Origin of the sequence: Myxococcus sp. CA039A (assembly GCF_013336645.1) — a bacterium.
GTDB lineage: Bacteria > Myxococcota > Myxococcia > Myxococcales > Myxococcaceae > Myxococcus > Myxococcus llanfairpwllgwyngyllgogerychwyrndrobwllllantysiliogogogochensis.
This window is the reverse complement of sequence record NZ_JABUMQ010000011.1, coordinates 1-57,671: the sequence shown is the minus strand read 5'-3', so window position 1 is coordinate 57,671 and position 57,671 is coordinate 1. Positions and strand designations below refer to the sequence as shown.

General features: G+C 69.7%; 20 protein-coding genes (1 of these 20 running past the window's edge). 4 read left to right on the top strand and 16 right to left on the bottom strand.

Features of this window, described 5'->3' with window-relative positions; translation table 11 throughout:
- The 8 genes from brxC to HR086_RS03075 all read right to left on the bottom strand — a co-directional run.
- Positions 1 to 688, bottom strand: the 5' end (the start) of a protein-coding gene (brxC, locus tag HR086_RS03110) for a BREX system P-loop protein BrxC (protein ID WP_174464828.1). Its footprint begins 2,924 nt before the window's first position; only the first 688 of its 3,612 coding nucleotides appear in the window; it begins with the start codon at positions 686 to 688; its stop codon lies off the left edge, out of view.
- A 14-nt stretch (positions 689 to 702) separates the two neighbouring features.
- Positions 703 to 1,341 (bottom strand): BREX protein BrxB domain-containing protein, encoded by a 639-nt coding sequence (locus tag HR086_RS03105; protein ID WP_174464827.1) that lies wholly within the window; start codon positions 1,339 to 1,341, stop codon positions 703 to 705.
- On the bottom strand, positions 1,338 to 2,069 hold the full coding sequence (locus HR086_RS03100) for a DUF1819 domain-containing protein (protein WP_174464826.1): 732 nt from the start codon (positions 2,067 to 2,069) through the stop codon (positions 1,338 to 1,340). The genes HR086_RS03105 and HR086_RS03100 overlap by 4 nt, the downstream gene beginning before the upstream one ends.
- Entirely contained in the window at positions 2,056 to 2,655 is a 600-nt protein-coding gene (gene brxE / locus HR086_RS03095) for a BREX-6 system BrxE protein (RefSeq protein WP_174464825.1), read from the bottom strand. Before brxE ends, HR086_RS03100 begins: the two co-directional genes overlap by 14 nt.
- 364 nt (positions 2,656 to 3,019) lie before the next feature.
- The gene (locus tag HR086_RS03090) at positions 3,020 to 5,698 is read right to left on the bottom strand and encodes an SNF2-related protein (protein WP_174464824.1); all 2,679 of its coding nucleotides are present in this window, start codon (positions 5,696 to 5,698) and stop codon (positions 3,020 to 3,022) included.
- Positions 5,695 to 13,305: a sacsin N-terminal ATP-binding-like domain-containing protein gene (locus tag HR086_RS03085; RefSeq protein WP_174464823.1), complete on the bottom strand. Its 7,611-nt coding sequence runs from the start codon at positions 13,303 to 13,305 to the stop codon at positions 5,695 to 5,697. Before HR086_RS03085 ends, HR086_RS03090 begins: the two co-directional genes overlap by 4 nt.
- A gap of 240 nt (positions 13,306 to 13,545) precedes the next feature.
- Positions 13,546 to 13,929, bottom strand: coding sequence for a helix-turn-helix domain-containing protein (locus tag HR086_RS03080; RefSeq protein ID WP_174464822.1), 384 nt, complete (start codon positions 13,927 to 13,929; stop codon positions 13,546 to 13,548).
- 56 nt (positions 13,930 to 13,985) lie between these two features.
- Positions 13,986 to 15,293: a polysaccharide deacetylase family protein gene (locus tag HR086_RS03075; protein WP_174464821.1), complete on the bottom strand. Its 1,308-nt coding sequence runs from the start codon at positions 15,291 to 15,293 to the stop codon at positions 13,986 to 13,988.
- 135 nt (positions 15,294 to 15,428) lie between these two features.
- Between HR086_RS03075 and HR086_RS49140 the strand changes: the two genes are divergently transcribed.
- Both HR086_RS49140 and HR086_RS03065 read left to right on the top strand, forming a co-directional pair.
- On the top strand, positions 15,429 to 16,175 hold the full coding sequence (locus HR086_RS49140) for a galactosyltransferase-related protein (RefSeq protein ID WP_174455393.1): 747 nt from the start codon (positions 15,429 to 15,431) through the stop codon (positions 16,173 to 16,175).
- Between the two features lie 15 nt (positions 16,176 to 16,190).
- Positions 16,191 to 17,018: a glycosyltransferase family 2 protein gene (locus HR086_RS03065; protein ID WP_174464820.1), complete on the top strand. Its 828-nt coding sequence runs from the start codon at positions 16,191 to 16,193 to the stop codon at positions 17,016 to 17,018.
- Positions 17,019 to 17,189: 171 nt separating this feature from the next.
- On the opposite strand, the gene HR086_RS03060 is transcribed toward HR086_RS03065, so the two are convergent.
- From HR086_RS03060 to HR086_RS03050, 3 genes are all read right to left on the bottom strand, one after another.
- Positions 17,190 to 18,119: a biosynthetic peptidoglycan transglycosylase gene (locus HR086_RS03060; RefSeq protein ID WP_174464819.1), complete on the bottom strand. Its 930-nt coding sequence runs from the start codon at positions 18,117 to 18,119 to the stop codon at positions 17,190 to 17,192.
- A gap of 95 nt (positions 18,120 to 18,214) precedes the next feature.
- On the bottom strand, positions 18,215 to 18,967 hold the full coding sequence (locus HR086_RS03055) for a sulfotransferase domain-containing protein (RefSeq protein WP_174464818.1): 753 nt from the start codon (positions 18,965 to 18,967) through the stop codon (positions 18,215 to 18,217).
- Between the two features lie 275 nt (positions 18,968 to 19,242).
- Positions 19,243 to 19,986, bottom strand: a complete 744-nt coding sequence (locus HR086_RS03050; protein ID WP_174464817.1) for an aspartate/glutamate racemase family protein — start codon at positions 19,984 to 19,986, stop codon at positions 19,243 to 19,245.
- A 143-nt stretch (positions 19,987 to 20,129) separates the two neighbouring features.
- On the opposite strand from HR086_RS03050, the gene HR086_RS03045 reads away from it, so the two are divergent.
- Positions 20,130 to 21,437 (top strand): nucleotide disphospho-sugar-binding domain-containing protein, encoded by a 1,308-nt coding sequence (locus HR086_RS03045; protein WP_174464816.1) that lies wholly within the window; start codon positions 20,130 to 20,132, stop codon positions 21,435 to 21,437.
- A gap of 56 nt (positions 21,438 to 21,493) precedes the next feature.
- On the opposite strand, the gene HR086_RS03040 is transcribed toward HR086_RS03045, so the two are convergent.
- The 4 genes from HR086_RS03040 to HR086_RS03025 form a co-directional block, all read right to left on the bottom strand.
- Positions 21,494 to 33,772: a non-ribosomal peptide synthetase/type I polyketide synthase gene (locus tag HR086_RS03040; protein WP_174464815.1), complete on the bottom strand. Its 12,279-nt coding sequence runs from the start codon at positions 33,770 to 33,772 to the stop codon at positions 21,494 to 21,496.
- Positions 33,765 to 51,770: a non-ribosomal peptide synthase/polyketide synthase gene (locus HR086_RS03035; protein ID WP_174464814.1), complete on the bottom strand. Its 18,006-nt coding sequence runs from the start codon at positions 51,768 to 51,770 to the stop codon at positions 33,765 to 33,767. The genes HR086_RS03040 and HR086_RS03035 overlap by 8 nt, the downstream gene beginning before the upstream one ends.
- 203 nt (positions 51,771 to 51,973) lie before the next feature.
- Positions 51,974 to 54,436 carry an acylase gene (locus tag HR086_RS03030; protein WP_174464813.1) on the bottom strand — a complete coding sequence of 821 codons (2,463 nt, stop codon included), beginning with the start codon at positions 54,434 to 54,436 and terminating at the stop codon, positions 51,974 to 51,976.
- Positions 54,437 to 54,612: 176 nt separating this feature from the next.
- Positions 54,613 to 55,770 (bottom strand): hypothetical protein, encoded by a 1,158-nt coding sequence (locus tag HR086_RS03025; RefSeq protein WP_174464812.1) that lies wholly within the window; start codon positions 55,768 to 55,770, stop codon positions 54,613 to 54,615.
- A gap of 168 nt (positions 55,771 to 55,938) precedes the next feature.
- On the opposite strand from HR086_RS03025, the gene HR086_RS03020 reads away from it, so the two are divergent.
- Entirely contained in the window at positions 55,939 to 56,814 is an 876-nt protein-coding gene (locus HR086_RS03020; protein ID WP_373564252.1) for a class I SAM-dependent methyltransferase, read from the top strand.
- On the opposite strand, the gene HR086_RS03015 is transcribed toward HR086_RS03020, so the two are convergent.
- Positions 56,789 to 57,671: glycosyltransferase (locus HR086_RS03015; protein WP_305794044.1), on the bottom strand; the 883-nt coding region annotated here is incomplete at its 5' end. The two genes, HR086_RS03020 and HR086_RS03015, sit on opposite strands and share 26 nt — an antisense overlap.

Here is a 57,671-nt window from a genome sequence, read left to right as displayed (position 1 = left end):
GCTCCATCACGCTGATGACGCGGGAGAAGTGCTCATCCGCGCGCGCCGTGGCGCGGACCTCGCTCCACTCGCGGCCGAGCGTCCGCCGGGCCACCTCGAGGAAGTGCTCCCACTGCTGGTCCTTCTCCAGGCGCAGCTCCGCATCCGCCACCAGCGGGTCCGTGCTGTAGCCCAGCCGCTGCTGCACCATCCGCGCGACGGCGGAGTGGATGTGCTCCCCGTCATTTGCCTCGCCGCCAACGTCAAAGACGACGGCGAGGGAGTCCACCTTGCGCGCCAGATTCTCCCACGCGTCCACCAGCGCCTTGCGGTTGGGCGAATCGTCCCGCGCGAGCAGGGCCGCGGACAGCTTCCGGCCGTCGGGCAGCGGGCGGCCGTCGAGCGCGAGGCCGAGGAGCTTGGCGAAGCTCGACTTGCCGGAGCCGTAGAAGCCGGAGATCCACGAGGCGGGCAGCTCCGGGCCGGGCTTCTTGTCCAATTCGCGGGCAATGTTGTTGAGCAGGCGGACGTACTGCTCGTGGATGCCCAGGGGGACGCGGCGGTGGCGCTCGTCGGCCTCGGGGTAGCCGCCGGTGATGATGTACTCGCTCACCTCGTCGGCGAGCTTCTCGGGGCTCTGCTCGTGGAAGTAGACGACGGGCGGAATGTCGCGCGTGACGTCACGGGCGAAGAGGTCGGAGATCTTCAAGGGAAGGCTCACTTTCAGGCGTAGATGCGCGGCCGGTAGTCGCGGTCGGACTCCAGCTCCTGCATGAACGAAAGGCCACCGTCCCGCTGCTCACCGGGGTAGAGCAGCACGACGGGCACGTTGTCGGTGCGGCCGCCCAGGTGCTTGAGCAGCGCGGACGAGCGGAAGAACGGGTAGAGCGCGCCGGTGCGGCCGAGCAGCACCAGGGTGCGGTCCGGGTCCGCGGGGCGCCGCTCGCGGAAGGCCTTGATGCGCTGCTCGATGTCCGCCGCGAGCCCCCCCGGCCCGTCGATGTGCTCGGCGAGCCGCTGCCGGAGGTCGTTCATGGCGCGCTCGGGCGAGCGGGCGTGGAGGCGGCGCTCCCGCTCCACCAGGGACTGGAGCTCCTCGGCTCCGAGCCGCGTGCGGAGCCGCTCGAAGAGGACCTGGTGCAGCGCCAGGGAATCGACGGCCCAGTGCTCGGCCTCGAGCCGGCCAATCATCGTGCGGAGCAGCTGGCGGAGCTGGAACTCCTTGTCGGGCCGGTAGACCAAAATGGCGAAGTTGTGGTTGCGCATGGTGCTGATGCGCGGGCCGGTGGGCGCGGTGAGGTCCCGCTCCAGGGCCATGACGGCGCCAGCGAGCCCCTCGCCAGGGTAGAGGTCGTCTGTCATCCGAGTGCTCCCAGCGGGCTCGCGTTCAGCTCCACCAGCGAGCCCATGCGGCGGTAGGTGACATCGGGAAGCCTCCGCAGGCGGGCATCCACCGCGTCGTGCGTGAGCCCCACCGAGCGGAGGTAGGGATTGTCCTCCCAGCCACCGGTATGGGTGACGACCTGGAGGAGGCGGACCAGATAGCCGAGCGCCTCGTCGGGGACACGAGGAAGCAGGGCGGAGCGAGGGGCCTTACCGGTGGAGACCAGGCCGGCCTCGGCGGCTGCACGGGTGAGCTTGGTGGCGAACCCATAGCGCGTGGCGGGGGCCCAGTCGGCGTCCGGCCGCGCGCCGACCCAGCGCGCGACGGCGTCGGCGTCGAACTCCTTGCGGCCGTCGACGAGGCGGGCAGGGAGCCAGTCACCGGTGAAGGCGCGGTAGAGCGGGTCCGCGAGCTGCATGTGCCAGTGGCACAGGAGGGGACGGGTGCCGGGGTCCGCCGGGCGCCAGCGCCGCAGCGCCGCGAGCGCGTCCGGGTAGGCGTCGAAGCGGACGGCGAAGTTGGCGAGGAGGAGCTTCACCCGGGCGAGGCTCTTGTTCCCGAACCAGCGCTCCGAGAACGCGCGCTCGACGCGGGCCGGGCCACGGACCTCCGGGTCCACGGCCTCCCAGTAGGCCCGTGACTCCTGCACCGCGAGCGTCAGTCGCAGGATGCGCGTGTGGAACGAGTCGACTTCAGCGCTCGCCACGGTCCGCCTCGGAGAGGATGAAGGAAAGCGGATAGGCCGCGGGAGGCTCGGTGAGCATGACGGCGGCGAACCGCCGGGCCTGGAAGACGGGCCCCTCTTCGGAGCGAGCCTTCAGCTGCCGGGCTCCGAAGGCGGCGACCTTGTACGCGACGTCGAGGTTGGGGCTGGAGAGGCGCGCGAAGAGGGCCTCACGGTCGAACGGCGCACCGGTGACCTGGAGGAGTGGGAGGACCTCGACGGGCGGGTGCGCCTCGAGCTTGTGGTGAGCGAGCCGCTCGTCCAGCGCTTCGTCGATTTCGAAGCCGAAGTGGAAGAGGGTGCGCATGTCGTCCGCGCGACCACTCTCGCGGCGCAGGCGCTCGTCGACGCGCCGCGCCGCGCGGCGGGCGGCGTCGAGGCCGGCCCAGTGGTGCGTGCGAGGCAGCAGGCGGCGCCAGAGGTCTCCGCCACCGTCCGGGTCGACGAGGTCCGTCTTCCACCAGCCAAGCCGGGGCTGCTGACCGCCGGGGGACTCGCCCGCCCACGCAAGTACGAGCTGAAGGGCCAGAATCTCATCCAGCTGTTCGGAGGCTACGCCGTGCGCCATGCTGGTGGTTGTACCAAAGCCACGCCTTTGAGTGCCGACAGAAGAATCTGTGCACTCACTCTTGAGCTGGCTGGCGCAGGGCGCCGGGTGCGAGGCAGCCTCGAGCTCCAGCTCGGCCCCCACTCGCACACCCGGGCGCGCCGCCGCAGGAAGTCCTTCCTGCCGCTACTGGAGGGCCTTTCGTCTTCTTGGGGGGCGCGCGGATCCCAACTTCACCGGTAGGGCGGCCGGTGCACAACTCTTCGGCCACCGGTCCGGGGGCGATGCCCTTCGGAGTCAGGGAACTCAGGGCGATCGGTTCAAGAACCCGCGCTTCGTGGAGACCCTCAGCACGCACGAAGCGCCTCCGGGCGGCGTGGATAGCTCATGCGGATGGAATCAGCACCGCGATCAATTCGCTCTCGGGAGCGCGAAACGGAAGGCGCTCTTTCTGCAGATGTTGATCGAACCATCTGTGAAGGGATTCGACATCAGCGCTTTCGGAGCCCGCCAGACTATCGCTGCTTTGTGTACGCGCGAGCGCGACCGGACGCTCAAGGATCAGGTTGAGCGATTTGATGAGCTCCCAGTCCTCCAACATTGCGGGACCTTCGGGTTTCACCTGGACACCGAAGACAACCTTCCTCACGACCCCCGAGGCATCCGTCACCCTGTCCCGAACCGCCATGATGACAATCATGGACTCAAGGCCCGGGACCCGGGCCCGTGCATGCTCCAGCCTCTCCCCAACCTCGAGCGCCCGGTTGACGACGATGTGCCCGACCCCGGCGACACTGTCCTGGGTGTGCGTGCGCAGCCGCTCGAACGCCAGCCCCGTGTAGCGAGCCTCCAGCTTCCAGTCCTCCTTGCGCCAGCCGTCGGGCGTGAGGAAGGTGAGCCGGTTTCCTTCCTGCTCCGGCCTCCGTCCCTCCAGGATCAGCAGTCCCTTCATGAACGGAATGAGATCTGGCAGGTCCACCTGTGGGATCTCGGCGACCGTCCTCCCGAAATCGAACTTCGACACGGCGCCGACCATCTTCTCCACGACACGGACCGCCGGTTCGCCCCCGAATTCCGCGGTTCGGGCGTCGAACCACGACGAGAGCTTCTCGCGGGACACAGCTCTCGGCGCGTCCGCGAAGAGCTGCTCGAACAACCCGGGCGGTGACATCCCGAGCACCAGCTGCAACATGTCCTCGGGATCGTCCATCGCGCGGGTGAACGCTTGCGAGATCCGCTGGAGCTTCTGCTCAAGGCATTCCCAGATCCGGCTCTCGAGGGTGTCGGGGTTCCTCAGGTTGAACACGTGCACCGGCTCCCGCTGGCCATATCGGCTCAGGCGGCCGACGCGCTGGTGCATGCGCATCGGATTCCACGGCAGATCGACGTGGATGAGCGCCGAGCAGCGCTCCTGCAGGTCGATGCCCTCGCCAGCAGCCTCCGTCGAGATGAGGAAGCGAACCTTGCCCTCGTTGAACGTTTTGGCCGCGTCGGCGCGCTTGGACTGCAGCGTCGTCATTCCTCCCGACGCGGTGCGCACCTCCTCAAGGTAGCCGTCCCCGTTGATGAACGTCGCGCACCCCTCTCCGAACCGTTCCAGCAAGGCCGAGGTGACGAGCGCCTGTGTCGCCTTGTACTCGGTGAAGAGCAGCACCTGCTGACCCGCCAGGGAGGTGCCGATGAGGTCCTTCAAGCGCTCCACCTTGGTTTCGCGCTTGACCATCGAGGCGACCGCGAGCAGCTCTTCAATCGCCGCGATCTCGTTCGGGAGTAGCATGAGATCCGTGGCGTACCCGGCAAGTCGCTCCTCCAGCGCCGCGCGCTCGTCCGCCTCGGAGGGGTCATCGCGTTGCCGCAGCTCCGCGAGGCGGTCCGCGGCGTTTCTGAGCTTCTCCTCGGACGGCCTCGCCTCGTTCCTCGCCTTCAGGCGCGCAAGGCGGTTGCGGAGTGCGCGGGCCACGGCCGCGATCGAGCTCGACGCGAGCTTCTGCATCGCGATGAGAACGAGGATGACGCTGCGTTCGTCCTGCTGACCCATGGTGGAGGCGTAGGCACGGCCTTCGGAGATGAACCGGGTCAGCTTCTCGTAGAAGGCAGCCTCCTCCGGGCTGTACGAGAAGACTTCGCGATGGTTGACGATGGGGGTGAAGAGCTGTTTTCCCGCCATGTCGGTGACGACCTGCTTGTTGTTGCGGATCATCACGTCGCGCAGCCGCGCATACTGCTCCTCGGGCGGGTTCCTCGGATCGAACCAATCAGGCCGCAACAACTTCAGCAGAGAGAAGAAGCCGTGGTTCTTTCCGCGGTGCGGTGTTCCGGTGAAGAAGAGCATTGACTGGATGCGCCGCCGCTCCTGGAGCTTGGCCACGAGTTGGAATGCTAGGCTCATTCCCCGCTCGTCCGCGTTCAGGTGGTGCGCCTCGTCCACCATCACCATGTCCCACGGCTCCGCCTCCAGGAGGCGGTCCCAGCGATCGCCCTGGTCCATCCGCAGGGTGTGCGCGGAGGCGACGACCATTGAGTGGGTTCCCCAGAAATCACCGTTCGCGGTGTCTGCGGCCGAGGTGTAGAGCGCCAACCGGATGTCGAACATCTCTCGGAGCCGGGATTGCCACTGCTCGACGAGGCTCGCGGGAGCCAGGACGAGCAGGCGCCGGATGCGCCCTGATGCAAGCAGCGGCAGCAGGATCAACCCGGCCTCGACGGTCTTTCCCAGGCCCACGTCGTCCGCGACCAACCAGCGGGTGGGCCACTCCTCCAAGACGCGCTTGCAGACCCAGAGCTGGTGCGGCAGCAGATCAATTCGCGAGCGCGCGAACACGCCCCAGCGCTCGTTCACCGATCGGATGGCGAGCGCCAGGGCATGGACCACGACGGGGAGCGGCGGTGACCACTTGGCTGTCTCCGCCGACGGAATAACCCTCAGCTCTCCGCGCAGGCACTCGTGGATGCCGTCGTCGAAGCGGACGATGACGGTCTCTCCCCGATCGAGGAGGACCTGCCCTCGGCCATGGCTGTCGTGGACGACGGCTGACTTCTCGGTCCAGGCGCTCGGTGTTGTCATGGCTCCAGTCCAACCATGCGGGCGATCACGGACGCGTCCATGCGCGCCCGGTCGTACAGCGTCAACATCGGCAGATCATAGCATCGAGCGAAAGTGGGATCTCCGCCCGCGAGGTTGTTCCGGCTCCAGCGCGCGATGACGCGCGAGCGCTCTCGCCAATCATCAGCCATTGGTACCGCTGAGCCGCTCAGGTACGCGACGAGCGCGCGCGTGCTCCTGTAGGGGACGTAGCAGAGCTCCTGGAGGTCGCCCTGGGGCTCGATCAACCCGAGACGCGCGAGCTCCCGGATCACAAAGCTGGCCCCTTGTCCGAGCGTCCCCGCGATGGGCGGGGCGTCGAGGCCGGAGCCCGACAGTGCGGGGTTCGCCCGAGGACGCAGGTGGAGCTGCATGTCGAACAGTCCGCTTCCGGCGGCGCGGTCCACGTTCAGGAGCAGTTGGGCGTAGGTGGGCAGGAACGTGCTGAAGCAGTAGAGCGCCGGAAACAGCCCCAGCCAGAGCGAGTACGTCTCGTGCGCGACCTGGTCCGCCATCCACTCGTCGAGAATCCTCATCCAGGCTTCGGAGGGGGACTGCTCCCGTGAGATGGTCTCCCACCAGGAACCGTCCCCTCCGCTCCGAAGCTTCTCGAGAAAGCCTCGGTGTTGGGGACGGTGCTGACGACCGAAGCGGTGGCACGCACCGAGCGTCAGCAACGTGAGCCAGGCGTCGCGCGAGCGCGGGGTCGTTGCCTCCTCTGCCAAGCTCTCCTTGAACACTTGGCGGTCCCAGCCGGAGGGATAGATCTGTTCCTCGTACTTCGCCACGCACTCCCCGCCGTGATCACGCCACCAGGCCGCGATTGCCTGCGCGAAATCCCGGCTCGCGAACCGGAGTGGCTCCGCTGGCGGAGGTGGCTCCTGCTCATTGACGTCCTCGTCATACACATCCACATCGGAGAATGAGAAGGCCGCCTGTTGGAGCCGCGCTGCGAGCAACGCGGTCACGGCGGTCTCGAAGAGGAGCGCGGCCAGCTGCGTCTGGCTGAGGTCGGTCCCGCGCGTCACAGCCTCCAGGTCTTGAGCCGTCTGGCACCACCGTAGTCCCTCGGCGAGAAGGATCTTCGTCAGCTCGGTTCGGAGATGCCCGCGCAGCAGGTACGCCAGCACCGCGCGCCGCTCCTGCTGGGTGGAGGCGGCCTGCGCCCACTTCGCGAGCTGCCTGGAGTCCGCGTCCAACCGGTGACGGGCGAATCGGAAGTACCTGAGCGCCGCCGTCTCGTACCTGCTCGACAGACGCGCGCTCGCCGGGGCGAAGGCCGCGCGCAGCAGTTCCTCCTCAACGTCGCTCCACGCGCTTGAGCCCTCGAAGGTGGCGCGGGTCTCCTTGGTGGGGTTCAGGAGCAGCTCGGCGGCAGGCCGGTTTCCCCCGTCCTCGGTGAAGAACCGGGCGGACTTCGCCCATTGCTTGTGCTCTTCGAGGAGTGACGGCGGCAACACACCCTGGTCACTCAAGGCGCGCAGCACTTCGAGTTCGGTGGATTGCTCGGGGCCAACTACGCCACCGACCTGAGCGCCGTCCAGCAAGTCCGGGAAGCCGAGCTTCCCGGGAGCCGGCTGATCTCCGTGCATGGACAGGACCTCTCCGACCCGGCAGGAGACGACCGTCCCTGGGGCGAACCGAGCCCGGATCCAGGACCAGCGACTGAAGGTCTGCCAGGGGAACCGGGAAGTAGAATGGCCCGGTCCCGCAGACACCTCGTCGAGTTCGGCCGTCAGGGCCCACCGCACGTCCTGCGGCGCGAGGCAGCGCCGCCACACGCCCGGTAGGCGCGAGGGGAGTGCGGCCAGTCCCTCCTCGCGCAGGAAGCGCACGTAGCCTCGCAACACCTCTCGTGCCTGGGCGTTCGCGGCGAGCCGTGGATGAGTGAACAGCTCGAAGACGCTTTCCCAGAGCGCGTACGAGCCGTCCTCGCGATCACGCGGAACACCGAGTTCCGCTGCGAGCGCGCCCCAATCGCTCGTTACGCGTTTCCAAAGTCGCGAGAGCCCCTCCTGGACGCAGTCACCGACGAGCCGGAAGAGCCTGTCGTTCCCGAGGTTGTCGTTCGCGAGGTTGGTCCGCCCGACGTCCACCTCGAAGGGCGCGTTGATGAGGATCCCGACGTCCCAGCGCACGCGCGTCGGAGCGGTGCACCAGAGCGTAGGTAGGTCCCCGGCGAACCGCTCCACCCCTCGGCCGGAGAGCGCCAGCGCGATAGCGAGGCGCTCGTCCCGGGGGCTGCGAATCACCAGAACACGACGCGCCGCCTCGCCGCGCTCGAAGGATACCTGGAGGTCGCCGACCTCCAGCCAGCCTGTTTCCAGCTCGCGCGGTTTCCATCGCGCCTGCGACTCCCCAGACTGCTCCCGCCACGAAAGCTCGCGGACGGCGCGGGAGAACACGCATAGCAGCCCGCCGTACCGCCGAAATTGAGCGGTGGCGCGCCGATACAGCTCTTCGTCTCGGACGCGGATCCGGAACGCGGTACTTCCGCGGTCCCCTTCCGCGCGCAGGTCGGCCGGGGGATCCCAGCGCTCTGGTGCGAGGCAGGCGCGGATCCGGAAGGACAGGGAACCGCTCACCACCTCTGGTGGATTGTCCGTCAGCAGGTACACGGACTTGAACCCGATGCCGAAGTGCCCCGTGTTCGTCGCGGGATCCTTGTCGCTGACGTTCAGCTTGAGTAGGTTGAGGAGGTCACGGCTGTACGGGCCGTAGCGCGGATCGCTGCGCTGCAGGCCCAGGGTGTCGTTGATTGCGCGCCCGCGGTGGATGAAGACGATGCGCCGTTCCGCATCGTCGAAGCGTAGCTGGAGCGGCGCGTCGGGCACCGCACCGGGAAGCTGGGACAGTGCATCGTCAGCGTTCTGCGCGAGCTCGAAGAGTACCTGCTCCGGTTGGTACTGGTACTCATAGACTCGGCGCCGGAGGACTTCGAGGAGATAGGCCTGGACCTCCTGGGCTTCCGGCCCGTCTTGGAACACGAGCGCTTCCACGGTCCCGCGGGCCTTTTTGACGGCGAGTTTGCGTTCCTCAAGATGCTTCCATCGCTGGCTCCGCTCGCGCTCTTGAGCAGTGGCCAGGAGCGTGTCGAGCTGATCCTGCGCCTCCTGTTGCTCGAGGTCCGCGGTATCGAGGTTATTCAACGCGTCGTGAAGGAGGCGGGGCGCGCCGCGGCGGAGGCTCTGCAGAAGACTCGGGAGTTCCCCGGCGATCTTCGCTCGGAAGATCCGGATGCGTTCCTCTCCCGGCCGATCCAGCAGTCTACCCAGGTACGCGCTGGCCCTGCCCCTGCGATCCGCGACCTTGTCCAGGAACAGCTCGATGGACCGCCGCATGGCAGCGTCGGCCTCCTCAGCCCCGATCGACTCCGGTGCGAACGCCAACGTCAGTCGCTGCCGCTTCGTGTGGGCCTCGCGCAGCTTTGGCAGGTGGCCGACGAAGATGGTGAGATCCTCGCGCGACTGCGCGACGATCTCTGCGTCGAACCAGGCGCCCGTCAGCGACAGGACCTTTACCCGACTGCCCGGAGAGACGAAGTCCACGCTGTACTTCACCTCCTGTATCCACTTGGCAGTGAGTTCCGAGTCGTTGCCCAGCAATTGCTCGAGAACGAAGCGCGGGGTGCTCACGTCAAGTCGCTCGGCCCATTCCCACGCTTTCAGTGGAGGTTGCTCTCCCAGCAGCACCAACAGCGCGGACAGCAGCTTCTGCTCTCGTACGACGGCCTTCCATCCATTGAACCAGTGTTCGAAGTGCTTGCTGCCCGAAACCTCCTCACCCGCCGCGGGCTCCAGCCCAGCGTCCGCGTCCTCGTCGCCCTTGAACCATCCGGCTTCGGCCAGGGCCTCCTCGGCGGTCCTCGCCAGTAGGCGCTGCGGCGCGATGCTCGCGGCGGAGCGTGCTAGCACCTCGGGCGCCACGAAGGCGCCCTCCCGGTTGGGCAGCTGGATGCGGGGCAGGATCGCGGACGCGAACGCCGCGTCGCCCGCCGCCGCGCGCAGATAGTCCCTCCACAGGTCGCGGTCCTCGGGCTCCTTCGAGAGCGCCGTGAGCAGCTCTACGAAGCGCTCGACCGGGAGATTCCCCGACACCAGGTGGGCGCACTCGCCCCGCACGTCGGCCCATTCCTCCAGGCTCGAGTCACGCACCGCCCGGAACAGGCGGAGCTCGGGATAAACCTCAACGCACCGCGCGTTCAGTAAGGCGTCCAGTGTCGTGGCGCCGGGCAATGCCTCAGGGATCAAGAGCGGTAGCCCACCGCGTCGTAGAGCGAGTACGAGCCGAACGGCCCACGACTCCTCGCCCTCCATTATCCACCGCCGCACGACTGCGAAGCCCGGATGCGCGTTGACCTCCGAGGGAAGGCCGGTCTCGGTGATCACTCCATCGAGCCGGAGACCGTCCAGCGCCCACAGCGCCTGATCGACGGAATGAGGCACCAGGATGACCGACACTGGCGGGAGGGCGCCCCCTTTCTGGTCGAGCAGCCACGGCGTCTTCAGCGTGTCCTGCCTCTGTGCGTCCAGCGTGCCGGCGCCGCCGGAGGCAAGGGCGTTCGAGATTTCCCTCCAGTGGCGCGACGGCCGCGGCGCGTGCAGGCAGTAGGCGAGCTGCGCCGCCGACGACCACTCCTGAATTGTCGCGCGCTCCCACTCGGCGCAATCGGGATCGGCCTCGTCGAGGAGCGCGACCTCATCCCGGAGCGTCTCCGGCACGGGCCAGTCTCCGCTGCGACTGCGTCGGAAAACAGCCTCGCGCAGCGAGCGCAGCCCCAGGTGTGTCGGATGGATCTCCAGCCGCGACCACACCTGCTGTTCCTTATGGGCGGCAAGGAGCTTCCGCAGCTGCTGCTTCTGGTCCCCAGACAGCGCCGCGAGCATCTCGGCATACCCGGAGTCGTCGAGTCTCTGCAGCAGCGTGATGAGCTTGCCGTTGTCGACGTACTCGATGTCCAACGAGCGCTGCCACTCGTGCCGGACAGCGATGCCTGGCGGGATGAGCCGCATCGCCCAACCGAGGCCCGCGAGGGCTGTCAGAAACAGCTCCTGAACGTCGCGGTCGAGGTTCGGCGGCACATAGAGAGGCGAGCGCGTCTGCAGAGCGGACTCGCCGTAGAGAAGGGTCTTCACCGCTCGTTGGTTCTTGCCAGTGTCCTGCTCTCCCTTCGTTGGGGGCTGCTCAAGGATCCATTTGAGCAGAGGTAGTCGGTCTTCACGGTTGGCGGACAGCCGGGTCTGCGGCGCTGCGACGAGGTCGATGACGGCTGCGAGGCTCAGGGCGGGCACGTCGCGCCGCTGGGCCTGGAGGACCTCGATCCAATCGGGCTCCTCGACCACGAGCACGTCATGGACATGTCCACCGAGCGCGCGGAAGAGCTCTCCCCGGACCTCAATGCGGAAAACCTCTCTGCCCACGAACAAGCAGCGCTGGCGCAGGGCGGCATCGAACGTGGCGAAGTCAATGTAATAGACACCCGGCTCGCGGGCGGACAGGACGGGAATGACGGGGAGCTTCGCGAGCTGCGGATCGTTCAGTGCGCGGGAGAGGCCGTAGGCGTTGACGACCTCCCGGATCAACCGCCGGGCGGTCTCCTTGCGTTCCTTGAGCCGCCTGCCGGCCCATTCAAGGAGCGAGGCCACATCGGACGGGATCAGCTCGGGGCTGCGCCTCCCGTCCACCTCGAAGTCCGGTGGCAGCACGAGGACCCCGGTCTCTAGCGCTAGCAACTCCAGCATCTCGTCTCTCGTGAGCAGCGGCAGGAAGAGGCACTTGCCAGGCAGGTACGCGACCACACATCGCCATGCCTCTGGCTCGATCTGGCGCTTGGACTGTTGCGAGAGGCCCCTTCGCAGCATGGCGCGCGCGACCTCGGCCCGTTCCTTCTCGGCGAGTGTTTCGATGCACCTCGCCACGTACTCGATTGCGGCGCGCTCAATGAAGGACCTGGCGATATCTTCGGAGGAGACGAGGTGCATCCACTCCTCCTTGCCCAATCCCCCGGGGGCGCGAGCGCCCAGGCGTGGCACCTCCCACCAGACAATCTCCGTGTCGGTCGTGATCCTCTGCAGCTCGGAGAGGAGCAGCCGCGCAGCCTGCCATTCCGTCGGCTTCGGCCGCGGCAGCGCCACGATCCGCCGCTTCGCGGGAACCAGCCTGCACGCAGTGATCGCGTCCCCTTCCGGGCCGAAGACCAGGGCGAAGTCACGGCCGAGCGCCGCGGAGTGTGGCCCCAGCTCAGCGATCCCGCAGATGGCCTGGACGAGCGCCTCCGCGTGAGGCGTCTCCACGCCCTCAAGCGCGTCCTTCAAGGCAGGGAGCAGGCAGGGCAACGTCGCTCGATCACGGATGTGGGCGTTCCAGTAGATCCGGATCGTGTCATCCGCGAGCGCGTCTTCGGATGTGGGCAGCGGCCTCTCGATTCCCAACGGTCCCTGGCGGCCGGAGTCCGGGAAGAAGTAGCCGTGCAACCAGATGCGCCACCGCCAGGGGCCTGCCACCTGGAGCTTGTTTTCGGCGAGAGGCAGGAAGACCGCCCAGGCCCACGTCGATCCGCACCCATCGGTGCTGGACGGCTCGCGGAGGATCGTGACTCCACCATGGCACACGGCCTTCTCCGGCTCGGGAGCGTAATCCATGCCTTTCTGCGTCAGGCGGCTGGGCCAATGAGGATTGGCTTGGAGACTCTGGACGAGCGCGTCCGAGGGCTCGCGGAAATCCTTGATCGTCGCCACCAGCTCCCGTTCGGTCCCGGCGGTCCGCCAGGAGATGCGGACGCGCCGGAGGGCTCCTTCCGAAGGGGGCGACGGCAACGTCAATGCATCTCCTTCCACGCGCCGCAGCTCGAGCTCACGCTCGGCTGGCGCGCCCGGCGAAGGCGCGAAGGTGATGCGCACCCGCTGGACGGACGAGAGCTGCGGCAGCAACGCCGCCACGCCTGCGGGGTCGTCGAAGAACCGCTCGGTCAGGCGGGTGACGTCCGGGAACCATCGACGGATGGTGGCCCCGGTGCGGTCGACGCGGATGGGCAACCAGAGCGCGAACCAGTTCTGGGCATGGAGCCAGCGCTCGTCGACCAGCGCCATGATGCGCTCCTGATCCTCCTGCCCGAACGCGTTCCATTCCCGCTCGAAAATGTCCCGTCCCGTGTCGGGGTTCGTCCAGGGATTGATGCACAGCGACTGGATGTTCCCTCCGTGAGCGCGGCCGAGCGCGAAGAAGACCTCCGCCAGGTGGAACACCGCCTTCTTCCCGAGCCCGAAGCGACCGATGGCTGTGGAGTCGCTCGTCTTGCTCGTCACCGACATCGAACCGAGCGCGTAGGCGTCGGCGCTCCGGAACCGGCCGTTGTTCAGGCAGACGATGGCCGGGTCCGCCAGCAGCTCGTTGCCCACTTCGGAACGCGCGAAGCCCTGTCGATGGAAACGCACCTCAAGCTCGGTAGCGCCGGCATCGTTCGCGTTCTGCAGGATCTCCTTGATGATCGGCAGGATGTCCCGGCCGCCCTCTTCGATGACGTAGGACTCTTCGAGGAGCCGTTTGATGTCCGGGATGATGGTGTCGGGTCCGACCAGGAAGTTCGACATGAGGGCTCCATCCTGACGACAGGGCGGTACGGACCGGGCTGTTCGGGAGAACGGTCGTTCCGCGCGACACGTGCCGCGCATGCACCCTACGAGCGTGGGCTCCCCCCGGTAACGCCGCTCGATGAATCTGCGGCAGGATAGTCGACGCTCCCCAGCGCGCGCGACCCATCCGGACGCCCCCGGGACCGCGTGTCACTGTTCGCCAAGCTAAGGTAGAGGGGCACTGCCCTGCATTCAGCTCTACGACGAAGATTCCCGGATGAATCTCTCTAGGGCTTGAGTCTCCACCCGCACCGCATTGGAGATGCGGACGTGGGGCAGCTCGACTCGCACGCATAGCCGGTACACGGTGGCCCGGCAGACCCCCAGCCGCTCCGCGACCTCCCGGACGGTCAGCAGTCGGCCAGAACCCGAGGTCGCCGGCACCGCCGGGGCGGGGCTCAGCAGCAAGCTAGCAGCAAAAATCTTGGTGTCCCGGGGTACTGGATGGGACGGCTGGACAATCCCGGGCCAATAAATCCGAGTATTTACGAAGGGTTGTGAAGGGCTGATAACCACTGGACGGCCCCCGGGGTTCCTTGGGGTGCAAGTGGTCGCAGGTTCAAATCCTGTCGCCCCGACCATCGAAGGCCCTTGACTCCTAGGCGAAAGCCGAGAAGTCCAGGGCCTTCACCTTTTTGTCACGGCTTCGACGCCGCAGTGGCGTCCCAACTCGGAATCTTCTTCTCGGCGAGCTCGCGGAAGGAGGGGAACTCCACTTCCTGACAGTGGCGGGCCCCCGTCTCATCCCGACAGCCCGCAGCGGCGTAGGTGAGCGTCTTCTGCATGGCGCGCCAGTAGTCGCCGCCCCGGAACAGCGCGAAGTGGTGGCCCATGTTCCACGGCACCCGCCCGAAGTCCTCGTAGGCCGCGTGGAGGGCCTTCTGGTAGTCCTCCTCCATCTGCGCTCCCGTGCCCCCCTTCGAGTTGTATGCGTCGTCCATCGAGTACGTGAGCGCGCCCTTCATCCACATCAGCGGGAACTGAACCATTCCCAGTCCGGGCTCCTTCGTCATGCGCCTGGGCGGGCCGAGCTTCCAACTCGGGCTGCTGTCGTACGCGTAGCCGCGCGCGGACAGCACCCGGTAGAGGGCTGAGTTGAAGTGCAGGAAGGGCGCGCGGAACCCCACCACCCGGTACGGCCGGAGGTTGTCTCGCTGGGGCTTCCCCTCCGCGTCGAACAGCACCTTGCCTTCATGTTCGACGGGGAAGGCCGGAGGGGGAATGCATACGTCCGTCGCCGTCGTCCACGTCGGGCTCCCGCAAACCAATCCCGCCACGCAGGGTGTATTGGCATTGCAGGTCGTGCTGCACACGCCCACGTCCTCGGTCAGGTGCAGGCACGTACTGCCCTGGCAGTCCGTGTCGGCGCCGCACCGCGCACCCGGCTGTCCCGCAGCCGCCGTCTTCAAGGGCTCCCACTTCGGGAACACCGCCTTGCCCTTCGCATCGACGACGGGCTCGAAGAGGTTCGCCTCCACCAGCGCGTGGAACTCGTCGATCTCCTTGCTCCAGGCGTCGTCAGTCCACGTCTGCCCGGACGCGTGGCGGACCGTGTGGTTCGCGACCTCGTGCCCTTCGTTCAGGGCCTGCTGGGTGAGGGCCCACCGCACGCGGGCCTCTTCAGCCGTCGTCGGGACGTCGAGAGGATCAATCGCCACACCCTGCACGGTGGGGTCGTAGTACGCGGTGTTGATGAAGTAGGTGTAGTGGAGCGGCTTGCCCGTCTCCCGCTCCAGCTTCCGGGCGAACCCCAACGTGTCGAGCCACATCGCGAAGCGCTTGCTCCCGTCGAATGAGGCGGTGACTTGCAGCGGGTGCGCGCCGAAGTCCGTCTCCATCGGCTCCCCGAAGGGGGCATCGCGCTTCTTGCAGGATGCCGCCACGCAGACGAGGACGGCGAGGAGTGACATCCGCGTGAGGCGCGAGCGGACAGGGGCGACAAGCATGGGGGCGTGCTCCAGGGCAGAAGCCGGGAAGCGCGTAGATTAAGTCAAAGCCGTGAACACGGCTATTCAGGAAAATGTATCATTCGGTCCTCGCCAGGCGGTCCGGGGCTTCCGGGCACGAAGTGGAGGGAACGGGTGAATCTCAGTGTCGTCATGCCGTACTTCAAGCGCATCCGGGAGTTTCAGAGGGTGCTGCTGCTGAACGCGCCGTACTTCGCCCGGCCAGGCACCGAGGTGGTCATCGTCCTCGACGAGCCGAGCGAAGAAGGGGAGGTGATGCGCCTCGTCCGCGACTTCCCCTCCATCCGGTGGCGCATCATCGTCAACGATTTCGACCACCCCTGGCGGCCGCCGTGTCGCGCCATCAACGTGGGGGTGCGCAATGCCATCGGCGAGCACGTGCTCGTCATGTCGCCCGAGTCCGCCTTCGTCACCGACGTGCCCGCCATCGCGCTCGCGCATATCGCGGCCAACCCCGGTACGGCGGCGCTCGGCCACGTCGCCTTCGCGACGTTCGACCAGGTGGAGTCCGCCGGAGGTTCTCTCGCGACGGCGTTCACGGAACCCGTGACGATCTACGGCTCCATCTGCGTGGCCCGCGAGCGCCTGAATGCCATCCATGGCTACGACGAGAGCTTCGACCAGTGGGGCGGTGACGACGACAACCTGCGCGTGCGCCTCATGATGACGGACACGTACCTCTTTCCGCTCGAGGACATGCGCATCCTCCACCTGTCCCTCGAGCCCCGGCAGGTGCGGCAGGCCAGCGCGATGCCTTCACCCGAGTACACGCAGCGCATCTTCAGCCCCTCGTCGGCGCAGGCGAACCCCGAGGGCTGGGGTGAGAGCTTCAAGCGCATCGCCTTCGACTGGCGGCGATAGGAGATGGGACACCCCATGCTCGTGGCGGTCCTGCAGCTTCGAAACGAGGCGTACTACCTGCGCGGGTGCCTGGACCACCTGCGCGACCATGTGGATGCCTTTGTCGCGCTGGACGACGGGTCGACGGATGAAACGCGCGCCATCCTCGCCGCTGAGCCCAAGATGGCCGACGTGCTCACCAACCCGCCGCGTCCCGACGAGGTGGGCTGGGATGAGCCCGGTAACCGCTCCCGACTGCTGCGGCGGGCGAAGGAGCTGGGCGCCCGGTGGGTGCTCTGCGGTGACGCCGACGAGCGCTTCGAGCAGGGCTTTCTCGCGCGGCTGCCGGAGTACCTCCTCAAGGCGGAAAAGCAGAACCGGCCCCTCGTGGCGATGCGCTACCGGGAGCTGTGGGACGGCGTCGCGCAGTACCGCGCCGATGGCCTCTGGGGCCGGAAGACCCGCTGCTGCGCCTTTCCTCTTCCTGATACGATGACCTTCGGCGGCCGGCGCCATACGAAGTTTCATGGCGTGTGGTACCCCGAGCAACTCGTGGGGGCCCGGCACCTGATGTTGGACCACGGCCTGTATCACCTGCGCATGGTCAAGCCGGAGGACCGCATCGCGCGGAGAGACCGCTATGTCCGGTTGGATCCGGAATCGCGCTTTCAGCGCGTCGGGTACGACTACCTCACCGAGACGCGGGGCGTGAAGCTCAAGCCCATCCCTCCAGGCCGGGAGTATGCGTTCCACACGCTCCCCGAGGATCTCCGGCAACAGGTGCCCGCCGCGTACCTGGACGGAAGGCCGGCCCCATCCGCGAGCGGGCTCACCGGTTGGCTGCGCCGGCTCTTTTCCTCGTAACTCCTCATTCCTGGACGGAAGGCCGGCTCCATCCGCCAGCGGGCTCACCGGTTGGTTGCACCGGCTGTTCTCCTCGTAACTCCTCCGTCAGGGCAGGCCAGCCCCAGCCCCTGTCGGTGAAGGCCTGCTCTCGCGGATGAGGGCGTGCCCTGCGCGGGCGCCCGTTGCCTCTCAGAACTTCGGGACGGGGTTGGGGCCCGTGTAGTAGCCGAGCTCGCTGCGATAGCCGCAGGACTCCTCCAGCATCCGCTCCTCGGGAATCTCCTCGGTGACGACACGGAATGGCACGGGGGGCGGCTGCACGTCGGCGGGAGTGGGGAGCCGCAGCGCTTCCTGCAGCGGGACTCCCTTCTCGAGGGCCTGGAACAGGACCTGATGGCGGAGGACCAGTGACTGGTACTGCTCCGGGCCGAGCAGGCCGGAGATGAACATGCGCCACAGGACGGAGGCCTGCTTCTTTCGTGCTCGCTCGCGATTCGGTCCCTCCAGGGGCTGCCGCGGCGCGGGCGCGATGGCCGCCAGGAGCGTGCCCTCGAAGGCGTCGAGCTGCGCGGGCTGCTTCTGGAAGTAGTACTGGCTGGCCTGTCCCACGCCCCAGACACCGGGGCCCAGCTCCATGATGTTCAGGTAGAGCTGCAGGATGCGCTGCTTGGGCACCTCGCGCTCCAGGTCGCGGGTGAGGAGGATCTCCCGCAGCTTCCGCTCGAAGGTCTGCTCGGGTCCGAGGAAGAGGTTGCGCGCGAGCTGCATGGTGATGGTGCTGTGCCCGACGACCCGGCCGTTCAAGCGGCCGTGTATGGCCAGCAACGTCTGCCGGTAGTTGAAGCCCCGATGCTGGAAGAAGATGGTGTCCTCCGCTTTCACCACTCCGCACACCAGCGCGTTGGACATCGAGGAGAGGGGAAGCCAGGTCACCGCGAAGTTCTCGGGGAGCTGTCCCTCGGAGATGGCCAGTCGCATGTAGTTGGTGCGCTCCGGGTTCTCCTCGCCCAGCCGGCTCACGGAGGGCAGCTGATGCGACACCCAGGTGACGTACAGCGCGAAGGGAATGCCCACGATGGCGAGCAGCACCAATGTCCCGCGCGCGAGGCGCCGGAACACGCCGCGCCGCTTGGGCTTGGGGGAAACGGACCGGTCAGGGGCGCTACGGGGGCTCTGAGACATGATGCTGGCAACCCTATTCTCGTGGTCAGCTGTCAGACTTCGTTGCCGGTGATGCCAAGCGTGCGGAACAGCGGGGCCAGCGTCCTCTCGAGCAGGGCCTGCTGCCCGGCATCGAGCGCGTCGCGGCCGCTCCCCACCTTGCCCTCGCGGATGAATCCCTCCGCGCTCAAGCCTCCTGGCATGGGCGGCGCGAAGCGGGCGTTGTGCCGCTTCATGTACTCGAAGCTCGTCTTCTCCAGGATGTCCGGCAGTCGCTCTGGAGGAAGTGGAAGCGCGAGGAACGTCGCGACGCGCCGCACTTCCCGCTCGCGGTCTCTCACGAGATCCTCGTAGCGCACGTGCAGGACGTTGGGCGCCCGGCTGTGCGGCCACCAGGACCTGAGGTGGGACGACCACCCGCGGTTCTTCATCTCCCGCTGGAAGAACTGATCGAAGTCCAGATGCGCGCCATGGGCTCTGCACACGTGGTGGTAGTAGGACACCAGGGTGTCGGACGCCGCACGCGTGACGTAGATGACTCGGCTGTTGGCGGGAGGCCTCAGCAAGCCATGGCTCAGGTGCGTCTTGAAGATGCGGGGCGAGGGCAGTCTGGCCAGCACCTGCTCCGCCTGGGGCTTCGTCCCGAGCTGCTCCAGGAATGGGGACACCTGGAGGATGTGCTCGAACTCGCCACGCCCCTCGTGGATCAACTGGAAGACGATTTGCTGCATCCACGTCGTCCCGGCCTTGGCCGCGGTGGCGATGTAGATGTCCCCAGGGCGGGGCTTGAGCCAGACGTAACGCACGCGCAGCCACGAGCGCGCCGACCGAAGCGCCCACCGTGCGCGCATCAACCCGCCAACCAGACCCCTCATCGGGTCCGGTGCTGGCCGGGTCGGACGATTCGTGACGCCGTGCCGCTCACTCATGCTCACCCGGCCAAGCTTGCCAGAGCTGCATAGTCAGAACATCGCAATATTCAGGTGATTTCTGAATTTACTTTCTTGCCCGCTATTCGCAACGCAGTGAGCCGCGACACGGAGGTGCGGGAGGGAGTCTCCAGGCACTCGCGCCCAAGCCTCTACGCGCTGCGCTTGAGGGCGTACCGGTGCGTGACGAGCGCGGGCATGCGGTTCGCCACCAGGTAGAGCGGGTCGATGTTCCGCAGGCGCTCCTGTGGGGGGCGGGTGCGCATGTACCGGGTGACGAGGTGAAGCTCGGTGCAGCCCGCGATGAAGCCGTCCACGCCATGGGCCCGGACCAGCCGCTCGCACAGGACGGCCGCCTCCGTGACGTCGCCGTGTCGCTTGAGCCGGTAGATGGCGTCGTGGAGTTCGACCTGCTCCGCGGCGCTCGTCCAGGTCAGGTGGGGCTCCGCCGCGCGCCAGCGCTCGCTGCGCTCGAAGACGCGCGCCGCGCGGGTCCCCTGGCTGGAGAGAATCAGCCAGCGCTTCCCCTCCGCGCTCACCTCGTCGAGGGTGAGATCCACGAGCGACACGGTGAGGTCGCGCAGCGGCGCGGGGATGTGTTCGAGGAAGTGGTGCATTGTGATGCAGGCGATCACCATGCGCCGCGCTCCCATGTCCCGCAGGCGGCTCAGCGCGCCCTCGAGCCATCGCGCCACCAACGCCTCCTGGCCCTGGATGATCGCCTGGGTGCGATCCGGCACGTTCGGGTCCGACAGCAGGACGCAGGCCGGCCCCGACTGCTCCACCTCGAACGGATTCTCCTCGTAGATGGTCTTCAGGAACTCGGCCGACGCCAGGGGCCCGAGGCCCCCCACGATGCCCAGGAGCTCGCTCGGCGCCGGGACCACGTCCCACATGTTCGTCCGCGCGGCAGGCGGCAGCCCAAGGCTATCCAAGGTCTCGTCTCACCGGATGTCTAATCTTGCAGGTTTGAACAATAATCCACGAAAAACCATTCTACAATCCGTTCGATCCAGATCGACCTCCTCGAAGGATTCAGATGGCCACCATCCTCCTCGCGCCGCTGCCTGTTCCAGGCCACGTCAATCCCAGCTTGCGGATCGCGCGGTCGCTCCAGCGCGGCGGTCACCGGGTCATCTACCTGGGCATCCTGGAGATAGAGGACGAGGTGCGCGCCGAGGGGTTCGAGTTCACGCCCCTGTTCGGGGACATCTTCCCCAAGGGGAAGCTCACCGAGCTGCGAGCGACCGCGGCGCGGCTGAAGGGCCTGCGCCTGCTGTGGTTCCTGCGCACCCAGGCTCGTTGCTTCAACGAAGCGCTGCGTCGGATGGTCGAGGGGGAGGTCGATGCCCTCCTGGCCCCGCTTCGACCAGACCTCCTCATCTGCGACGAGAAGCTCCGGCACCTCGCAATCATCGGGCACGGGCTCGACGTCCCCGTCCTGCAGATGAACGTGACGATTCCCCCGGAGTTCATTCCACGCCCCGAGGGCGCCTCGCGGGGACCGGGGCGTGGCGCCGCGATGCCGGGTGAGCGACTCCTCATGGCGCTGGGGCTCTTTCCCCGCCTTCGTCCGGCCCTGCTGGCGCTGGCGCGCAAGCACCGCTACCCGCTGAAGAACATCGAGACCGTTCCGATGCTCGACCGGAGCCTCTCGCCCGAGCTGCTCCTCTGCCCCAAGGAGTTCGCCGAGGTGCGGGTGCGCAGCCCCCCCGGGGAGTATTGCTACATCGAGCCGTGCATCGACCATGAACGCCGCGAGCCCGAGTTTCCCTGGGAGCGCCTGCGCGAGGACCGACCGCTGGTCCTCTTCGCGCTCGGGACGCTCGCCGCGACCTCGAAGCACAACCTGCGCATCCTCCAGGAGGCCTTCCTCGCGGCCGCCCGCAGCCCGGACCTTCAGTTCGTCATGGTGGTGGGCTCCACGATGGAGCCCGCGATGTTCGACGTGCCGCCCGGCGTGATCGCCGTGAAGGTGGCGCCGCAGCTCGGCCTGCTTCGGAAGGCGGCGGTGATGGTCAACCATGCCGGGACGAACAGCGTGAAGGAGTGCATCGCCTTCGGCGTGCCCATGGTCTCCATTCCACTCCAGTTCGATCAGCCCGACATCGGCCGGTTGATTGAACTTCATGGGGTGGGGCGCACCATCCCACCTCCAGAGGTCACCGCCGACCGGCTGCTCGAGGCCCTCGACGACGTCCTCCAGAATCCCGCGTACAAGAAGGCCTGCGAGCAGTTGCGGGTCCACTTCGTCCAGGCCGAGAGCGCACGGGGGGCCGCGGGCCCCATCGAGGAGTTCCTCGCGCGCCGCTCTGCCTCGGTGGGTGAGCGCCGCCGCCTGGCGTAGGCCTTTCGCGCGCTCACTGCGTCCGCTCGCGGACCTGGTCGGGCTCATTCGCATCCTCACGCCGTCTCGTGCCTTCCATGGGCGAGGCCCGGGGCGTGCGTGCGTCGCGGAAGCTCGGACAGGCGCTGGTCGGGGGCCGCGACGATGAACTCGAGCAGGGCCTGGAAGTCGTCCTGCATCGCCTCGATGCTCTCGTGCTCGAACAGGTCGGCCTTGTACTCGAAGGTACCGCCCAATCCTTCCGGTGCCTCCACGACGTTCAGCTTGAGGTCCGTCAGGGACCGGGTGCGATGGAGGGGGAGAGGGGACACCGACAGCCCGGCCACGGAGGTGGCTTGTGCGCGATCCACGCGCGTGAACGAGAAGCCGACCTGCCACGGGGGCGGCATCAGCTTGACCAGTTCGGTGTGCGGAAGCCCCTGGTGCTGGAACGCCTCCAGGTACGTCGAGCGAGCCCGCCGGAGGACCTCGAGGAAGCTCGGGTCACCCGACAGGTCCGTCCGCAACACCATGTAACCGGCGAACATCCCCAGGACCTTCTCCAGTTCCATGCGCTGGCGGTTGGCGTGCGAGAAGCCGACCGCGATGTCCTCCTGCCTGGCGCAGCGCGACAGGACCACCTGGAATGCCGCGAGCATCAGCACGAACGGCGTCACGCCCTCCTTGCGGCAGAGCGCCCGGGTTGCCCTGGAGAGCTCGGGCGAGAGGTGGAACGGCTGGAGGCTGCTCACGATGCCCTCGTGCCGCTGGCGCGGGCGCCGGTAGGGAAGCGCCACCTCCAGGACTGGACTGGCGAGCTTCAGGGACCAGTAGGCGCGCAGCTGTTCCAGCGCTCCCCCGCGCAGCCAGTCGTGTTCCCAGCGGGTGACGTCGCGGTACTGCAGCGCGGGCTCGGGGAGCCGCGGCGGCAGCCCTTCACGGAGCGCGGCGTAGACCTCCGCCAGCTCGCCCATGAAGAGGGACGTGGAGACGTAGTCGGTGATCGCGTGGTGCTGGTTGAGGAGCAGGACGTGCGTGTCGGCGGTGAGGCGGAACACCCAGGCGCGGAGCAGCGGTCCCTGGGCGACGTCGAACGAGCGGTGCTGCGCCTCGTCGATACGCCGCATGAGCTCCGCCTGGCGCTGTTGCTCCGGCAGGTCGCCGAGCTCGACCACCTGGAGCCGTGCTTCCCCCTGCGAGGCAATCCGCTGCATCGGAGTGCCGTCGATGAAGGGGAAGCTCGTGCGGAGGATCTCGTGGCGCCGGACGAGCAGGTCGAAGCCTTCCCGCAGTGCTTCCGTGTCGAGCGGGCCGTCCAGGCGGAACGCCGCCGGGGAGGAGTTCGCGAGGTCCTCGGGCCCCTTCTCCTCGTCCGACCAGTAGACCTGCTGGCGCGGCGAGAGGGGCAGCACCTCGCACGGTGGCGTGGCAACGACTGGCGGGACGCGCGGCCCGGACGTGCCTCCGAGTGAGTCGATATGCGTGGCGAGCGCCGCCACGGTGGGCTTCGAGAAGAAGTCGGTCAGCGACAGCTCCAGGCCGAAGACTCCGCCCACGCGCGTGGTCACCTGGGTGGCCATGAGCGAGTGTCCGCCCAGCTCGAAGAAGTCATCGTCGACGCCCACGGACCCGCACTGGAGGACGTCGGCCCACACCTCGGCGATGAGCTCCTCGGTGGGCGTGCGGGGCGGGGTGCGCTGGCGGGTATCATCAGTGCCGGGCGCCGCCTCGGGAGCGGGGAGCGCCTTGGCGTCGACCTTTCCGTGGGGTGTCAGCGGCAGGGCCATGAGGAGCACCCACGCGGACGGCACCATGTAGTCGGGGAGCCTGTCGCGCAGGAACGCACGGAGGTCCTCGACGGCGAGCCGCGTGTCCTCCCGGGCGACGAAGTAGGCCACGAGCCGCTTGCCTCCCGCAGCGTCGGCACGGGCCACGACGACGGCCTCATGCACCCCGGGGGCCTGCCCGAGCACCGCCTCGACCTCCCCCAGCTCGACGCGGAAGCCGCGGACCTTCACCTGGTTGTCGACGCGGCCGGAGAACTCGAACTCGCCCGACGGCAGGGCGCGCACGAGATCTCCCGTCCGGTACAGCCGCTCACCGGGGGTGAGCGCGAAGGGGGACGGGATGAACCGTTCGGCGGTGAGGTCCGGGCGCTCCAGATACCCACGCGCCAGTCCCACGCCACCCACGTACAGCTCGCCGGTGCTCCCCAGGGGAACCGGTTGGAGGTGGGGGTCGAGGACGTAGAGCCGCACGTTCGGGAGCGGACGGCCGATGCTCGGCCGCTCGACCTTCACGTCAGGGCTGATGCTCGCGCACACCGTCACTTCGGTCGGGCCGTAGGCGTTGAGGAATCGCCGGCCCGGCTTCCACCGCGCGGCGAGCTCCGGCGTGCACGCATCGCCCGCGGAGATCACCACCCGCAGCGTGTCCAGCGCTCGCGGCTCCAACTGCGCGAGCACCGGCGGCGTGAGCGTCACGGTGGTGATGGCCTCCCGCTGAATCAGATCGCGCAGGGGCGCACCGGGCATCAGCTCGTCACGGAGAGGCAGATGGAGGCAGCCGCCGCCCAGCAGGGTGGCGAAGACCTCGGAGACAGACGCGTCGAAGCCGAGCGCGGCGGCCTGGAGCACCCGACTCCCGGGCGCGATGTCGAAGGCCGCCACCTGGGCCAGCGCGGTGTTGCACAGGCCCCGATGAGCGAGCAGGACGCCCTTGGGCTGGCCCGTGGAGCCCGAGGTGAAGATGACGTAGGCCAGGTTCTCCTGCGTCACGTCGACCGACGGCGCGCTCGTGGGGTGGCGGGCGATGTCCGTCCAATCCGAGTCCAGGCAGACCGGGAGCTCCGAGCGGAGAGGCAGCTCGTCGAGGACCGCGTCCTGCGTGAGCAGCACCGACACGGCGGACTCCCGCAGCAGCAGGGAGAGCCGCTCCGTGGGGTAGCCAGGATCCAATGGGACGAAGCTGCCCCCCGCCTTCAGCACGCCGAGGAGGGCCACCACCAGCTCCAGCGAACGTTCCAGGCAAACGCCGACGCGCAGCTCGGGCCCGACGCCGAGCCCACGCAGGTGGTGCGCGAGCTGGTTGGCCCGGCGGTCCAGCTCCCCGTACGTGAACGCGTGCCCCTGGAAGGACACCGCCGACGCTTCCGGTGTGCGGCGCGCCTGCTCCTCGAAAAGGTGGTGCGCGCAGCGGTCCTCCGGGAGTTCGGCGTCCGTCGCGTTCCACTCGACGAGCAGCCGGTGGCGCTCCTCGTCGGCGAGGACGGGCAGGGCGGACAGCCGCAGGTCCGGCGCGGTGACCACCGCCTCCAGCACCCGCTGGTAGGCCGCGGCCATGCGAGCGATCGTCGCCTCGTCGAAGAGGTCGGTGCTGAACTCCCACAGCCCGACGAGGCTGCCCTCGAACTCCTCCAGGACGAGCGTGAGGTCGAACTTGGACGACGCGTTCTCGAACGCCACGCCGCTCAGACTCAGGCCCGGGAGCTGGAGCTCCGTGAACGGCTGGTTCTGCAGCGCCAGCTTGACCTGGAACAGCGGCGTATGGCCCAGGCTCCGCTCGGGGTTGACCGCTCGGACGAGCTCCTCGAAGGGCAGGTCCTGGTTCGCGTACGCCTCCAGCGCCGTGTCACGCACGCGCGTCAGGAGCGCGCGGAACGTGGGGTTGCCGTCGAGCTGCCCGCGGATGACGAGCTGGTTCACGAAGAACCCGATGAGCCCCTCCAGGTCGGCATTGTTGCGGCCGGCGACGTCGGTCCCCACGGTGAGGTCTTCCTGCCCCGTGTAGCGCGAGAGCAACGCCTGGAAACCGGCCATGAGGGTCATGAACAGCGTGACCCCCTCCGTCCGGCCCAGCCGCTTCAACGCCTCCACGAGAAGCGGCGGTAGCGTGGCCCGGTAGTGGGCGCCCCGCAGGCTCTGCGCTACCGGACGCGGACGGTCCGTGGGCAGGGCCAGCACCGGCGGCACGCCCGCGAGCCGACGACGCCAGTACGCGAGCTGGGCCTCCAGCACCTCGTCCCGCAGCCAGCTCCGCTGCCAGTGCGCGAAGTCGGCGTACTGCAGCACCGGCTTCGGCAGGGGCGAAGGCTGACCCGCGACGAAGGCGACATAGAGCGCCATGAGGTCCCGGACGAGGATTCCGCGCGACCATCCGTCCGAGATGATGTGGTGCATCGCGAACACCAGCACGTGCTCCGACTCGGACAGTCGCAGCAGCGAGAGGCGCAGCAGCGGGCCTTGTGCCAGGGCGAAAGACCACCCCGTCTCCTTGGCGACGAGCCGGGCGACCAGGTCTTCGCGCTCGGGCTCGGGGAAGTCCGACAGGTCCACGCGCCCCAGCGGCACCTCGAGCTCGGCGGCGATGCGCTGCACCGGCTCCTCTCCCACGAACTCGAAGGTCGTGCGCAGGCTCTCGTGGCGTCGCACGATCTCCGCGACGCAGCGCTCGAGCACGTCGGCGTCGAGCGCCCCACGAACCCGGATGGCCCCCGAGATGTTGTAGGCCGGGTCGCCGGGCCGCAGTCGATCCACCACCCAGAGGCGCTTCTGCGCGAAGGACAACGGCAGCCCTTGCGTGCGCGGTGCGGGCACGAGCGGCGGCCTGCCCCTGGCCGACTGCCTGCTCATCGCGAGTTCGTCGATGCGCGCGGACAGCGCCTCCACGGTGGGGTGTGTGAATAGCTCACGCAATGGGACTTCGACTCCCAGGGCCACACGCACGCGCGACACGGCCTGGGTGGCCAGCAGCGAGTGCCCGCCCAGGTCGAAGAAGCTGTCGTGAATCCCCACGCGCTCCACCGACAGGAGCTGGGCCCAGAGTCCGGCGACAATCTCCTGGGTCGGTGTCCGCGGCGTCACGGAAGGAGCCCCGCTGTTGGCCCCACCGCGCCGCCGGGCGGCGGTCGCCGCGGGCATGAGCGCCGCCCGGTCCGCCTTGCCGTTCGGCGTTCGTGGCAGCACATCGAGGAGCAGGTACGCAGAGGGGAGCATCGGCTCGGGCAGCCGGGCCGCGAGGAACGTGGTGAGTTCGGTATCGCTCGGAGCCCCGGCGTCGCTGGCGACGATGCAGGCGACCAGCCGCGTCTCACCGTCCTGCTCGGGAACAGCGAGGACCACGGCCGCGCCCACTCCCGGGCAGCGCGTCAGGTTGGATTCAATCTCGCCCAGCTCCACCCGGTTTCCACGCACCTTCACCTGGTCGTCGCGCCTGCCGACGAACTCGAGCGCACCGTCAGCGCGCCAGCGCCCGTAGTCGCCCGTCGCGTAGAGGCGGGCCCCGGGCCGGTTCCCGTCCGGGTGCGGCACGAAGCGCTCGGCGGTGAGGTCGGGCCGCCCGAGGAAGCCATGCGTCACGCCGTTGCCGCCGATGTGGATGTGGCCGACGACCCCGGCGGGCACACGCTCGCCGCGGGCATCGAGCAGGACCACCTCGGCGTTGTCGATGGGCCGCCCCGCGGGCACCACGCCCACGAGGTCCTGGGGCGTGGCGATGTGGAACGTGCTCGTCAGCGTGCACTCGGTGGGGCCGTACTGGTTGACGATTCGCACGTGCGCACCGAACACCGCGCGCGCCCGCTCCACGTCCGTCGCGAGGAGCCGCTCGCCACTGCAGAGGATCAGCCGGACCGTCCCCAGCTCGCGCGGCCGGGTCCCCGCCGCCGCCAGGAGCAGCCGGAGCAGGCTGGGCACCACGCTCGGCAGCAGCGTGACGCGGTAGCGCTCGATGGCCGCGAGCAGTTCCTCGGGATCTCTCCCGCGATCGCCGTCGGCGAAGACGACGGGCGTGCCCATCAACACCGGCGCCAGCATGTCGCGCAGCGAGGCGTCGAAGGAAGCCGAGGCGAGCTGCAGCGCGACGTCACCCGGACCGGGCCGATAGGTGCGCTCCAGGTAGTCGACGTAGTTCAGGATGCCGGCGTGGTGGCCGATGATGCCCTTGGGCATGCCAGTGGAGCCGGACGTGTAGACCAGGTGCGACACGTCATCGCCCTGGAGGTCGGCCGGACGCGGCGACGCTCCCGGTGAATCGGTGAGCGACTCGACGAGGACCGCGCCTTCCCGCCACGCTTCCGGGAGTTGCTCACGCCGAGGCCCATCCGTGACGACGACTCGGGGGCGCGCGTCGCCCAGCATGTAGGCCACGCGCTCCGCCGGGTAGCCCGGATCGAGCGGCACATACGCGCCGCCCGCTTCGAGGACGCCGAGCAACGTGGCGAGCAGCTCGGGGGAGCGGGGGAGGAAGACGGCGACCGGCGTCCCTCGTCGGACCCCGTGCCGTGCCAGCTCGTGGGCCACGACATGGGCGCGGAGGGCGAGGGCGTCATAGCGCACGGTGCGCTCGCCCATGAGCGCGGCGGGCGCCGCCGGCGTGTGGTCCACCCACGCTCGGAAGCGCTCGAGGATGGACCGGGGCGAAGGTCGCTCACGCCGGCCCGACTCCAGGTGCGCGAGTTCACGCTGCTCGTCCGCGGACAGGAGCGATACGGTGTCCAGCCGCTGGTCGGGGTTGGCTGCCGCGGCCTCGAGGAACATGCGCAGGTGGCCGAGCAGGCGCCGCGCGGTGTTCGCGTCGAACAGCGCCGTGGCGTACCGCAGTGTCCCCTGCAACCCGCTGGCGGTCTCCGTGAAGGACAGGCTGAGGTCGAACCTGGCCGGCTCTTCCGGCGCGCCGACAGGGCGCAGCTTGAGACCCCCGGGCAGGGCCAGCTCTGGAACCGGCGCGTTCTGCAGGATGAGCAGGACCTGGAACAGCGGCGAGCGACTGCGGTCGCGCGGCGGCGCCAGGGCTTCCACCAGCTTGTCGAAGGGGATGTCCTGGTGGGCGTAGGCCGCCAGCGTCACCTCGCGCACCCGACCCACGAGTTCGCGGAACGTGGGGTTGCCCGACAGGCGCGTACGCAGGGCGAGCGTGTTGATGAAGAAGCCGACGATGCTCTCGAGCTCGACGCGGTTGCGCCCGGCGATGGGGGTGCCCACGACGATGTCGTCCTGCCCCGAGTGACGGGCCAGGACCGCTTGGAAGCCCGCGAGCAGGACCATGAAGAGCGTGGCGCCCTCGCGCCGGCCCAGCTCCTTCAGCCCGTCGGTGAGCTCACGAGGGAGGTCCAGCGGATGACTCGCCCCGTCGTATGACGGTGTCGCTGGCCGGGGGCGATCCGTCGGCAGCTCCAGCGCCGGCGGGGCTCCCGCGAGCCGCGTTCGCCAGTGCGCGAGCTCCGCTTCGAGCACGTCGCCCTGGAGCCGCTCCCGCTGCCAGCGGGCGAAGTCCGCGTACTGCATGGTGAGCTCGGGCAGGCGGGGCCGCCGCCCGGCCGCGAAGGCCGTGTAGAGCTCCGCCAGCTCACGGATGAGCAGGCCGAGTGACCACGCGTCGAAGATGCTGTGGTGCACCGTGAGGGTGACGACGTGCTCGCGCGCGGCCAGCTTGATGAGTCGGGCGCGCAGGAGCGGTCCCTTCTCCAGGTCGAAGGGCCGGCGTCCCTCTTCCTCCGCGACGCGGCGTGCCTCGTCCGCGCGCGTGTCGTCGGAGCGATCGCGCAGGTCGGTGACGGGTACCTCCAGGTCGAGCCGGCGGGCGATCACCTGGACGACCTGGTCCCCCTCCTCGACGAAGGTGGTCCTGAGCGCCTCGTGGCGAGCCGCCAGTGCATCGAGGCTCCGCCCCAGGGCGCCCACGTCGAGGTCACCGTCACACTGGAGCGCCGTGTGGATGTTGTAGACGGACGTGCCCGGCTCCAGGCGCTCCCAGAACCAGAGGCGCTGCTGGGCGAAGGACAGTGGGGCGCGGGACGGTGTGGCGCTCGCTGTCGTGGGCGCGGGATCTGGGCGCGTCTCGGGCCCGCTCCGGCTTTGGGTGATCGCCTCCGCGAGGCCGGCGACCGTCGGGGTCTCGAACAACGTCCGGATCGGCAGCTCGACCCGGTAGGTCTCTCGCAGGCGCGACAGCAACTGCGTCCCGAGCAGCGAGTGCCCACCGAGATCGAAGAAGCTGTCGTGGCGGCCCACCGGGGTCACGCCGAGGAGCTCCTGCCACATCGCCGCCAGCTCCTGTTCCAATGCGTCGCGAGGGGCCACGTAGCCGGTCGCGAGCTGGGGGCGCGCATGCGACGACACCGCGCTCGCCGCGTCCCCACGCGCCGCCACCGGCTGGACCCAGGTGGCCAACCGCGCGGAGAGGTCTCCGGTTGATACGACCCAGCGCGGAACGTCGCCGCGGAGCACGCTCCGGAACGCGGCGACGCCCTCGGCCATCGTGAGCGCCAGCATCCCCTCGTCGAGCGTCTCCTCGTCGCCCCAGCCATCCCAGTCCACGCTGAGCCAGGGCGTGGACTCGCTCCGGTTCTGGCGGGCAGCGAAGGCGTCCATGAACAGGTTTGCCGCCGCATAGGCCGCGAACCCGATTCCCCCCAGCACCGCCGCCAGGGAGGATTGCAGCAGCACGAAGTCCAGCGCGCGGCCCCGCAGCGCGCGTTCGAGCGCCAGGACTCCGCGCACCTTCGCGTCGAATTGCTCCGCATGCCGCGCGTCACCAGGGTCCAGGACCGGGACGTGGGCCCGCTCACCCAGGCTTCCCGCCGAGTGGATCACCCCGTGGAGGGCTCCGAAGCGCGCCTCGGTTCGCGCGAGGACCTCCGCGACTTCCTCCGGGCGGGAGATGTCCGCGCGGAGCACAAGGACTTCGCCACCGCGCTGCTCGATGACGAGCAGTTGGCGGATGCGCCGCGATGTTTCGTCGTTCGAGCCATGGGAAGCCAGCCACGCCTCCCACGCTTCGCGCGCGGGAAACGCTGACCTGCCCACGAACACCAACCGCGCCTGGAACGACGTCGCGAGTTCCTCGGCCAGCGTCAGTCCGATGCGCCCGAGCCCACCCGTGATGAGGTAGACACCGCGCTCACGCAGCCGGCCCTGTCCCCCCTCTGGCGGGCGCGCGCGCTCGTAGGTCTCCGCCCAGCGGCGTCCACCCCGGTACGCGATGACCGGCTCGGCCGTTTCCACGCGGAGCTCGTCCACCAGCAGGCGCGTGAGCCGCTCTCCACCCACCTCCGTCGGGGCGACGTCGATTGTGCGCACGTGCAGGGCGGGGGACAGCTCCTGCGGCAGGACCTTGCATGCCCCCACGAGGAGCGCGCTCGCCGGACACAGGGACTCCTCTCCCGTGACGTCCTGGGCTCCGGCGGTGACCACGATGAGTTCGACAGCCGGCGCTGCCTTCCGCGTGTGCAGTGCGCTCGCCAGATGGAGCAGGTCGTGGAACCCGTTCACCGCCCGGTCCACCGAGGACGCCTCGTCCAGCGAGGCCCCGGCGACGCTCCCCAGGTGGACGACCCGCTCTGGCTTCCAGCCTTCCGCGTCGAGCTCCGCGAGCAGGCGCGTGTAGCCCTCCGGCTGCCCCTCGGCCACCGTGAAGCGGCGAGGTCCCTGGCGGCCGTAGGCGTCCGTCGTGGCCACCCTCACGACGTCCCCGCCCGTGGCCTCCAGGCGGTCGGCCAGCGCGGGACCGAGACGCTCATCGAGCATCACCAGCCAGCGTGTCGCCGCCATGCTCAAGCCGGGCCACACCGCGTGCTTCCAGCCCGGGACGTAGAACCAGTCGGCCAGCGAGCCCTGATTGCGCACGAACCCCGGTCCTGCCACCGCCCGCGCCTGGGTGAGCCCGGCACCCGCGCGCGGTTCAATCCAGTAGCGCTCGCGCTGGAACGGGTAGGTGGGCAGGGGCAGCCGGCGACGGTGCTCCACGGGCTGGAGCCCGTTCAAGTCGAGCGCGGCGCCGGCGAGCCACAGCTGGCCCACCGTCTCCAACAGTCGCGTCCGATCGGAGACAGACTCACGCGGGTGCCGCAGAGAGGACAGGATGGTGCTCGGCCCTGGCGACCGTCCCGCCTGCCGCACCAGCGCGCCGAGCGTCGTGCCAGGACCGACCTCCAGGAACACGTTCGCCGTGTCCTCGAGCAGCAGCTTCGCTCCGTCGGCGAAGCGCACGGCCTGGCGCAGGTGCTCCACCCAGTAGCCCGGGTCCGTGGCCTCCTTCTCGGTGATCCAGGCGCCGGTCAGGTTGGAGACGTAGGGACGGCGAGGCCGCGACAGCCGCACACCCCGGACCTTCGCGGCGAAGGCCTCCAGGATGGGGTCCATCATCGCCGAGTGGAAGGCGTGCGACGTGTGCAGCCGGCGGAACTCGACCTTCCGCCGGGTGAGCACCGCCTCCAGCGCCTGCACCATCTCCGTGGGGCCCGAGGCCACGCAGAGCGCGGGCCCGTTGACCGCGGCGAGCGACAGCGCGGGGCCGAGCAGGGGCCGCAGCTCGGCCTCGGGGAGCGCGACCGAGAGCATCGCGCCCGAGGGGAGCGACTGCATGAGCTGGCCGCGCGCCGTCACCAACGCGAGCGCGTCGTCGAGCGTCAGCACTCCCGCGATGCACGCGGCGACGTACTCGCCAATGCTGTGACCGAGCATCGCCTGCGGCGTCACGCCCAGCGACTTCCACAGCTTCGCCAGGGCGTACTCGATGACGAAGAGCGCGGGCTGGGTCACCGCCGTCTGGGTGAGCCGCGCCTCCGCGGCCGAGGGGTCCACGTCGGACGGTGGGAACAGCACCTCGCGCAGGTCGAAGCCGAGCAGGGACTTCAGGCGGGTGCAGCAGTCATCCACATGCTTGCGAAAGACGGGCTCCGACGCGTGTAACTCCTGCCCCATGCCCACGTACTGCGCACCCTGGCCGGGGAACAGGAAGACGATAGGGCTCGTGGAGTCCTCCTGGAGGGTGGTCCGCAGGCGCTGGGGGTCTCTCGCCTCCAGCGCGGCGCGAGCATCCTCCGCGTCACGGCAGACCAGGACACGGCGGTGCGAGAACCGCTGGCGCCCCACCTGCAGTGTGTGCGCCACCTGGGCGAACTCGGCCTCCGGGTGCTGCGACAGCCAGGTCTGGAGGTTCGAGGTGGCGGCCTCCAGCGCGGGCGCGGTGCGCGCCGACAGCGTGAGCAACTGCCACGGGCGGCTGGAGGACGTCGAGGAAGGCCTCGCGGGTGCCTCCTCCAGGATGACGTGCGCGTTCGTCCCGCCAATGCCGAACGAACTCACGCCGGCCCGGCGCGGCGTGCCGTCGCTCTCCCACGGTCGCAGCGTGTCGTTGACGAAGAACGGGCTGCTCGCCAGGTCGAGCTTCGGGTTGGGCTGCTCGAAGTGGAGGGAGGGCGGGATCTCCCGGTGCTGAAGGGCGAGGACCGTCTTGATGAGCCCCGCGACGCCAGCAGCGGCATCGAGGTGCCCGATGTTGGTCTTGACCGAGCCGAGCGCACAGCGCGCCCGCGCGCCCTGCGAGAGCCGGGCGCGGAACGCCTTGGTGAGCGCGGTGACCTCGATGGGGTCACCCAGGGGCGTGGCCGTCCCGTGGGCCTCCACGTACGTCACGCTCTCCGAGGGGACGCCCGCGATGCCCAGGGCCTCGGAGACGACCGCGGTCTGCCCCTCGATGCTCGGGGCGGTGTAGCCCAGCCGTGCCTCGCCGTCGTTGTTGACCGACGAACCACGGATGACCGCGAGGATGGGGTTACCGTCCGCGAGAGCGTCCGCGAGGCGCTTGAGGACCACGACTCCCGCCCCCGAGCCGCGCACCGTGCCGGCGGCCTTCGCGTCGAAGGTCCTGCAGTGCGCGTCCGGTGAGACGACGCCGCCTTCCTGGTAGGCGTAACCGGTCCGCTGGGGCAGGGCGATGGACACGCCACCCGCCAGCGCGAGGTCCGACTCTCCCGTCAGCAGGCTCTGACACGCGAGGTGGATCGCCACGAGCGAGGACGAGCAGGCCGTCTGCACCGCGATGCTCGCGCCGCGCAGCCCCAGCTTGTGGGAGATGCGTGGCGGGAGGAAGTCCTTGTCGTTGCTGATGGTGACCTGGAAGGTCCCCATTCCCTGGAGGACGTCCGGGCGGGAGAGCAGGTTGCTGTAGAGGTACGAAGACGCGCCCGCGCCGCCGAAGACGGAGATCTGCCCTCGGTATGCCCGGCTCGCGTACCCGGCGCGCTCGAGCGCCTCCCAGCAGCACTCCAGAAAGACGCGGTGCTGCGGATCGAGCACCTCCGCGTCGCGCGGGCTGAAGTCGAAGAACCCCGCGTCGAAGCGGTCCACGTCGTCGAGCACGAAGCCCGCGCGGACGTAACCGGGCTGGTGGATGCGGGCCGGGTCGGCGCCGTCGGCCAACAGCTCCTCGTCGGTGAAGACCGTGCGTGCCTCGACGCCACGGCGCAGGTTGTCCCAGAACTGCTCGAGCGTCGCGGCCTGGGGGAAGCGGCCGGACATGGCGATGATCGCCACGCCCTCCGGAGACGGCTCGGACCGCTCCATGTCGTCACTCATGGGAATCCTCCGGATTGCCGTCCGAGTCGGCCTGGGTGGGGCCGGCGCGTCCTCGCCTCCGGGCCTGCTGCCGCTCGAGCAGGGCCCTTCGGGAATCGAAGCGTTCCTCTTCGGCGGCGGTGTCCACGGGCGTGGCCGCGGCCTCGGCGACACGGCGCAGGTGCGCGGCGAGCGCGCTCACGCTCTGGTGCTGGAAGAGCTCGACGAGCGGGAACTCCACGCCCAGCGCGCTCTGGAGCTTGCCGTGGATCTGCACGAGCGAGAGCGAGTTGCCGCCCAGGTCGAAGAACCCGTCGTGCAGGCCCACCCGAGGCACGTTGAGGACCTCCTGCCAGATTCCCGCCACGGTGCGCTCGACGTCGCTCCGCGGCGCTTCGTATGTGGCCGCCGAGCCCAGGTGCCGAGCGTCGGGCGGCGGCAGCGCCTTGCGGTCGAGCTTGCCGCTCGACGACAGGGGCAGGGTGTCCAGCACCACGAAGGTGGCGGGGACCATGTACAGCGGCAGCCGCTCGGTGAGATAGCCGCGCAGCCCCGGCACCTCGAGGCCCGGCCCGTCGCCGGTGACGTACGCAACCAGTCGGCGGGTGCCGCCTTCATCCCGCGCCACGACAGCGGCATCCCTCACCGCCGGGTGCTCGCGCAGGACAGCCTCCAGCTCTCCGAGTTCGATGCGGAAGCCGCGCAGCTTCACCTGTCCGTCGGCGCGCCCGACGTATTCGAGTTCGCCGTCCGCGCACCATCGGACGACGTCGCCCGTGCGGTACAGGCGCGCGCCCGGCACCGTGCCGAAGGGGTCCGGCACGAAGCGCTCCGCCGTCAGGTCCGGCCGGCCCGTGTAGCCGCGCGCCACGCCCGGTCCGCCGACGTACAGCTCGCCAGCCACGCCGACCGGGGCGGGGACGAGGCGCGCATCCAGCACGTACACCCGCACGTTGGGGAAGGGCCGGCCGAGGGTGGGACGCTCGGGGTCCACCGCGCCGTTGATGGACGCGCAGATGGTCACCTCGGTGGGACCGTAGGCGTTGAGCAGCCGTCTGCCACGGCTCCACCGGCGGGCCACGTCCGGCGTGCAGGCCTCACCCGCGGAGATCACCGTCTCCAAGGCGGGTAACCCCTCCGGCTCGAGCTGCGCCAGCACCGACGGCGTCAGGGTGACCGCGGTGATGGCGTTGTCCGTCAGCACGGCCCGCAGCGGGGGCCCCGGCAGCAGCGCTTCGCGCGGCGCCAGGCACAGCGTGGCTCCCGCCAGCAGCGTGGCGAAGATCTCGCACACCGACGCATCGAAGCTCGTCGCCGCGAACTGGAGGACGCGACTGCCCGGATGGAAGCCATGCTCCTTCACCGCCGCGAGCGCCGTGTTGCTCAGGCCGCGGTGCGTGAGCAGCGTCCCCTTGGGCCGCCCCGTCGAGCCCGACGTGTAGATGACGTACGCCAGGTTGTCGGCGTCGACGGCGACGTCCGGTGGCGTCTCCGGTGCGCCTTCGCCCACGCCCGGCTCGAGCACGTGCACCGTCACGCCCGGCGCGGCCACGCCGTCCGCCAGATGCCGTTGCACCAGCAGCACCCGGACGCCGCTGTCGGCGAGCATGAACGCCAGACGCTCACGCGGGTATCCCGGGTCGAGCGGCACGTACGCGCCACCCGCCTTGAGCACCGCGAGGATGCCCACCACCAGCTCCACCGAGCGATCCACGCACAGGCCCACCTGCACCTCGGGACCCACGCCCAGCGCCCTCATCCGGTGCGCCAACTGGTTGGCCCTCCGCTCCAGCTCGCGATAGGTCACCCGTTGGTCCTGGAACGTCACCGCGAGCGCATCCGGCGTTCGTGCCGACTGGGCCGCGACCAGCTCGTGCGCGCACCCCGACGGAAGCACCGCCTCCGTGGCGTTCCAGTCCACCAGCACATGGCGGCGCTCCACGTCGGACAGCAGGGGCACTCGGGAGGGCTGGCGGTCGACGTCCTCCAGCACCGCCTGGAGCAGGCCGACGAGGTGTACCTCCATCCGGCGGATGGTCGCCCCGTCGAACAGCCGAGTGTTGTACTCGATGGCCCCGGTCAGCGCGCCGTCCTCCTCCATGAGCGTCAGGATGAGCTCGAAGCGCGCGGTGGGCAGGTCCGGCTCGAGCGGTGTCACCTTCAGCTCCGGCAATGCCAGCGCCGGCACCGCCGTGTTCTGCAGCGCGAACATGACCTGGAACAGGGGCGAGCGGCTGAGGTCGCGCTCGGGCTGGAGCGCCTCGACGACCTTCTCGAAGGGCACGTCCTGGTGGGCATACGCCCCCAGCGTTCCGTTCCGCACGCGGGCGAGCAGCTCGCGGAAGCTCGGGTCGCCCGCGAGGCTGGTGCGCAGCACCAGCGTGTTGACGAAGAAGCCGACGAGCTGCTCGGTCTCCTCGCGGGTACGTCCCGCGATGGGTGAGCCCACGCAGATGTCGTCCTGCCCGGAGTAGCGGCTCAGCAGTGACTGGAAGGCCGCGAGGAGCGTCATGAAGGGCGTGACACCCTCCTGGCGGCTCACCGCCTTCACGCGTGCGGACAGCTCGGGTGACCAGCGGATGCGGTGGCTCGCGCCGCTGTAGGTCTGCACCGGGGGCCGCGCGCGGTCCGTGGGCAGGTCCAGCGCACGGGGCGCCCCGGCGAGCTGGTCCTTCCAGTAGCCGAGTTGCGCCGTCAGCACTTCGCCTTCCAGCCACTGGCGCTGCCAGATCGCGTAGTCCACGTACTGGATCGGCAGCGGTGCCAGGGGCGATGGGCGCTCCTGCCGGAAGGACTCGTAGAGGGCGGCCATCTCCCGCACGAACACGCCCACCGACCAGCCGTCCGAGATGATGTGGTGCATCGTCATCATCAGGACGTGCGTGTCCTCGGAGAGTTCGAGCAGCACGGCTCGGATGAGCGGCCCGCGCGCCAGGTCGAACGGCCGGCGCACCTCCGCCGCGCACCTGCGCAGGACGGCCTCCTCGCGCTCCTCGGGCGTGCCTTCCATCCGTATCCGCTCGAGGACCGACGGGACCTCCGAGGCCACGATCTGGTAGGGCAGCCCCTCATTCATGCCGAACGTCGTGCGCAGGCTGTCGTGGCGGCGCACCACTTCCGCGAGGCCGTGCTCCAGGGCCTCCACGTCGAGGTGCCCGCTCAGCCGCATGGCATGGGAGAGGTTGTAGAGCGCGCTGCCGGGCTCCAGCCGGTCGAGGAACCACAGGCGCTGCTGCGCGAAGGACAGGGGCAGCCGCTCCCCCCGCGGCATTCGCGTGAGCGGAGGTACCGGTGGCCCGCCTTCCTTGCGCGCCAGGGCTTCCACGCGCTCGGCCAGGTGCTCGGGAGTCGCGGACTCGAAGAGCACCCGGAGCGGCAGCTCGACACCGAAGGCCGCCCGCAGCCGCGACACGAGCTGCGTGGCGAGCAGGGAGTGTCCACCCAGGTCGAAGAAGCCGTCCTTGATGCCGACCCGCTCCACGCCAAGCACCCGCGAGAAGAGGCCGGTGAGGATCTCCTCGGTGGGAGTCCGCGGGGGCACGTAGCCCTCCGTGCTCCCGGCGAACAGCGCGTCGGGAGCGGGCAGGGCCTTGCGCACGACCTTGCCGTTGGAATCGAGCGGCATCGCCTCCAGTCGGATGAACGCCGCGGGCACCATGTATTCCGGCAGCCGTTCGAGCAGCCAGCGGCGCAGCTCCGCGGCCTCCGGCAGCTCCTGGCGGCCCACGACGTAGCCCACCAGCCGGCGGTCCTCCGCCACCTCGTGCACGGTGACCACGGCCTCCTTGATGGCCGGGTGCGCTCCGAGCGCTGCTTCGATTTCTCCCAGCTCGATGCGGAACCCACGGAGCTTTACCTGGCCGTCCAGCCGGCCCAGGAACTCCAGCCGCCCATCGGCGCGCATGCGCGTCCGGTCGCCCGAGCGGTACATGCGCGAGCCAGGAGGGCCGAGTGGATCCGGGAGGAACCGTTCGGCTGTCAGGTCCGGCCGGCCCAGGTATCCCCGCGCGAGGCCACCGCCCGCGATGAACAGCTCGCCGGGTGTGCCGACCGGTACCGGCCGCAGGTGCGCGTCGAGGACGTAAACTCGGGCCCCCGAGATGGCGCGGCCAATCGTGGGGAGCCCCTGCTCGACACTGGCCGGCGCCACGAAATCGCAGGTCGCGAGCACGGTCACTTCGGTGGGGCCGTACACGTTCAGGAGTTGGTACGGCGTCTCGGCGGTGGGCCGCCGCCGGAGCTGTTCGCCACCGACGACGATGACGCGCACGCGGTGGTGCGCCGGGAGCGGCTCGGCCAGGACCAGCTCCCCGAGCGCCGTGGTGAAGAAGGCCGTGGTGATGGCCGTGTCCGCCATCCAGCGCGCGAGCGCGGCGGGCGCGGCGCGCACCTCGTCCGGGACGATGACCAGCGTCGCTCCGGCCGCGAGCTTGGGCCAGAGCTCCAGCATCGATGCATCGAACGCGGGGGAGGCCATCACGGCCCCGCGGTCACCCGGGCCCGTGGGGAGGTCGCGCTGATGCCACGCGGTCAGGTGGGCCAGCGCGGCGTGGTCGGTGGTGATTCCCTTGGGGACGCCCGTCGTGCCCGACGTGAAGATGACGTAGGCGGACTGGGACGGAAGTGGCTCCGGCGGTTCGGTGGTGCCTTCGTCCGCGCCCCTGTCCGCGTCGGACGGGTGGATGTTGGCGAACACCACCTGGAGCCCCGGGGGCAGGCGCGCCGCCAGCGAGGGCGAGGTCACGACGACCGCCGCGTGAGGCTCGGCGAGGATGACGCGCAGACGGGCGTCCGGCATGGTCGGGTCGAGCGGCATGAACGCGCTGCCCGCCTTGAGGATCGCAAGCTGGGCCATCACCATCTCCGCCGAGCGCTCCAGCAGCACCGCGATGGGATGCGTCCCATGGGAGTCCATGCGCGCGAGCCTGTGTGCCAGGCGCGAGGCCTCGCGGACGAGCTCGCCGTAGGTGAAGACGCGCTCCCCGTCGATGACCGCTGGCGCCTCGGGTGCGCGTGAGGCCTGTCCGGCGATGAGGGAGAGCACGCTCGGGTGCACCGGAGCTGGCTGTGGCTCGAGGGACGGGAGCCCGCTCGTGTGCGTGAGCGCCAGCCGCGACAGACGCGCCCGCGGCTCGGACACGACACCCTGGAGCAGGACGCGCAGCTGGTCCTCCATCCGGGAAATCGTCTCCGCGTCGAACAGGTCCGTGTCGTACTCGATGAAGCCGTCGAAGCCGTCAGGCCCCTCGCGGAGCGACAGGGCCAGGTCGAACTTGGCCGCCTGGCTCTCGGTGGGCAGCGCCCTGAGGACGAGCCCCGGGAGCGTCAGCTCGGCCGTCGGCGCGTTCTGGAGGGCGAACACCACCTGGAAGAGGGGCGGGTGGCTCAGGCTGCGCTCGGGGTGCAGTTGCTCCACGAGCTTGTCCAGGGGGACGTCCTGGTGCGTGTAGGCCGCCAGCGTCACCTCGCGGACCCGGCCGAGCAGCTCCAGGAACGACGGGTCTCCCGCCACACTCGTGCGCAGGACAAGCGTGTTCACGAAGAAGCCGATGAGGCCCTCGACCTCCGTACGCGTCCGGCCAGCGACGGGCGTTCCCACGCAGAGGTCGTCCTGGCCGGAGGTGCGCGCCAGCAGCGTCTGGAACGCTGCCAGCAGGACCATGAAGGGTGTGGCCCCTTCTTTCTGGCTGAGCGCCTTGATGGACTCGGACAGCTGCCTGGGCAGGGCCACCGCATGGGTGGCTCCACGGTAGGCGCGGACGGGGGGACGGGGACGGTCGGTGGGAAGCTCCAGCAGCGGGGGCGCTCCAGCGAGCGTCATCCGCCAGAAGTCGATCTCGGCCTCGAGCTCCGGTCCATCCATCCACCGTCGCTGCCACGCCGCGAAGTCGGCGTATTGATAGTCGAGCTCCTTGAGGGGCGAGGGCTTTCCACCGGAGAAGGCCTCATAGAGCGCGGCCATCTCGCGGATGAGCACGCCGGTGGACCAGCCGTCCGAGATGATGTGGTGCAGCGTCACGAGCAGCGTGTACGCGCGCTCGTCCTGCTGGATGAGCACGGTGCGCAGCAGCGGTCCCCGCTGAAGGTCGAACGGGGTCCGCGCCTCCTCGGCCTTCAGTCGCCGCTCCTCGGCGTCGCGCTCCGTCACCGGCAGCCCGCGCAGGTCCACCCTCCGCAGCGGCAGCTCGCCCACCGGGGAGATAACCTGGACGGGCTGCCCGTTCTCGGCGCGGAACGCCGTCCGCAGGGGTTCATGACGCGCCACCAGCGCGGCGAACGCGCGCTCCAGCGAGGCCGCATCCAGGTCACCTTCGATGCTCACCGCAGCGGGGATGTTGTATGCGGCGCTCCCCGGCTCCAACTGGTCCATGAACCACAGGCGCTGCTGAGCGAAGGACAGGGGCAGCGTCCCGTCGCGCGGCACGCGTACCAGGGGCGTCCACCGCACGCCTGCCCCAGCGTCGAATGTCCGCTCGACCTGCTCCGCGAGAGCGCCCACGGTGGGCGCATCGAAGAGCGCACCCACTGGCAGATCGATGCGGAAGGCATCTCGGACGCGGACGATGGCCTGCGTCGCCGTCAGCGAGTGGCCACCGAGCGCGAAGAAATCGTCATCCCGCCCCACGCGCGGTCGTCCGAGCACCATGGCGAGGATCTCGGCGATCCGTTCCTCGACCGGGGTCCTCGGCGCGGCATACGTCATGCCGTCCGTCACCGCCTTCACCTCCATGTCGGGCAGGGCCTTGCGGTCCACCTTGCCGTTGGGGGTGAGAGGCAGCGCGTCCAGGGTGAGGAACTCCGAGGGCACCATGGGCTCCGGCAGCCGCGTCAGCAGCCAGCCTCGCAGCTCCAGGGAGTTCGGCGGCGCGTCGTGAGCGACGACGTAGGCGATCAGCTTGCGGTCACCGCTGTCGTCCCGCACCGCCACGGCCACTTCCTTCACGGCCGAGTGCTCGGCGAGCACCGCTTCAATCTCGCCTAGTTCGATGCGGAAGCCGCGCACCTTCACCTGGTCGTCGATGCGGCCCAGGAAGTCGAGCTCCCCGTCGGCGCGCCAGCGCACGAGGTCTCCCGTGCGGTAGAGGCGCTGTCCCGGCGTGGAGGAGAACGAATCCGGCACGAACCGCTCGGCCGTCAACGCGGGCTGCTGGCTGTAGCCACGCGCGACGCCCGCTCCGCCGATGTACAGCTCACCCGGCACGCCGACCGCCACCGGCATGAGGTGCGCGTCCAGTACGTACAGCTTCGTGTTGGCGATGGGGCGGCCAATGGGCACCGTGCTCCCGAGGGCGGTCTGGGGACCCACCTCGAAGGTGCAGCAGCCCACCACCGTCTCCGTGGGGCCGTACTCGTTGATGATGCGCGTGGCCGGCGCCCGCTCACGCCAGAACGCGAGCGCGGCGGAGGTCAGCGCCTCGCCACCCACGACGAAGCAGCGCACGCGGCCAGCCACGGCCACGTCGCCAAGCTGCGTCTCCAGGAGCGACAGTTGGGTTGGCGTCAGCTTGACGAGGGAGAGGTCCGTGCCCGAGCGCAGGACCTGGGCCAGCCCTTCGCCCGCCTTCGTGTCGGGCACCAGGACGACTCGTCCTCCCGCCATGAGGGGCGTCAGCAGGCTGGTGATGGTCAGGTCGAAGCCCAGCGGCGAGTGAACAGGCGCGCCCGCACCCGACGCCGCGTCATAGGCCTCGCGGCTCCACACGAGGTAGTTGACGGCGCCCCCGTGCGTCACCATGACGCCCTTGGGCCGGCCGGTGCTGCCCGACGTGTAGAGGACGTAGGCCAGTTGGTCCGCGTCCACCGTCACGCCGAGGTCCGTGTCCTCCTCGGGGGACAGGTCGATCTCGTCGAGGCACACCTGCGGCCCCCCGGTGTCGGGGAGCTCGTCGCGGAGGATGGAATGGGCGACGAGCACCTGGGCCGCGCTGTCCTTGAGCACGTAGGCGAGCCGCTCATACGGGTAGCTCGGGTCGAGCGGCACGTAGGTACCGCCGGCCTTGAGGACGCCCAGCACGCCCACCACCATGTCGAGGCCGCGCTGAAGCGCGAGCGCGACCCGCACCTCCTGCTTCACTCCGTTGCGCCGCAGGACGCGCGCGAGCTGATTCGCCCGCGCGTTCAGCTCGCGGTAGCTCAACGAGAGGGCGTCGACCTGGAGCGCCACCGCGTCGGGCGTCCGCTGTACCTGGGCCTCGAACAACGCGCCGACGTGCTTCGCGGGTGGCGCCTGCGTGGCCGTGTCGTTCCAGGAAACGAGCAGGCGGTGACGCTCCTGTGCGTCGAGGAGCTGGCAGGACTCGTAGCGGCCCAGCGGGCGCAGCGCCATGTCCTCCAGCGCGCGCAGGTAGATGCCGGCGATGTACTCCAGCCGGTCCAGGTCCCACTCGCGCCCGTGGCTGCGCAGCGTGAGCTTCACGTCCTGGGTCTCCGGGTCCACGCTGAACGTCGTGTCGAGCGGCATGTCCAGCCACGACGTCTCCCAGTACGGCTCCACCAGCCTCATTCCCGGGATGCGCGTCAGCCCCTCGGAGACGTGGAAGTGGACGAAGTTGAAGAGGGCGTCGAACAGCGGGCGTCCCCCCAACTGTTGCTGCATCCGAGCCATCGGGTAGCGCCGATGCGGGGAGAGCGCCTGCTCGCGGGCGAACACCTCGCGGACCAGCTCCACCCAGGAGCCTCCGCCGAGCCGCACCGGGAAGGGGACGCTGTTGAGGAACAAGCCCAGCACCCGCTCGCCGTCGCTCACCTCCGGGCGGCCGTTCACCACGAAGCCCGTCACCACTTCGGAGGCCCCCTCGAGCACCCCTCGGACCCGCAGGTGCGCCGCGAGCAGGACGCTCTTGATGGGCACCACGGCCTGATGGGCCAGTGCCCGGAGTCCCCTGGCCAGGTGCTCCGTCAGCGGGAACTCACGAAACAGGAGCGGGCCCGGCGCCTGGGCTCCCGTCCTGCGGGCGGCGTCCACGCGCACGCGTGACACCTCGGCCAGTCGCTCCTGCCAGTAACGTTGCGTCTCCTCGGAGTCGAGCGCCTGACGCTCCAGCGCCACGAACTCGCGGTACACCGCCTCCAGCGGAGGGACGGGCGCCGCCGCGCCCCGCCGCACGGCCAGGTAGCGGGGGACGAGCTCGGTCAGCAGTGACGCGAAGCTCCAGCCGTCGAGAATCGCGTGGTGGAAGATGACGGACAGCTGCACCGTGTGCTCACCGCGCCGGTGGAAGCCGAAGCGGAGCAGCGGCGCCCGGTCCCATGCGAAGGGGCGGCTGCGCTCACGGCCGAGCCACTCCCGCAGCACGGTGTCCTGCTCGGCGCGGGACAGGTGACCGAGGTCCTCCACGTGCAGCGGCACCTCCGCCTCGCGGTGGACGAGCTGTAGCGGGACGCTGAAGCGGACCAGATCGAACGAGGTCCGGAGCACGGGGTGGCGCGAGGCCAGCTCCTGGAGGACGTGCCGCAGCGGCTCGGCGCTGGCGTCCTCCAGCTCCAGGTGGAAGCTGAAGGCGTCATGATAGAGCGCCGACTGCTGGCTGTACTCGCTCTGGAAGAGCATGCCCACCTGGAGCGCGGCCAGAGGGTAGGCGTCCATGACGTCCGCGGGCAGCCGCGCCCGGTCCTCGGAGGACACCAAGGAGAAGAGCTGGCTCGCCGCCGCCGCCGTCCGGGGTGGCTCCTGGTGCAGGAGCGTCTCGGCCATGGCGCGGACGGTCTGCTTCTCCAGGAGCGTCGCCACCGACAGCTCGACGCCCCGCTCGCGGCAACGCGCCACGTACTGGATGGCGCGGATCGAATCGCCGCCCAGGTCGAAGAAGCTGTCGTCGATACCCACGGTCTTCACGCCCAGCGTCTCCGCGCCCACTACGGCGAGGATCTCCTCGGCAGGAGTGCGAGGGGCCACGTAGGTCGTGCCGAGCTCGGGGCGCGCCCCATCCGGCGCCGGCAACGCGCGACGGTCGACCTTGCCGTTGGCCGTGAGCGGCAGCTCCGCGAGTGTTACGACGGCGGCTGGCACCATGTGCGCGGGCAGCTTGTCCGACAGGAAGGACCGCATCCCGTCGACGGTCACCGTCTGGCCCTCGACGGGAACGACATAGGCCACCAGGGACTTCTCTCCGGCGAACTCGCGCGCCACGACCACGGTGTCCCGCACCGCCGGGTGGCGTCGCACGGCGGTCTCGACTTCCCCTGGCTCGATTCGAAAGCCACGGACCTTCACCTGGTTGTCGACGCGGCCAAGGAACTCGAGCGTGCCGTCACGGCGCACGCGGCACAGGTCGCCGGTGCGGTACAGCCGGGCCCCGGGCGTGGTGCCGAAGGGGTCGGGGATGAAGCGCTCCGCGGTCAGCGCGGGCTGGTGGAGGTAGCCGTGCGCGAGCCCATCTCCCGCGGCGTACAGCTCTCCGGGCGCGCCGATGGGGACCTGCGCCAACGCCGGGTTGAGCACGTACACGCGCGTGCCCGGGACGGGCCGACCCAGGGGCACGCCCGCGCGGAGTTCCTCACGGTCCGTCACCGGGAAGCAGCAGGTGAACGTCGTGTTCTCCGTGGGACCGTAACCGTTGATGACCCGGCAGGTGGGGTAGGTCTCGAGCACGCGCGCCACGTGCGGAGCCGACAGCACGTCACCGCCGGCAAGCAGCTGACGCACTGGCGCCAGCGCTCCGAGGTGCGTGTCGACGACCTGGTGGAACAGGCCCGCCGTCAGCCACACCGTGGTGATGCGCTCACGGGAGATGAGCCCGCCCAACTCGTCGAGTGACGGCGCATGCGGCGGCGCGATGACCAGCCGGGCGCCGTTCAGCAGCGCGCCCCAGACCTCGAAGGTGGACGCGTCGAAGGCGAGCGGCGCCAACTGCAGGAGGGTCTCCTCCGACGACAGGCGCACATAGCCCGGCTCCTGGACCAACCGGAGCACTCCGCGATGGGGCACCGCGACGCCCTTGGGCGTTCCGGTCGAACCGGAGGTGAACAGGACGTAGGCCTCGGACTCCGGGCCCACCTCGTGCGCCAGGTCGTGCTCCGGCTTCTGTCCGAGCGTGGCCTCATCGCGGTCCATGCACACGATCTGGGCCCAGTGCGCGGGCAGCTCGTCGGCGACCTCCGAGCGCGTCACGATGGCCGCCGGCCGTGCTTCCTCCAGCAGGAAGGATAGGCGCTCCGCCGGGTAGCTCGCGTCGAGCGGGACATAGGCGCCGCCGGCCTTGAGGATCGCCACCATGCCGATCACCAGCTCCAGCGAGCGCTCCAGCGCCAGGGCCACGCGGCTGCCAGGGCCCACGCCGAGCCCGCGCAGGTGGTGGGCGAGCTGGTTGGCGCGGCGGTTGAGTTCGCCGTAGGTGAGCGTCTGCTCCTGGAAGACGAGGGCCACCGCGTCCGGCGCCGCCGACACGCGCTGCTCGAAGCAGGCGGGGATGCACGCGTCCGGAGCGATGTGCCGCGAGGGGCCATTCCATGCCGCCAGCCGCTGGTGCTCCTCGCGGGTGAGCATGGGCAGGGTGGAGATGCGCTGTCCGGGGGCTTCGACGGCGGCGTGGGCCAGCAGGAGGAAGTGCTCCCACAGGCGCGCCATCCCCTCGCCGTCGAGGACGTCGGTGTTGTACTCGGCGACGACGCTCAGCCCCTCACGGTCGGGTGTGAGGATGAGCAGCAGGTCCCAGCGCGCCAGCCCGTTGCTCGCGCCTTCCATGAGCTCCAGGGCGAGGCCCGGCAACCGCATCGCGGGCATGGGGGCGTTCTCGAGGACGAGCTTGGCCTGGAAGAGCGGCTGTCCCGTGGCGGCGCGCTGGTCGCGCAGCTCCTGGACGAGCCGGCCGAAGGGCGTGTCCTGGTGCTCGTAGGCCTCCAGGGCGACCCGCCGTACGCGCGAGAGGAGCTCCTGGAAGGTGGGCTGGCCCGACAGCGGCGTGCGCAGGACGAGCTGGTTGGTGAAGAAGCCGATGATGCCCTCGAGCGCGTCGTGCTCGCGGCTGGCGATGTCGGTGCCCACGACGATGTCGTCCTGCCCCGTGTGGTGATGGAGGAGGACGTCGAAGACCGCGAGCAGCGCCATGAAGAGCGTGGCGCCTTCGCCGCGAGCGAGCGACTCCAGTCGCGCGGTCAGCTCCGCGGGGAAGGTGAAGCGCCGACTGTCACCACGGAATCGCTCACCCGGAGGGCGCGGCGTATCGGTGCGCAACTGGAGCGTGGGCAGCTCCGTCAACTGCCCCCGCCACCAGGCCAGGTTCTCCGCCAGCACGCCGGACTCGAGCCAGCCGCGGTGCCACGCCGCGTAGTCGGCGTACTGGATGGGCAGCTCCGCCAGCGGCGAGGGCCCGCCCTGGCTGAAGGCGCCGTAAAGCGCCGCGAGCTCGCGCAGGAACACGCCGCCCGACCAACCGTCGGAGACGATGTGGTGCAGCGTCAGGCAGAGGATGTGCTCGTCCTCACCCAGGCGGACGAGCACCGTGCGCACGAGCGGCCCGTGCGCCAGGTCGAACGGGCGCACGGCCTCTTCGCGCGCCAGGCGCCGAGCCTCCGTCTCCGCCTCCTCGCGCGAGCGGCCACCCAAATCCTCCACCGGCAGCGCCAGTTCCCCCGGAGGCAGGATGACCTGCACCGGGCGCCCGTCCACCTCGCGGAAGACGGTGCGCAGCGCCTCATGCCGGCGGATGAGCTCGGCGAGACCTCGCTCCAGGGCGGGCACGTGGAGCATGCCGCGCATCCTCACCGCGGCGGGCACGTTGTAGAGAGGCGAGCCCGGGGAGAGCTGGTCGGCCAGCCACAGGCGCTCCTGCGCCAACGACAGCGGAAGGGGCCCGGTGCGCGGCACCCTGGCGAGCGGCGGCGGGGCCCTGCGGGGCTGCTGCGCGCTTGCGTCGATGCGGCGGGCCATCACGGCCACGGTGGTCGCATCGGTCATCAACGCGGTCAGGGGCAGGTCCACGCCGAAGGCGGTACGGATGCGGGAGATGACCTGGGTGGCCATGAGCGAGTGACCGCCCAGGTCGAAGAAGTCGTCGTGGATGCCAATGCGGTCCGTCCGCAGCACCTCCGCCCAGATGGCCACCAGCTTGTGTTCCGTGTCCGTCGTGGGCGCGGCGTACTCCTCGCCCAGTGTGAGGCGCGGGTCCTCCGGCGGAGGCAGGGCCTTGCGATTCAGCTTCCCGTGGTGGGTCAGCGGGAGCGCCTCGAGCGGGATGAAGGCCGAGGGAACCATGTACTCCGGCAGTCGCGACTCGATGGCGCCGCGCAGCCCGCGCGCCACCTCGAGCGAGGCCACCACGTAGGCCACCAGTCGCGGATCGCCCGCGACGTCCTCTCGGACGATGACCGCCGCGTCGCGCACGCCCGGTTGCGCGCGCAGCGCAGCCTCGATCTCACCCGGCTCGATGCGGTAGCCGCGCAGCTTCACCTGGTCGTCGACACGTCCCACGTACTCCAGGTCGCCGTCGGCGAGGTGTCGGACCCGGTCGCCCGTGCGGTACAGCCGGGCACCGGGCACCGCGGAGTAGGGGTGGGGGATGAACCGCTCGGCGGTGAGGTCCGGGCGGCCCAGGTAGCCTCGCGCCAGGCCCACCCCCGCGACGTACAGCTCGCCCGGAACACCGGCCGGCACGGGCTGGAGCGCGTCATCCAGCACGTACACCTGGACGTTGGCCATCGGCCTGCCCAGCGTGGGGCGCTCGGGGTCCATCGCCGTATTGAAGGTCGCGCAGACGGTGACCTCGGTGGGGCCATAGGCGTTGACGAAGCGCAGCCGGTCCGCCCAGCGCAAGGCGATCTCCGGCGTGCATGCCTCGCCCGCCGTGAGCACGGTCCGCAGGCTCGTCACTCCCGCGGGGAAGAGCTGCGCGAGGACGGATGGCGTCAGCGTGACGACGGTGATGGCCTGCTCGTTCAGGGTCTGCTCGAGCGGAGCCCCCGGCATCAGCCGCTCCCTGGGCACCAGGACCAGCGTGGCCCCCGACAGCAGTGGCGGGAAGATGTCGGACACCGCCGCGTCGAAGCTCAGCGCGAAGAACTGCAGGAGGCGGCTGCCCACCTCCAGCTTCATCACCGCGAGCGTCTGCCGCGCGGTGTTGCACAGGCCCCGATGCTGGAGGAGCGTCCCCTTGGGGCGGCCCGTCGAGCCCGACGTGTAGATGACGTACGCGAGGTTGTCGCCAGTGGCGCCAGCGTCGAGGTCCTCCGCGGACTCGAGGCGGACCTCCGCCTCCACGTCCTCCAGGCACAGCGCCCGCGCCTGCTGTCCGCCCAGCCGGTCGACCAGCGCGCGGCGCGTGAGGACGAGCGGAGCGCGCGTATCGTCGAGGATGAGGGCGAGCCGCTCCATGGGCTGGCTCGGGTCGATCGGCACGTAAGCGCCGCCCGCCTTGAGGATGGCGAGCAGCCCCACGACCATCTCGAACGAGCGCTCGACGCACAGGCCAACGAGGACCTCCGGCCCCACGCCCCGGTGCCGAAGCACCCGCGCCAGCCGGTTGGCCCGCGCGTTGAGTTCGCGGTAGCTGAGCTCTTCACCCTCGAAGCTGAGTGCCACTGCGTCGGGTGTGCGCGCGACCTGCGCCTCGAAGAGCCGGTGAGCGCAGACATCCTCCGGCTCACCGGGGACGACGCCGCTCCACTCGACGAGCAACTGGCGGCGCTCCGCTTCATCCAGCGGGGACAGGGACGCCAGTGGCGCCGAGGGCTGGGAGACCGCGGCCTCCAGCAGGGCGCCGAGGTGCTTGACGAGCTGGCGCGCCGTCGCCGCGTCGAACAGGTCCGTGCTGTACTCCAGCCGGCCGTGGAGGCCCTGGACGCTCTCCGCGAGCGCGAGGCGCAGGTCGCTCTGGACCAGGCGGCTTGGCAGCTCCAGTTGCTGAAGCTCCAGCCCTGGCAACGGCTGCGCGGAGAGCGGGTCCGGCAGGATGGCCAGCACCACCTGGAACAGCGGCGAGGCCCCGAGGTGGCGCGTCGGCCGCAGCGCCTCCACCAGCTTCTCGAACGGCAGTTCCTGGTGGGCATAGGCCTCCAGGGTGACGTCGCGCACGCGCGCGAGCAGCTCGTGGAAGGTGGCGGCTCCCGCCAGCCGCGTGCGCAGGACCAGGGTGTTGACGAAGAAGCCGATGAGTCCCTGCGTCTCCGGGCGGTCACGACCGTTGATGGGCGTGCCCACGCAGATGTCGTCCTGCCCCGAGTAACGGGCCAGCAGGAGCTGGAACGCCGCCAGCAACACGACGAAGGGTGACACGCCCTGCTCGCGCGCGAGGGACTTCACCTGCTCCATCAGCAGGGCCGACAGCTTCACCTCCACGCTGTCACCCTGGTGCGTGGACACCGCCGGCCGGGGCCGCGCAACGCCCAACTCCAGCACCTCGGGCGCACCCTCGAGCTGCCGACGCCAGTAGCCGAGCAGCCGCTCCAGCGTCTCGCCCCGCAGGTGCTCGCGCAGCCAAGCGCCGTAATCGGAGTACCGCAGCGGCAGCTCGGGCAGCGCCGCCGGCTGACCGGAGGTGTGCGCCGCGTAGAGCGCCGCGAGTTCGCGGACGAGCACCTCCATGGACGCGCCGTCCGAGACGATGTGGTGCATCGTGAGCACGAGCACGTGCTCCTGCTCGCCGGTCCGTAGCAGGAGCCCGCGCAGGAGCGGCCCTTGCGTCAGCAGGAAGGGCCGAAGCGCCTCGGCGTCCGCACGTCGCTGGACCTCCCGTTCGCGCTCGGCAGCCGGCCGCGCGCGCAGGTCGTCGGTGGCGAGCGTGAAGTCCGCGTCCGGCGAGACGATCAGCACGGCCGGACCCTCCGTCTCCACGGCGCGGAACGTGGTCCGGAGCACCTCGTGGCGGCGCACGATGTCCTGGAACGCGCGCTCCAAGGCCCCGGTGTCCAGGGCGCCCTTGAACCGGACGGCCACGGCGAGGTTGTACAGGGCACCGCCCGGCTGGAGCTGCTCCAGGAGCCATAGCCGCTCCTGGCCGGGGGAGAGCAGGGGTGGCGTGTCATCCGCGCGGCGAGTGATGGCCGGGAGCGCCGCCTTCGCGGCCGAGCGCCGTCCGTGCAGCAGTGCCGCCAGCTCCATGACGCTGGGGCCTCGCAGCAGCTCCTCCATGCGCAAGGAGACGCCCGTGGCGATCTCCAGCGCGTGTCCCAGCTCGATCGCGACGAGCGAGTCAAAGCCGAAGCGGGTGATGGGCACGGCGGGATCCAGCTCCTCCGCCCGGACACGCAACCGCCGGCCCAGGGTGTCCCGCAGCCAGGTGGTGGTCTCCTCCAGGGTCGCGCTCGAGGACAGCGCCACAGCCTCCGGAGCTGTCGCGCCGACCGCGGCCTCCTCGCGCCAGGTCGACACGAGGGCCAGCTCGCCGGCGACGAACGCCGCGCGGGTGCCGTTGCGCTGGATCTTCCCGCTGGACGTCTTGGGAATACTGCCGGGTTCAATCAACGCGAGCGCGTGGAGCTGGACGTCGTGCTGCTCCGCGAGCCGGCGGCGCACCAGGGCCGTCACCTCGGCGGGATCCACCAGTTTGCGGACATCCACCTCCTGGACGACGACGAGCCGCTCCTCACCGTCGACTTCCAAGGCGAAGGCGGCGGTGCAACCTGGACGGAGCGCGGGGTGGCTCTGCTCGACGGTCAGCTCCAGGTCCTGGGGATGGATGTTGCGGCCGCGGAGGATGATGAGGTCCTTGAGTCTCCCGGAGACGAACAGCTCGCCTTCGTGCAGGAATCCAAGGTCGCCCGTGCGCAGGAATCGCCTGTCACTTCCGGGCACCTGGGCCTCGAACGCGCGGGCCGTCTCCTCGGGGCGTTGCCAGTAGCCCCGCGCCACGCTCGGGCCAGAGACCCAGATCTCTCCCACGGTGCCCGGCGGGCACGGCGCGCACGTCGCGGGGTCCACGACGCGCAGCTCCTGGTCCGGCAGGTTCCCGCCGCAGCCGACGAGCACCTGTCCCTCGGCCGTCGTGTCGACTCGGGCCTCATTGCGCGCCAGCGCTCCGGGCGAGAACGAACGATGGACGGGGAACACGCCCTTCTTGCCGCCCGAGACGATCAGCGTGGCCTCGGCGAGGCCGTAGCAGGCGTAGAGCGCCTCGGGGCGGAACCCGCTCGGCGCGAACGCCTCCGTGAAGCGCGCGAGCACCTCCGGGCGGATGGGCTCGGCGCCGCAGAACGCGACCTCCCAGGCGCTGAGGTCGAGCGCCGCGCGCTCCTCGGGTGTGCTCTTGCGCACGCACAGGTCGAACGCGAAGTTCGGGCCGCCGCTGATGGTGCCCTTGAAGCGCGACACGGCCTCCAGCCACCGGAGCGGGCGCTTGAGGAAGTCCAGCGGCGACATCAGCGCCACGGGGAACCCCGCGTAGAGCGGCTGCAGGATTCCGCCGATGAGGCCCATGTCGTGGTAGGGCGGCAGCCAGATGACGCCCACGGAGGCCTGGCGGCTCTCGAACGCGTGAGCGATGAGCCCCAGGTTGTGCAGCAGGTTGCCGTGGCTGAGCATCACCCCCTTGGGCGTGCCCGTGGAGCCGGAGGTGTACTGGAGGAAGGCGAGCGCGTCCGGGCCGACGTCCGCCGGCGTCCAGTCGTGCCCCGTGTCCTCGGGGAGCGTGTCGGTGGCCACCCACTGGAGCGACTGGAGCTCCGGGGCCTGCTCGAACAGCATCTCCGCGAAGGACGCGATGAACGAGGTGGTGAGCACCACCGTGGCCCGTGCATCCTCGATGATGGCCCGCAACCGGGGCAGCGTCCGCCCGAGCCGGAGCGGATCCGGAGGGTAGGCCGGCACCGCGACTCGCTGTGAGTACAGGCACCCGAAGAAGCCCGCGATGTACTGCAGGCCGGGCGGGTACAGCAGCACGACGCGCGCCCCGGCGGGAGCCACCGCCTCCAGCGCCGCGCCAATGCGCCGGGCCCAGCGGTCCAGCTCCCCGCCCGTCATCCCGCTGGCGGCCCCGTCCTCTTCCAGGAACGTGTAGAGCGGGTCCTCTGCCCGGCCCTGCGCCCGCTGACGCAGAAGGCCGACGAGAGACGTGGAGGAGCCAGGAGACGAGGTGGAGTGGGCGGACATGAAGTTCACGTTTCCAGTGTCTCGGGCACCTGGCGGGCCTGGGCGGGCGGTGCCGAGCACGACGGGTGATGGCTCGTCCTCCGAGACCGGAGGACGGGTTTCACTCGGGAGGACATGCAAGTGAGGAACGGGCCCCCGGGGGCAGCCGGAGGCCCTGTCGAGGCTCCCGGGCGGGACGCCCCGCCCGTGGAGGTACAGAGGGGTTACGGGGCCGACACGGACTGCACCACCAGGGCCGGGTCCGCGAGGATCTGCTCCTCGGTGAAGCGGATGTCGCGCCACTGCTTCCCGGAGAAGAGCTCCGTCTGGTCCGAGTAGTAGGGCGAGGCGGGATTGGACGACTGGCCGTAGGTCATCAAGGCCCGCGCCTGCACGCCGGTGTCGGTGAACTCCAGGGCCATGAGGAAGCTGGACCCGGAGGTGATGACGTAGCCGTCCGATGTCAGGCCCGTCTCGCCATTGAGCAGCCTGGCCCGCGCGGGCGGCACGTCGATGAGCGTGGACTGGATGGTGCCGTAGTTGACGACGTTCGCCACGCCGTCGCGGTTGTGGCCACCGTGGATGGGGATGCGCAGGCCGCGGCGCGGGGTGAACTGCACGCTGCCCAGGGGCGCGTCCAGGGAGATGTTCGAGGACGTCAGCAGCGTCACCGCCTGCGCGAGCTTGACGAGCATCGGGTCCTCACCCTGCGCGGGGGCGGGCGTGAGGGTGCCAGGCGTGGTGAAGGGCGCGTTGACGTCGAAGGCCGTGTCGAAGAGCGTGCCCTTGTTCAGCAACTGGTTCACCAGATAGGTCCCGATGAACTCGCGCCAGAGCACCGCGCCCACGCTGTCCACGTCGAAGCGACCGTTCCAGGCGGCGAGGATGGCGCAGGCCCGGGTGAGGTCCACGCTCCTGCCCTGGTAGGTCGCGGTGGGCGTGGCCTGGCAGCGCTCCACGACTCCGGGGCGCAGCATCTCCGCCACGAGGCCGCGGTTGCTGAGGATGGCGGCCTGGAGCTCGTCGAGCGTGAACTTCCCATCCGCGCCGGAGGCCCCTTCCGCCGTCTGCTCGGTCAACATCACCAGGTTCATGCGCGAGCGCGGCTGCTGGCTGCGGCGCGTGGGACCGTGCAGGGGGGACAGGTCCGGCAGGGGCTCCGCCGGATTGGTGAGCCAGTAGCTGTCGTTGGCGTTGAAGACGAAGTCACGCCGCGCGAGCTGAGGCACGCGGGCGAAAGGGATGAGTCCCGGGCTGCGTCCGCCGGGAGTGGCCACCCACTCATTGACGGAGGTGCTGCCGTCGAGCAGCACGAGGTTGAGGTTGCGCAGGAACAAGGTCGCCTGCGGGTCCGCGCCCGAGCTGGCCGTGCGCCAGGCGTCGATCGCCGCGCTGCTCAGGTCGGGCGTGGCCGCGGCGTCCGCGTACCAGGTGTTGCCGTCACGGTCCGCCGCCAGGGTGTTGACCCAGGGGATGCCCTGGATGGTGGCGAAGGCCTCCTTGAACTCCTGGAGGTTGCGCGCGCGGTTCATCGCGTGGAACTGGGCCAGCAGCGTGGAGTTCTCCAGGTTGGCGTCGCGATAGGTGAAGGCGACCGTGGAGGTCCAGTCCGTGGCGCCGGGGATGGCGAGCATGGGGCCGACGTGGCTGCTGTAGAGCGTGCGCTTCACGTTGGTGAGCGAGCCCTCCGGCAGGCGCACGAGGATGGTGTGTTCCCGCGCCGTCATCTGCCGCTCCTGCCCGTCATACAGGTAGTGGGTCGGCTCGCCGGGCACGAGCTTCAGCCGGTACAGCGTCATCCGCTGGCCGGCGGACACCGTGTGCGTCCAGGCGACGTTATCGTTGAAGCCGATGAGCACCCCCGGCACGCCCAGCAGGCTCGCGCCGTAGACGTTCATCACGCCCGGCACGGTGAGGTGGCTCTCCCAGAGCCGCAGCTCGCCCTGCCAGGGAAAGTGGGGGTTGGCCACGAGCATGCCGCGGCCCCGTTGTGAGCGATCGGCGCCAATGGCCCAGCCGTTGCTCCCCGTGTCGTGATCGCGCAGCTCCTTGAAGGCCTCCGGTGACGGCACGGTGATGCGCATGCCGCCCGTGGTCGTGGGCGGCTGGGCATTGGTGACCGCGGCGACGAACTGGTAGCTGCTCATGAGCAGCGCCAGGCTGACGTGGTAGGCCATCAGGTCCACGTCGCTGATGGGCCTCACCCACGCGGCGTTGACGCAGCCAGGGGGCAGTCCGGCGGGGCCCACCTCCTCGAGGTAGCGGTTGTAGCCCGCGACGTAACCCTCGATCATCGACTTCACGTCCACCGGCAACCTGGGGAGCGCCTCCCGCGCGCGGCCGTAGACGTCCAGCGCGAGGTAGCCGAAGTCACTGGCCACGTTGGCATTGCCAGCGCCCGCGCCCAGGAACCGGGCCCTCTCGCTGCGAACCTTGAGGACTTGATCCGCCAGGGCGCAGACGTGCTCCTGGGCAAAGGCATAGCCCTGGCCGAAGGCCGCGCTGCCCAGGTCCCTGGCGGTGATGTGGGGAATCCCGTGGCGGGTGAGCCGGATCGTGGCCTCGTAGCCCGGCGCGGCGATGGGAGGCGGCTCCGGGACCGTGTCTTCACCACAGGCGGCCAGGGTGAAGATCGCGAGGGTCGCGAGCACGCAGCGCAAGAATGGGCCGCGAAACGAGTAGTTCATGAATGACAAGGGAGACCTGGAATAACGGTGGTTGAAGTCAGCCTTGTAGACTAAGGAAACATGGCTCAAGTGGTCAAACCGGCAATATGCTTCCTTCGACCACGAGTCCGTCCGGACCTGAAACACCCGCTCATGTCAAAAGCAGGTGTCCGGACAGCACGTCGCGCGGCGGTGTGCTAGGCGACCCGCGCTTCGTCCCGGGGCCGCGCCTCGTTGGCCGGGGGCGAGGGTGCCCAGAGCGCCTCCGGGGGCTCGCCGAAACAGTCCGGCACGACGTGGATGCCGTAGACGCACTCGTGGCGATGGGTGCCCAGCTCGAGCAGCCGCTCGCAGCGCGGTGAATCGAAGTCCACGTCGTACAGGGCGGCCGGCCGCTGGCTGCCCACGAGGAAGCGGTTTCCCCCCAGGGGCGCGAGACCGCGGACGAAGGGTGGATCTCCGGGGATGGCCACCTGCCGCTTCCAGCTCCCATCCACCGCCTGCTGCACGACCTGGTTGTTGTGGGTGTCGTTGTAGACGAGCGTGTCCCGGTGCCGCAGCAGGTTGTGGTTGGGCCGCAGGATGCCGTCCTGACGGGCGACGACGCGCGCGGGCCCCTGGTCTGGCAACAGCACGCCCACCCAGGAGGAGGCCGTGAAGCTCGAGGCCAGGAAGCGCAGGTCGAACGCGCTCGAGGCCTTCGTCTTTCGCGTCCCGCGCCCCAGCCGCCGCAGGAGCGCGTCGGGAAGGTCCGTCAGCGCCTGGATGCGTCGTGAGAGCCGGGACGGGACGAAGCCGAAGGACACGAGCAGCCCCTCGGGGCAGCGTGCCACGCCATTCACATGGACGAAGTCGAAGAAGGCGGGGAGCCGGCGCGGGTCCCGGTAATCGTCGCTCAGCGCTCCGCCGAGCGCGTCCGCCAGCTTCAGCTCCCGGGCCAGCGCGGGGTCCTCCCGCCAGCTCCACGCGCGCAGCACGGCGCCGTCCCAGCCCAGCTTCATCACCATGTCCGATGCGCTGGCCGTCACCCAGACGCCATCCGGTTCGACCAGGAGGTCATGCACCTGGCCGAGGAGGGGATGGCTCAGCTCGCCCACCTGTCTCCACTCGCGATTGAAGACGAAGAGGCGATCCGTCACCGCCACCACGAGCCGCTCCCCGTCGCCGCTGATGCCCCGACCGCCCCTGAGCCCTCCGCGCGGGTTCGGGTCGTACGCGCGAAAGGGACTCTCCGGAATGGGCCAGTCCGCCAGGACGCGCCGCTCCTTCAGGCTGACCAGTCGCACGGAGCCGCTGCGCTCACCGGGCTCGGTGATTCGGATGATGCTGCTGACCAGGAGGCGGGTGTCATTCATGGAAGGAGCTTCATCGAGGGCTGTTTATACATAATCAGGAAATGTTTACATCCGTGATTAATCGCGATTCCTTGACCTCGCGGTATACCGCATGGAACCATCCAAGACACTCGCGGACGCCGGCAGGGTGTCGTGAGTGCCCCTCCCTCTGAAGAAAGGCAGGCCCGCGTGAACCCCGGGGTTGAGCTGTCCCAACAGGTGTCGTCGCTGGCCATGCGCTTCCAGGGCTTCCTGCGGATGGAGCCCTCGGCCGCGAACGCGGGCATCCTCGCGTGGCTCCAGGAGGTGGAGACCCTGGGAGCGATGCTGACGAACGGGGCGGCGGCGCGGCTGGGGCCTCATGCCGCGTCGGTGGACAACCTGCGGAGCTCCGTGCACGCCGCGCTCGGGCGGTTGCTGGACTTCAAGTGGGCCTCCCCGGAGGTCAAGGCGGCGGCGCGCGGGTACATGGAGCGCAACCCGGCGCTGCGGCAGGTGGGCCGCTACCGCTTCTCCACGGACTGGATGTCCAAGTGCGAAGCCGAGTGGCGCGAGGTGCTCTCGCCGTTGATGGGGCAGCCTGGCGCGAGGGTGCTGGAGATTGGCAGCTTCGAGGGACGCTCCGCCATCTGGCTCCTGGAGAACGTGCTCACGCACCCGACATCGCGCATCACCTGCGTGGACCTGTTCGAGGGGAATGCCGCGCGCTTGTTCGACGAGAACATCGCCACGAGCGGCGCGGGCGAGCGCGTGGAGAAGCGGGTGGGCCTGTCCCATGTCGCCCTGCGCCGGCTTCCTCCCGAGCCCGTGTATGACTTCATCTACGTGGACGGCTCGCACGAGACGTACGACGTCCTGGAGGACGCCGTGCTGTGCTGGCGGCTGCTGAAGCCGGGTGGGGTGATGACCTTCGACGACTACGGCATGGCCGCCGCGCAGCTCGCGGACTTCCAGGACATCTCGCGCCCGGACCTCGGCATCGACGCGTTCCTCTCCGCCGCGGCCAGGCACCTCCAGGTGGTGCGCAAGGCCTTCCAGGTCACCGTGCGGAAGAACCCGGCCTGAGCCGCGCGCCCTGGGCCTCGGGCGCCTGGAGGAGGCGCTCGAGGGCGTCCGCGGCCGAGTTGTTCCGCTCGTTCTCATGGAAGCACGCGCGCATGGCGGCCAGGGCCGTGCGCCACCGCGGCTCGCCCACCAGCGAGTCCAGCGATGCGAGCAGGTGCTCCAACTTCAGCGTCTTCGCGGGGCAGGAGATGCCCAGCCCCCGGTGCTCCACCGCGCGCCCCACGCCGGGCATGTCGAACACGAACGGCACCACGACCATGGGCACGCCGAAGTAGATGCACTCCTTCACCGTGTTGAAGCCGCCGTGCGTGACGACCGCGGTGGCGCGCTCCAGCAACTGGAGCAGGGGCGCGGAGTGGACGGCCACCACGTTGGGCTCCGCGTCGTAGGGCTTCGGGTCGTGGGCGGGCGTCACCGCGAAGACGAACTGCCACTGGGGCCTCGCCCGCGCCGCCGCGAACACGGTGTCGAGCACCTGCTGCTCCAGCGCTCGGCGGAAGGCGCCCTGACTGCCCAGGGAGAAGAGGATGAGGGGCTTGTCGGCGGCGAGCCGCTCCCAGGGGAAGTCCATGGGGGCCCGGTCCAGGTCGATGCTCGGCCCCGCGTAGATGTAGTGGGACTCCACGTAGCCATCGGGCTCGGCGAACTCACGCGGGGCGAGGACCAGCTCTGGCAGCCGAGGCGCGAGCAGGCGCTCGGGCTCCGTCGCGAGCGCCTCCACCGGATAGCCGTAGCGGCGTGCGATGCGCGCGCTGCGCTCGTTCATCCGAGGCGCGATGCCCAGCGCCCCCATCACCCCGAGCAACGCCCGGACGGCGTGGGCGCGCAGCCTGCGGGAGGGCTCCGTGGGTGGGCGG

What these genes read in the sequence shown, in the direction of transcription:
- HR086_RS03065 (WP_174464820.1), top strand. Translation starts at nt 16,191, where the DNA reads ATGCTCGTGGCGGTCCTGCAGCTTCGAAACGAGGCGTACTACCTGCGC.
- HR086_RS03050 (WP_174464817.1), bottom strand. Translation starts at nt 19,986, where the DNA reads ATGTGGGACGTGGTCCCGGCGCCGAGCGAGCTCCTGGGCATCGTGGGG.
- HR086_RS03075 (WP_174464821.1), bottom strand. Translation starts at nt 15,293, where the DNA reads ATGCTTGTCGCCCCTGTCCGCTCGCGCCTCACGCGGATGTCACTCCTC.
- brxE (WP_174464825.1), bottom strand. Translation starts at nt 2,655, where the DNA reads ATGGCGCACGGCGTAGCCTCCGAACAGCTGGATGAGATTCTGGCCCTT.
- HR086_RS03090 (WP_174464824.1), bottom strand. Translation starts at nt 5,698, where the DNA reads ATGACAACACCGAGCGCCTGGACCGAGAAGTCAGCCGTCGTCCACGAC.
- HR086_RS03025 (WP_174464812.1), bottom strand. Translation starts at nt 55,770, where the DNA reads ATGAATGACACCCGCCTCCTGGTCAGCAGCATCATCCGAATCACCGAG.
- HR086_RS03030 (WP_174464813.1), bottom strand. Translation starts at nt 54,436, where the DNA reads ATGAACTACTCGTTTCGCGGCCCATTCTTGCGCTGCGTGCTCGCGACC.
- HR086_RS03040 (WP_174464815.1), bottom strand. Translation starts at nt 33,772, where the DNA reads ATGAGTGACGACATGGAGCGGTCCGAGCCGTCTCCGGAGGGCGTGGCG.
- HR086_RS03085 (WP_174464823.1), bottom strand. Translation starts at nt 13,305, where the DNA reads ATGTCGAACTTCCTGGTCGGACCCGACACCATCATCCCGGACATCAAA.
- HR086_RS03105 (WP_174464827.1), bottom strand. Translation starts at nt 1,341, where the DNA reads ATGACAGACGACCTCTACCCTGGCGAGGGGCTCGCTGGCGCCGTCATG.
- HR086_RS03035 (WP_174464814.1), bottom strand. Translation starts at nt 51,770, where the DNA reads ATGTCCGCCCACTCCACCTCGTCTCCTGGCTCCTCCACGTCTCTCGTC.
- HR086_RS03080 (WP_174464822.1), bottom strand. Translation starts at nt 13,929, where the DNA reads ATGGTCGGGGCGACAGGATTTGAACCTGCGACCACTTGCACCCCAAGG.
- HR086_RS03045 (WP_174464816.1), top strand. Translation starts at nt 20,130, where the DNA reads ATGGCCACCATCCTCCTCGCGCCGCTGCCTGTTCCAGGCCACGTCAAT.